Origin of the sequence: Vibrio sp. Sgm 5 (assembly GCF_026241575.1) — a bacterium.
GTDB lineage: Bacteria > Pseudomonadota > Gammaproteobacteria > Enterobacterales > Vibrionaceae > Vibrio > Vibrio jasicida.
This window is the reverse complement of the sequence record NZ_JAPHPY010000007.1, coordinates 115,343-162,547: the sequence shown is the minus strand read 5'-3', so window position 1 is coordinate 162,547 and position 47,205 is coordinate 115,343. Positions and strand designations below refer to the sequence as shown.

The following is a 47,205-nucleotide window of genomic DNA, read 5'->3' as shown; positions in this document are numbered from 1 at the left end:
CGATGCCCATAGGCTTCACACTTTCTCGCAAGCCAGTGAGCACCACCACAGGCTTCAAAAGCGATGATGGTAGGTTCAAGTACAGATAAGAAACGGAGTAGTTGGCTTCGACTAAACTTACGGCGAATAACGTCTTTGCCAGTGTGATTGTTGCCAACCGCATGAAAGCAGTGCTTGCCTAAATCGATACCTAAGATGTGAATGGTAGACATATGGTTCACCTCGTTCTGAGAGCCTACTCTAAGCGTAGGGCTTGAGAGTGAGGCGGACCATATAATTAGCCCCTAGACTCTTGAGCCATAGGGGCTTTCATTTATTTATAACAGGCTTATTTATGACGCTCTTTCAGTTTATTCACTACGTCATTCATCGATAAGCCTTGGTCTTGAAGCAATACCATTAAGTGGTAAATCAAGTCTGCCGATTCACACACTAACTCCGCCTTATCGCCCGACGTCGCCGCAAGCGCGACTTCAACGCCTTCTTCGCCCACTTTTTGCGAAATACGCTTGGTGCCACGGGCATAAAGACTGGCAGTATAAGAGGAATCTGGGTCGGCACTCTTGCGGGCAGCCAATAGTTGCTCAAGTTGATGAAGCCACACCATTTGTGACTCCTCTTGAGGGTCCACATCCCAGCAAGTTGTGTTACCCAAGTGACACGTAGGACCAATGGGATTCACTTTCACCAGTAGCGTATCGTTGTCACAATCGAGTTGCATGTTCACTAGTTGCAATACGTTGCCAGAGGTTTCACCTTTCGTCCAAAGACGCTGCTTGGTACGAGAGAAAAACGTCACTTGACCCGTTTCGCCCGTTCTTGCCAACGCATCTTGGTTCATGTAACCCATCATCAGCACTTGGCTTGATTGGAAATCTTGTACGATGGCAGGTACCAGACCATCCACCTTTTCCCAGTTGATTCGCTCAGCTAGCGAACTTACTTCGGCGGCTTTCACACTCATAGTCGTACCTCAATGCCTTGTTGTTTCAAATACTGCTTTAGTTCACCAATATTGATGACTTGCTTATGGAATACCGATGCGGCAAGCGCGCCATCCACATTTGCTTTTTGGTAGGCTTCTGCGAAGTGCTCCATGGCACCTGCACCACCCGATGCAATCAATGGCACGTTACACACTTCACGCACCATATTAAGTTGTTCAATATCGTAGCCGTTACGCACGCCGTCTTGGTTCATCATGTTCAATACGATTTCACCAGCGCCACGCTTTTGTACTTCTTGCACCCAGTCACGAGTTTCCCATTGAGTTGCTTTGGTGCGTTCTTCATCACCAGTAAACTGGTAAACCTGATACTTACCCGTCTCTTTGTCGTAGTATGAATCGATGCCAACAACGATACATTGAACGCCAAATTTATCAGCTAGGTCAGTAATCAGCTGCGGATTTGCCAATGCAGGTGAGTTGATAGACACCTTGTCTGCACCAAACTCAAGAATGCGCGCTGCATCTTCCGCTGATTTAATACCACCAGCCACACAGAAAGGAATATCAATCACTTCAGCAACGCGAGCGACCCAACTTTTATCTACGACACGACCATCACTTGAAGCGGTAATATCGTAGAACACAAGCTCGTCAGCGCCCTCTTCAGCATAACGCTGTGCCAGAGGAACGATGTCGCCAATGATCTCGTGGTTACGGAACTGAACGCCCTTTACCACTTGTCCATCACGAACATCAAGACATGGAATTATTCGCTTTGCCAGCATGCAAACGCCTCCTCTGCTGTGAACTTACCATCTAACAACGCACGACCAACAATCACGCCAGCCACACCGCTGCCTTTTAGCGCTTCGATATCCGCTAATGAGCCAATGCCACCTGAAGATTGAAACTGCACTTGTGGGTACTGTTTGCATAGGTCAACGTAAAGCTCTACGTTTGAGCCTTCTAGCGTACCGTCACGAGAAATGTCCGTACAAAGCACGTGCTGCAAACCTACCGTTAGGTAATCGTTGATCAGAGCTTCGATGGTCACCCCTGAATCTTCTTGCCAACCAGAAATCGCTACTTTACGTGTGCCGTCTTGGTCGATGTTGATGTCTAGCGCGAGAACGATTTTCTCTGCGCCATACTTTTCCATCCAGCCTTTCACAAGCTCTGGCTGTTTTACTGCTGTTGAGCCAACGACAACACGCTGCGCACCAGCTTCTAACAGATCAATCACGTCTTGCTCTGTACGCACACCACCACCGATTTGGATGTTCGCTGGTGTGCTTGCTAGTAGCTTTGCAATCAAATCAAGTTGGCGTGCTGTCGTGTCTTTCGCGCCAGTTAAATCCACCAAGTGCAGCCAGTTAGCACCCGCTTGGTGGTACAAGTTGAACTGCTCTGCTGGGTCGACTTTGTACTCGGTTACTTGGCCGTAATCACCTTGATAAAGGCGAACCACCTGTCCTTCAATTAAATCAAGAGCTGGAATAATCACACTAAATCCCTTTTATAATTCTAAGAAGTTTTGAATAAGCTTCGCGCCCGCTTTTGAAGAACGCTCAGGGTGGAATTGTACGCCGTAGTAGTTCCCGCTTTGTACTGCTGCTGTGAACGGGTTACCGTATTCACATTGAGCAATCGTGTAATCCCCAACAGGCATTGCAAAGCTGTGCACGAAGTAGAAATACTCTCCTTCTTCAATACCTTTGAAAAGTGGATTACCTGCTTTTGCAGACACGGTATTCCAACCCATATGCGGCAGTGGCAAATCGCCAGTTTGTAGTAGCTTCACTTCGCCATCACAAAGTCCAAGACACTCAACCAACTCATCGGCTTTCTGCCCTTTCTCTTGAGACACTTTGCCCAACAGTTGCATGCCTAAACAGATACCTAACAGCGGCTTTTCTACCTGTTTTACCAAGCTGATCAGATCGCGCTCTTCTAGGTTTTTCATCGCTTCGCTAGCGGTTCCCACGCCCGGTAGGAATAGCTTATCTGCCGACAATACAACTTGCGGATCTTTTGAAATTGTTACGTCATAGCCTAGGCGTTCAATAGCAAACTTCACCGAAGAGACGTTGGCACAGCCAGTATCGATAATGACAACTTTCTGTTCTGTCACTGTTTTTCTCCTTGCTAACGTTAGCCTTAAAGCACGCCTTTACTACTTGGTAGCTCAGTGCCTTCTACTTTGATTGCTTGGCGCAAAGTACGACCAAACGCTTTAAACAAGCTTTCAATGATGTGGTGATCATTGTTACCCGCAGAAGACAGGTGCAGCGTACACGCTAATGTGTCAGTCAGAGAGCGGAAGAAGTGAACCACCATCTCTGTTGAAAGATCACCTACTTGCTCACGGCTAAACTGCGCGTCGAACTTGAGGTAAGGACGACCAGATAGGTCTAGTGCACATTGTGCTAAACACTCATCCATTGGAAGACTAAAGCCAAAACGACCAATACCACGTTTGTCACCCAGTGCTTCTTTCAACGCTTGACCCAACGCAAGAGCGGTATCTTCTACTGTGTGGTGATCATCAATGTGCAGGTCACCTTCCACTTTGCACACCATTTGAAATCCACCGTGCGTCGCGATTTGATCCAGCATGTGGTCAAAGAAGCCAAGACCTGTAGAAATATCGTTACCGCCTTGCTCATCAAGATTAACGAATACTTTGATGTCTGTTTCTTTTGTGGTGCGAACCACTTCAGCAACGCGAGCCTTCACGGTGAGATCTTTGAGGATCTGTTTCCAACCCATGGTTTCTGGGTTGTATTGAATGCCACGAATTGCCATGTTTTCTGCAAGTTGAAGATCGGTTTGACGGTCGCCAATCACAACGGAGTTTTGGAAATCAACTTTGCCACCTTGAAGGTAATCTTTTACCAAGCCTAATTTAGGCTTACGGCAAGAGCAGTTATCTTCATCGAAGTGAGGACAAATCAGCACGTCATCAAACTTCACACCCTGAGATTCAAAAATCTCCATCATCATATTGTGTGGAGCATCAAAATCTTCTTGTGGGTAGCTGTCAGTACCTAAACCATCTTGGTTCGTTACCATCACTAGACGGTATCCAGCGTCCTGCAACGACAACAGGCTTGGGATAACAAATGGCTCTAGCTTTAGTTTGTCTAAACGGTCTACTTGAAAATCAATCGGCGGCTCAACAATTAAGGTACCATCACGATCAATAAAAAGGATTTTTTGTTGTTTGCTCACTCGAGAACTTCCTTATTGCTATTCTTTTGGCGCTCCCGCTATTGAGCGAGAGCGATTAATTTTATCTCTACTTATGCGTAGTAGTTTCTAATAAATCCAAGCGTTTTTTCGCACTCGTCGCGGTTACCCACGCTGATACGCACACAGTCTTCGATTGGCGAGTTACGCAGGATAATCCCCGTATCCCAAGCTGCTTTGAAAACATCATCGCCATCTGGGAATTTCACCAATAGGTAGTTACCCCATCCTTCAAAAACTTCCAAACCCGGAATCATTGAAAGGCCAACTTGCAAGTAAGCACGGTTCGCGTTCAAATCGAGCACTTGGAACTTCGCTCGCGCTAAACCAGCTTCTGAAAGCGCCTGAGTCGCAATTTCTGCCACTGGAACCGGGACTGGGTACGGTGCGATAACTTTAAGAAGTACATTAATCAGCTCTTCGTTCGCAAGCGTAAATCCACAACGCAGACCTGCAAGCGCAAAAGCTTTCGACAGAGTGCGCAGAATTGCGAGATTCGGGTATTGTGCCAGTAAATCTACCGTTGATGCTTCCGGGCAAAAATCAATGTACGCTTCATCCATCACCACGATTGCACGGTCTTTTGTCATCTCAAGCAGAGAGACAATATCTTCACGCTTGACCAAGTTACCTGTTGGGTTGTTTGGTGAACATACGAAAACCAATTTGACGTTATCCAGATTGGCTTCGATGCCTGCAAGGTCTAGTTGCCAATCTGACGTTAGCGGCACGGTTTTACGCTCGACACCAATGGTTTCTGCGCTGATAGCGTACATACCGTAAGTCGGTGGACAGTATAAAATCGCATCTTCACCCGGCTCACAGAATGCACGAATCAGTAATTCAATACCTTCATCTGCACCACGAGAAGTCAGCGTTTGTTCTGGTTTTACACCCGCATAGGCTGCGTAAGCAGAAATCAGTTCTTTAGGCTGACATTCGCTGTAACGATTAAGGCGAGCGAAGTCTGTTTTGTATTCATTGTTAAATGGCGATTCGTTGGCGTTCAGCCATACGTCACCTGTACCACCAATTCGACGAGCCGACATATAAGGGGTAAGTTGTTGGACTTGTTTGCGCGCTAGCTTTTCCATCTCAATATCCTCTTACTTAGCTGCCAGTTTTTCTGTGCGGGTTAGTTTCTCAGTACGGATTGTCACTGCACGTTTGTGCGCATCCAGACCTTCTGCTTCCGCCATCGTTACCACTGTTGGCGCAAGGTTCTTTAGACCATCAGCAGACAGTTCTTGAACCGTCATACGCTTGGAGAAATCAGCCAAACCTAAGCTTGAATACGTGCGTGTGTAACCGTAAGTAGGAAGAACGTGGTTCGTGCCCGATGCGTAATCACCTGCTGATTCAGGCGACCAATCACCTAGGAAGATAGAACCTGCGTTATCTAATAGAGGTAGAAGCTCACGAGGGTTCTTAGTCTGAACAATTAAGTGCTCAGGACCGTAATAATTTGAAATCGAAATAGATTGAGTGAGAGACTCAGCAATAATAATCAAGCTTGACGCCAATGCTTGCTCGGCGATCTCCGCACGAGATAGCTCCTTAAGCTGACGTTGAACCGCATCCGTCACTTGATCCGCAATAACAGGAGAAGGCGTCACAAGTACCACTTGAGAATCAGGACCGTGCTCTGCTTGGCTCAAAAGATCCGCAGCGATAAAGTCTGCATCTGCGGTTTCATCAGCAATCACAAGCACTTCAGATGGACCTGCAGGCATATCAATCGCAGCACCGCGGAAATCATTGCTAACCTGACGTTTTGCTTCCGTCACATAAGCGTTACCTGGACCAAAGATCTTATCAACTTTAGATACAGTCTCTGTGCCATAAGCCATTGCAGCGACGGCTTGGCCACCACCAACGTTGTACACTTCATCAATGCCGCACAGTTTAGCTACGTACAGAATCTCGTCAGCGATTGGCGGTGGAGAGCAAAGCACCACTTTACGACAACCTGCAATTTTTGCAGGAACACCGAGCATTAGAACAGTCGAAGGCAATGGCGCACTACCGCCAGGAATGTACAAACCCACTTTTTGAATTGGGCGCGTTACCTGCTCACAAAGGACACCCGGCTGAGTTTCTACTTTAATTGGTTGTGGCTTTTGTGCTTTATGAAACTTCGAGATGTTTGCATAAGCTTGCTCAAGCGCGCCTTTCATCTTTTCAGAAAGGCGAGCAGACGCCTCATCGATTTCTTGAGCTGATACACGAATGGATTCCGGCTTCACACGGTCAAACTTCTCAGTCAGCTCCAATAATGCAGCATCACCCTCTTTACGAACTTTTGCGATTACTTCAGAAACCGCAGCAGTGATGTTTGCGCCTTCTGCGATTGCCGGACGTTCTAGAATCGAGTCTTGTTGAGTTTCACTCAGCGATTGCCATACAACTGTTCTCATTGCGATTACTCCATCATTTTTTCAATTGGTAGTACCAGAATTGAGCTCGCACCCAGTTCCTTTAGCTGTTCCATGGTTTCCCAGAACAGGTTTTCAGTACTTACCAAATGAACCGCAACTTTTTGCTTGTCAGCAGATAGAGGCAATACCGTTGGGTCTTCTGCACCCGGTAATAGAGACTTAATTTGCTCAAGCTTCTCAGCAGGCGCATGTAGCATGATGTATTTTGATTCTTTTGCTTGCTGCACGCCTTGCATACGAGTCAATAGCTTATCGATAAGCGCAACTTTATCGGCGTCAAACTCACCTTTGCGTTGAATTAACGTTGCCTTCGACTTAAAGATAACTTCGGCTTCTTTTAGACCATTGGCTTCTAGCGTAGCGCCAGTAGAAACCAAGTCAGCGATAGCATCTGCTAGACCAGCTCGAGGCGCAACTTCTACAGAGCCTGTCAGCATACAAGTTGAGAACGGTACACCCGCGTCATCCATGTAAGCTTTAAGCAGTTGCGGGTAAGTCGTTGCGATGCGTTTGCCTGCTAGATCTTGAGGACCGTTATATTCTTCGTCTTTGTCGATTGCGATAGACAAACGGCAGCCGCCAAAATCAAGACGACGAAGCTGAACAAAGTCATAAGGTTCGCCCAAAGCTTTACGGTCTAAACGAACTTCTTCTAATTCATTCTCACCAATAAAACCTAGGTCAACAACACCATCCATAATTAAACCTGGGATGTCATCATCGCGAACTAATAACAAATCAATGGGCATATTTTCAGAATGAACGACAAGACGCTCACCCATTACATTGAATTTCACACCACACTTTTTCAATAGAGCTTGGCTCTCTTTACTTAGGCGGCCTTTTTTCTGAATTGCGATTCTTAAGCGTTGTGTTTGCATTGCTTTATCCCTGTGCCAGATTCGATAATCTAAATATTTTATAAACCAGTAAAACTAAAAAACCCTCGAGAGATTTTGGTCTCCCGAGGGTTTGAAATCTGTTTACACTTTGATTTTCACCTCCGGGAGTATCCTGTCTCCCGGGTATGCGCGCATCTCCCGAAAGACTAAATTGGGTGATGATGGTGATGAATGTTCATTACAAAATTGCGCATACTTATTTCAAGGCTCGTCTTAGTTGCTTTGTTAGTAACCACACTAACCAAGCTGATTCTTTTTTTCAACCCTTAATTTTAAAAAAAATCGAATTGTATAATACAAATAAAAAAGGAGGCCGAAGCCCCCTTTTATTTTATTTTAATTATCAATCAATTAAGCGTTCTGACATGATGCCATTTTTGACTTAGAAAGCCATGACAAAATTGCGCAAACGATAACAAAAGTAATCGACGCAGCAATGAAAGAGAATACGATAGACGCAGTCATACCAAGAGCGATAAAGCCCACGCATGAAACAAGCGCGACTGATAATGCATAAGGCAACTGAGTCGATACGTGATCAATGTGATTACAACGGGCACCTGTCGACGACAGAATGGTCGTATCAGAGATTGGTGAACAGTGGTCACCGAATACCGCACCTGCCAGCACTGCACTCAACATTGGCAGCATAAGCGCTACGTCTGTTGCACCTGCCATGTCGCCCGCGATAGGGAGCATGATACCAAACGTGCCCCACGACGTACCTGTCGAGAACGCCATTAAGCCAGATAGCAAGAATAGGATGACTGGTAGCCAATGCGGATTAATATTGCCCTGAGCCATAGTCGATAGGTAAGAACCTGTCTTCATGTCACCGATAACAGAGCCGATAGTCCAAGCAAACACAAGGATAAGGATCGCACCAAACATTGACTTCGCACCAATCCAAAGTGTGCGGCCAATTTCCGCCATTGGGATGCCTTGCTTAAGTACAGTAAATAGTGCAACCGCAAGGCCCAGCAAGCTACCGTAAACTAAAGAAGTACCTACATCAGTGTTCTCGAACGCACCAAGGAGCGCAAACTCTTTACCGTCAGCGGCTAGGGCCTGCCCACCTGTGTAAAGCATAGAAGCGATCGTAGCAATGATAAGCGTAACGATAGGGAGAACTAGGTCAGAAACTTTACCCTTCTCGCTTTCACGAATATCTAGCTCTTCGTTTAGTTCATGTGCTTCTTGCGTGTCGTTTTCTTTGTCTTTTTCAAAACCACGGCCCTGAGAGGCTGCAATTTCGTGCTCACGCATTTTACCGATATCAAGACCGAACCACGCTACTGCAAATACCATAAGTAGAGCAAATACAGCATAGAAGTTCATTGGAATAAGACGAACATACGCACCGAGTGCTGAGTATTCAGTGATGCCGTGTGACACCAAGATACCGCCGATGATCGTAATGATGTAAGCACCCCAGCTTGAAGCAGGCATAATCACACACATAGGAGCTGCGGTGGAGTCTAGAATGTACGCCAGTTTAGCGCGAGACACATAGAAACGGTCTGTTACTGGACGAGAAATCGCACCAACAGCAAGACTATTAAAGTAATCGTCGACAAAAATGAACACGCCTAAGAAGGCAGCAAGAAGTTTAGAGCCACGTTTACTTTTAACTCGTGTTTGCGCCCATTCAGCGAAAGCGCGAGTACCACCAGATAGCGTCAATAGCGCCGTTGTCATACCTAAAAGAATTAGGAAACCGACAATACTCATGTTCCAAGTGTTAAGACCGCCGTCTTCAATAAAGACAGAAGAAACTTGAGCACTCACATAACCTATCGTGTTACCGATAGACCAATCATTAAGCAGAATCGCACCAAGTACGATACCTACACCAAGAGAAACTAATACGCGTCGAGTTAAAATCGCCAGTGTCAAAGCGACAATCGGCGGTAGTAACGAAACAGGAGAATGTGCAAAATCTATTAAATTCATGATCTTCAAAAACCAAAGTTTGGCTAGAGATCTACTGCAGACAAGTCACGTAGCATACGGTACGTGCTCATGTTGAACTTAGCGACAGGGAAGCGAACACTCCACCCAACCCTACAGTAGCGCTCCATAGTTTAATGTAAATATACTATGGCAGTGTTGTTCCTTTCAGAGACAACCCCAGCAAGTGGTTTTGATAGGCCACTTACTTCGGCAATCTTCGCCTTCCACTATTATTCATTGGCATCACCCCAATAATAGCTACTCTTCGAGACTGCACCTCTACGGCAACAACAAATAATTAACCATTAATTGTACAAATTAACAACAAATTATCTGCAATATTGCATCAGGTGACAGCCATTGTACTCATGAAGACCTCCAATGCAACACATCAAACTAAATTAAATGAATAAATAATCGCAATTTTGATTTATAAATAGAATGTGAGCCACCTATAGATTGAGCAACTGCAATCACGACAATGCTGTCTTTTATGAAACTTTATTACTACCATCAATTCTTCATGTTTTGTGCTCTAACAATAAATGAAAGAAATATGACATTCGGTTTTCCCTCTTTTCCTACTTTTCTGTCAGATTGAGAGAAATAGAATTCAACATATAAATAAAGAAACCACTAATCGAGAAAAACGCAGTATCTATAATGAAAAAACTGAGGTTAAACTCAATTAAGAATTCATATCTGTAAATTAATATTGCTTTATTACGAAAAAACCCAAGAAATTTAATCTAAATCATGAATTAGCATTTGCACATATGAGAAAGATAAAGTTAAATATAAGGACTCTATGTTTTATTTCTCGTTTAGCATTTAATTAATCGTATCGATAACTAGTGTTGAACCTTTTAACCTATTAATAGGAATCGTTATGTCAGAGCTGACTAAAACACTTCTAAATATCCGTAGCCTTCGTGCATTCTCTCGTGAGCTGACTCTAGAACAATTGGAAGAAGCTCTAGATAAATTAACTATCGTTGTTGAAGAGCGTAAAGAAGCTGAAGAAGCTGACCGCGCAGCACTTGCTGAGCAAGAAGCAAAACTTGCAGCTATCGCTGAGCAAATCGCTCAAGACGGTATCGACGTTGAAGCACTAATCAGTGCACTATCTGGCGAAACGAAGACTAAAGCGAAAGCTAAACGCGCTCCTCGTCCAGCTAAGTACAAGTACACTGACACTAACGGCGAAGAAAAAACTTGGACGGGTCAAGGTCGTACACCTTCATCAATCCAAGAGCAACTTGATGCAGGTAAATCTCTAGACGATTTCCTAATCTAATAAAAGATTTATGAAATTAAAAAAGGTTCCCAAATGGGAACCTTTTTATTTATCTGTAAATAGATACAAAAATGGCGCATTTGGAATGCGCCATTTTTCGTATGCTAGGAATTACCTAATTCAACGTGATTAATTAACGTTCCCAGTATGCTTCTTCCAAACTATCTTCACGCTCCGGCAGGCCGCGAGAAAGACGTGGAGAGTGTTGAACTAACACTTCATAACTTGCACGGTTTGCGTATTTACAAACTTGAGAGAATGAAGAGTAAGTTAAATACTCATTGCTGTGCTTGCTTGAGTTAGGCACATTTTCTTTGTGGTATTTATTTGCCGCCATATCATGAAGAACTGCAGACAATGCCGCATCACCTGCGCCATTGGTGTTCTTAATTTTTTCTGGGCCACCCATGTATGGAGAGATATGTGAATATACTTTAATTGCATTCTCGCACGTATCTTTCTTCGCTGGGCGACTAAATTCGAAACGGTTAAATTCAGCAATAGAACCAGGAAGTAATGGCAAAGAAGTTTCACGTTTCGCGCTATCTTCAGTGTAACCAGCCATAAATAGGCCAACAGGGCCAGAAGTACAAAGCACTAGATCAGCCCAATCTAACGTTTTATCCGATGCTGCTAGAGGATCAGATTCGCCCGTTAATGCTTCCGCTTCATCTTCATTCATTGCAACAACAGAAACGTTATCGCGAATAAACTCTTGCCAGAATGTAGGGTCATCTTGAATAACGAATTTGGTACCTAGCGTTAATACAACAGGTACATCGTGTTTCTTCGCGTATTCAATCGCACGCATCGTTGCTTCCGGCATTGGGTCGCCTTCTTTACAACGAACAAGGTATGCAGTCAGTACTAAAGCCGACGCACTCTTGAAAATCTTTTCAGGGATATTGTCTGGGTGAAGTTGGTTCATTTGACCTTCGCTGATAGCGAAAGTACGTTCACCGTCTTCAGTAATAAGAGCAAAACAACGACCAATTGCACCCTCAACACCTTGTAGGTAGTTCAGATCCATGCGGCTTGATGTGTTACATAAGTAACGGTAACCGTAGCTGCCGATTTTGATATCTTGGCTCATTACACCCAGAAGCGTTGAGCGGTCATCTGCCAACACAGAATAATTGTGTAGCGTATTACCAATCGTGCCACCTGCATACTCATTGGTAATTAGGCATTCTTCTTTTAATTGTTGATAAAGCGCTTCTGCTGTTGCGTCATCAATTACCAACGAGTGTCCTTTACTCAAACCGTACTTTTCAATCACATCCGTTGTAACTTTCGCCTCAATATCAACCAGAGTCTGATCAATACCAATGATGTGAGTGCGCGTCATCTTTTTGCTTTCTTGTGCTTGGCTCACCAATGGGTCACGAGCATGAACAGGAAAATAGTGCTTCGATTTGCGTTGTCCAGGAAATTTCATATTGTTAGTCTGAGTAAGGGATGAAAAGGAGAACGGATTCTATACCGCTGACAATAAAGCAGCAATAAAAGCGATTATAGCAAACGTTTGCACCCTGCTTTTTATTTTCTAGCGCTCTATTCGCCTTCCATGAAACCCAAATCAGGCAGCTGTTCGAGGTGTTCGGTATAGCGCTTTAGATTGAATTCACCTTCATTTTTCATCACATCGAAAATCTCGATAGACATAGCACACGCCATCATCGCAACCGCATCTTCACGTGGTGTGCCAGTCATCATCAAACGCATTAACGTCTCTTTGACTTTAATAGGGTTACCATCTTCAAGTTGATTCTCTACAATTTCAATCAACTCAGCTTCTTGCATAAATTGGTTTTCTTCAGTCATTTGATTTTTCCTCTTGGATTTTTGCCAACTATGCCATATATAACCCTTCTATACTTATCGAATTTAACGCTCACGTTCGTATTTGGATAAATTTAAGCCAAAATCGAAGTGTGATTTCGATCTCGGATCTGTCACCGGTCTGTGGATTCTGTTAGAATCTGCGTCCCGTTTATTTAAGTGGTGTTTAGTAATGTCTGATAACAGCCAAAAGAAAGTCATCGTCGGTATGTCCGGCGGCGTTGATTCATCTGTTTCTGCGTATCTTCTAAAGCAACAAGGCTACCAAGTAGAAGGCCTGTTCATGAAGAACTGGGAAGAAGATGACAACGAAGAATATTGTACAGCAGCAGAAGACCTTGCTGATGCTCAAGCAGTATGTGACAAGCTGGGCATTCACCTACACACCATCAACTTTGCTGCTGAGTACTGGGATAACGTATTTGAGTACTTCCTTGCAGAATACAAAGCTGGTCGTACACCAAATCCAGACATTCTTTGTAACAAAGAAATCAAGTTCAAAGCATTCCTAGAGTTCGCTGATGAAGTGCTTGATGCAGATTACATTGCAATGGGTCACTACGTACGTCGCTCATTCCCAGAGAACGCTTTATCTGGTGAAGAACAGGAAAAACCACAGATGCTACGTGGTCTCGATGGCAACAAAGATCAAAGCTACTTCCTGTACACATTAAGCAACGAGCAAATTGCACGTAGCCTATTCCCTGTTGGTGACCTAGAGAAGCCAGAAGTTCGCCGCATTGCGGAAGAGCAAGATCTAATCACCGCGAAGAAGAAAGACTCGACGGGTATTTGTTTCATCGGTGAGCGCAAGTTCACTGAGTTCCTCGGTAAATACCTACCTGCGCAACCTGGCAACATTGAAACACCAGAAGGCGAAGTGATTGGTCAACACCAAGGCCTGATGTACCACACGCTTGGTCAGCGTAAAGGTCTTCACATCGGTGGACGTAAAGGCGGCGGCGGTAACGAAGACCCATGGTTCGTTGGCGAGAAAGATCTAAAGCGTAATGTTTTGATTGCGGTACAAGGTAAAGACCACCCGATGCTAAAATCAGAAGGCCTACTTGCATCACAACTTCACTGGGTAGATCGTGAACCAATTCGCGATGTTATGAAGTGCACAGTGAAAACACGTTACCGTCAGGAAGATATTCCTTGTACAATCATCCCTATCGATGATGAGAACATTAAGGTGATCTTTGACGAACCACAAATTGCCGTGACGCCAGGTCAATCGGCCGTGTTCTACAAAGATGACGTGTGCCTAGGTGGCGGCATCATCGAGCAACGCATTAAATATTCTCAAGCTTAGGAGTCGTTACGTGGCGAATACACTTTATGACCGTACTATCGCTTTCGCAGGCATTTGCCAAGCTGTTGCATTGGTTCAACAGGCAGCGAAAGACGGACATTGTGATCAAGATGCCTTTGAAACGTCAATTAACGCCATTATCAATACAAACCCAGCGAACACTATTGGTGTCTTTGGTCGTGAATCCGACTTAAAGCTGGGTCTTGAGTGCTTAGTGAAAGGGATTGATAGCACCCCGTCAGGGAGTGAAGTTACTCGCTACATCATTAGCCTAATGGCATTAGAGCGCAAGCTAACAGGCCGCAACGATGCAATGTCACAACTTGGTGACCGTATCCAAATGGCTCAGCGTCAAACGGAACATTTTGAATTGCTGGACGATCAAATGATCAGCAACCTAGCAAGCATTTACTTGGATGTTGTTAGCCCTATCGGCCCTCGCATTCAAGTTACCGGTACCCCATCCGTGCTGCAACAAACCTCTAACCAACACAAAGTTCGCGCGTTGTTGTTATCAGGTATCCGTAGTGCAGTACTCTGGCGCCAAGTTGGCGGTAAACGTCGCCACTTAATCTTTGGACGCAAAAAGATGGTCGAGCAAGCACAAATTCTTCTTGCTCGTATGTAATAAGGTAATAAATAAGCAGCTCGCGTTTATCGCGAGCTCATTTTTTTCTACCAAAACAAATCCCGCGCAAACGTTTGCGCAATATTCGTGACAATTGCCACAGTTATTGGTATAAAGCTCACGAAATTTAGAAACCCAATTCAGGAGAACATCATGGAACTGTCAGCATTGACTGCTGTTTCACCAGTAGACGGTCGTTACGGAAGCAAGACAATTGCGTTACGCGAAATTTTCAGTGAGTACGGTCTACTTAAGTACCGTACTATCGTTGAAATCCGCTGGCTACAAAAGCTTGCTGCTACTGCTGAAATTGCAGAAGTGCCAGCGTTTAGCATAGAAGCAAACCAATTCCTAGACGACCTTGCTGCAAACTTCTCTGAAGAAGATGCGCGCCGTATCAAAGAGATCGAGCGTACAACTAACCACGACGTTAAAGCGGTTGAGTACTTCCTCAAAGAGAAAGTAGCAGACGTTCCTGAACTGCACGCAGTAAACGAGTTCTTCCACTTTGCATGTACTTCTGAAGACATCAACAACACATCACACGCTCTAATGCTTAAAGAAGCGCGTGAAACTGTGATTCTTCCAGAAATTCGCAACCTAATCGACGCAATCAAAGCGCTTGCTGTTGAATACCGCGACATCCCACTTCTGTCTCGTACACACGGCCAGCCAGCTTCTCCATCTACAATGGGTAAAGAAATGGCAAACGTGGCGTACCGTATGGAGCGTCAATTCAAGCAAATCGAAAACGTTGAGATCCTAGCAAAAATCAACGGTGCAGTAGGTAACTACAACGCACACCTTTCTGCTTACCCAGAGCTAGATTGGCACCAGTTCTCTGAAGAATTCATCACTGAATCTCTAGGCGTAACTTGGAACCCTTACACAACTCAGATCGAGCCTCACGATTACATCGCAGAACTATTCGATGCGGTTGCACGCTTCAATACAATCCTGATTGATTTCGATCGTGACGTTTGGGGTTACATTGCACTAGGCCACTTCAAGCAAAAAACCATTGCTGGTGAGATCGGTTCTTCAACAATGCCCCACAAAGTTAACCCAATCGACTTTGAAAACTCTGAAGGTAACCTAGGCCTTGCGAACGCAGTATTCGGTCACCTAGCACAGAAACTGCCTATCTCTCGTTGGCAACGTGACCTTACTGACTCTACGGTTCTACGTAACCTTGGCGTTGGTGTTGGCTACGCAATCATCGCTTACACTTCAACGCTAAAAGGCATCAGCAAGCTAGAAGTAAACCGTGAAGCGCTTCTTGCTGAACTCGACAAGAACTGGGAAGTACTAGCAGAGCCAGTGCAAACCGTAATGCGTCGTTACGGCATCGAGAAGCCATACGAGAAGCTAAAAGAGCTGACTCGTGGTAAACGTGTAGACGGCGAAGCAATGCGTAACTTCATTGACGGTCTTGAGCTTCCTGAGCACGAGAAAGCACGCCTGAAAGAGATGACACCAGCTAACTATATCGGTCAAGCAATCGAGCTGACAGACAAGCTGTAAGATTCGGGATTCGGGATTCAGGATTCAGGATTCAGGATTCAGGATTCCAAAAAAATTGTGAGGGTTGACGTGAAAGCATCAACCCTTTCTTTATTTTAGGGGTAACAGGCTTCGCCCCACAGAACGCTACGCTTCGGGGTAAGGGATAAGACTCGATTATATCCATTCAAAAGGCATCTTTGCCAACACTTCCAAAGTTAAGCTTCCCTTTACTAAAATACTAGTTCCTCACTCTCGGTTCCTAGAGCGAAGCGCTCCCGCAGCTCGATTCTTTATTTCTATTGCCTCTGGAAGAAAAGAGTAATCGTCCCTACTTCAACGCCAAATTTCTTAATCTTGGTGAGATTAAACACGTGCATTTCATCCTGGCGATAAAGCCAATCATCAAACGACACCATGATAGTTGAATCATCCATTTTCAACTCGAAGTCATATTGCCATTGCAGCGCATTACCCGTCTCTTTACCGGTCGCTACACCAATAATGTCGTCCGCTTTCCCTTGATAAGTACCATCTTCGAGTCTGGTAATGACCCATATACGCTGGTCAAGCTCGCCATCATCAAAGACAAAATCTTCCACCAGTGTTAGCTCATTGCCTTTCACTGTACCGACGATGTCGACCTCGAAGCGACGCGTTTGCTTATCGGTGTAATCCTGCACCATTCCCCATGCTTTGACATCACCTTCGAAATAGCCGAACAAATCGAAGGCTGGAGTAGCGGGTTGGTAATTGTCGATATCAGCAGAACACGCGCCAAGCAGTGTTACCGCTGCGACAATCGAAGTTTTTAAGATACGCTTTAGTACTTTCACTACCTTACCTGCCCAATAAGTTGTTTACGAAGTTTAGGAAATTCAGTTTTTGGTGATAACCAAATAGATAGAAACGCATCATTGAGTCGCTCATCCTTAACATAACCAACTATCTGATAAGGCTTGCTGCCCGCTTGTCGATAGATAAGTCGCCCTGTTTTTCCATCAGTGAGGTAGGTAAGCTCATCGCCTTTTTTGATATTAGGGAACATGGTGCCAAATTTAGAGATCCAAGCCTGACGGTAAGCTTGCGTGAAACCAAGCTTTTGCCATTGTTCATCCGTCACATCAAGAAGTTGCTGCTTGCTAATGTCTCTTTGATAATTAATTTCGAGCGCAAATGGGTGAGGAGAAACGTCATTAGAGACGAGGTACTGTCCGTCTGGCGCTTTCAAGGTTGACTTATAAACATCAAAAACGAACCAAGTAAGTTGTGCTTCTCCAACCGTTTGCCACAGCTGCCACATCGGTAAAGCGCTTGTTCCTGTAATCGTCTGAGCTTGTGAAGGCATCACAAAAAGTAAAGCCGTCATCAACAAACTGTTAGTCAGGTTCTGTTTCCAATTTCTCTTCAAGCTTTTCATTTCCGTATACCCTGAGTATCAAAAGCATTACTAAACTCCATTCGACAAACAAAATTGCGAGGGTAATGCTTGTGTTGAATCCAAATTCAACGGCTTGGAGCTTGTAACCAGCAAAGTAGCTCGCTGTTCCTCCGATGCCGCCTACTACTGATACGTAGTTTTTTGGGAAACGGTACAAAATTGACTTGAGTTGGTAGGCATACCAAGAAAATAAAACCCACAAGCAGACAAGCCACATGGGCAACCAAACAGTTGGGAATAGGAGGACAGACAGTTGCTTGTTGAGAGTGTCAAGTACCAAGCCCATGAACACGACTATGGCAACACTTTTGAGAGCGAAGGGCTCGACTCTCCAACAATACACCAACGTTAGTAACGTAAGCACTAACGTCAGCCATTGCCATTGATAGGTTCCAAGCACGGCGGCGAACCAGCAGAGTTGGAACCATGTTGATGCAATAAACAGTCTCATAAAGGGTTACGGACGTTGAAAAGTCATATGCACAGCACTGATGGTTCGAGCTAAAAAGCCCCCTTCACAGTAGCTCAAGTAGTAGCGCCACATTCGTACAAATCGGTCATCGTAGCCAAAGCTTCTGACTTCATGCTCTGCTTGATTGAATCGGAAATGCCATTCATTAAGCGTTTTCGCATAATCTAGACCGATATCGAACAAATCTCGAGTCACCAAATCACTGTGCTTGGTTGTCGCTTGTGTTAACGATGTTACCGAAGGTAGAAAGCCCCCAGGGAAAATGTACTTTTGAATAAAATCGACGTTGTTGCTGTAGTAATCGTAACGCTGGTCAGCAATAGTTATCGCTTGAATGGCCATCAAACCACCTGACATCAGCAAAGATTCACATTTCTTAATGTACGACGGCAAGAACTGTTTACCGACCGCTTCGATCATTTCAATAGAAACCAACTTATCGTACGTTCCGGTTAAGTTTCTATAATCTTCTTTCAGCAGCGTTACTTTGTCTGTTAAGCCACGCTCTTTGATTTTCTGCTCAGCGTAAGCATGTTGCTCTTCAGAGATGGTTGTCGTCGTAACTTTACAATCGTATTGCTCGGCCATGTAGATCGCCATAGCGCCCCACCCTGTGCCAATCTCGATAACATGATCGCTAGGTTTGAGTTCGAGCTGTTGGCACAAACGATCCATCTTATTGATTTGTGCCTGTTCCAATGAGTCGCTCTCTTGGTTATACAGTGCTGATGAATACAGCATGTTGGTGTCAAGAAACGCTTCATAGAGGTTATTACCCAAATCGTAATGTGCGTGTATATTCTTGCGCGAATTCTCTTGAGAGTTTCGGTTTGTCCAGTGACTAAATTTATACAATATCTTAGTCAACCAACTGCCTTGCTCTTCAAGTCTATCGAGGGCTCGCATGTTGAGCGCCATTAGCTTCATCAGTGCAGTCAAATCTGGGCTATCCCACCAGCCGTCCATGTAAGCTTCACCCGCTGCAATGCTCCCGCCTTGCAAAATGCGGGAGTAAAAACCAGGATGCTTCACCTCTATCGTTGCGACGACGGGCGAACCTTTGTAATCACCATTTGGTGTAGAAAATCTCTCACTGCGCTCGGTTGTTTCTGTCTTGAAGCTTTCAATCACAGTTAAGCAGCCGATTTCCATTTTCTGTAGACACTGAAAAAGAACCCCACGAGCCGCTTTTTGTGTCGTCGTCAATTCTCGCGGCATCGCCATAGAAGTCGTGTTTAACATGCAGAGTTCTCCTTATGCTTATTATTTTTCTCGTCTTCACTCACTTGCTCAGGTACAGCTGTGTCTGGTTGAGCATACTTAGGGTGTGAGTAAAAAGGCGCGCCTTTAACCCAGAGTTTTAGTGCGTGCCAATAAATGCCAACCATTACTTTTACCGTTTGAATCGGTGTAACGATCAAGCACTTAAGTAAGCTTTTACTCAGAAAAGGTTGCCCTTTCATCGCCATCGTCGCGTCAAAGTGTTTTTCGCCTTTGTGACACTCGAGATGGATATTAAGTTTGTCGGTCAACGGTTTTATCTTCCAATGGTAACGCTGGTCGATAGGGTTAAATGGCGAGACGTGAAATGCTTTGTCTTGTTCCCAACCAAAGTGTTCATCATCCTTATCCGCAGCAACCGCGTAATAATGGCATTCATTCCAAGGGGTATTGCTCACTTCTGCGAGAAGGTACTGCCATTCGCCTTTATTATCGTAAACGTAGTAAAAGTTCACAGGGCTAAAATAAAGACCGAGATAGCGCAAGTGGCAAACAGCAATAACTTTCCCCGAACAACGAACACCGGTTAATGTTTCAACTTTTCTTTGTACTGCTGATTTAATGCAACCTTCACCAATGTAATCGCTGCGCTTGAAACGAGCCCAGTGCCACCAACGTGAACCAAAGCCCCATACATTCTTCTCTAACTCGACAAGCTCATCGACATCAATCGCAGGCATGAACAGAGAGTAGTTCAGTTCATGCTTAACTGGGGTAAATCGGCGATGACGAACATTGCCAATAAATAGTCTGCTGTTCATCTCGCTCCCCATATCATGCCGCGCCTTTTTCAAAAGGAACCACATTTTGATCGCGGTACTTTTCTTCCAAGCCTTTCACTACGTCAAGAGCACTACGTACACCATCTTCATGGAATCCGTTGTACCAATAAGCGCCACAGAACCAAGAGCTTTGCTTTCCTTGCATCTCATATTTGCGCTGCTGCGCTGCTATCGACTCCGTGGTAAATACAGGGTGATGATAAGTGAATGAGCGTAGAATCTTGTTTGGGTTGATTTGATTGCTACTGTTCAACGTTACGCAAAACGTATGCTCTGATTGAACGTGCTGAAGAATGTTCATGTTATAAGTCAGCGAAGGTAGACGTTGCTGCTCGCCGTCACTGCCATCCAACAAATAGTTCCATGCCGCCCACGCCGCCTTGCGTTTTGGCAACAAACTAGTGTCCGTGTGTAAAACCACTTCATTCGCTTGATAAGTCATATTGCCCAAAATATCTTGTTCTAGAGGCGAGATTTCATCGAGCATTTTCATCGCTTGATCACTGTGACAGGCGAAGATAACGTCATCAAACCAATACGTCTCACCATGTACCTGAACACCTACACCGTTGTCACTTCTAACGACTTTCTCAACCGGGCTATTGAGTCGAATTTTATCTGCAAAGCCTTTGGTCAGTGGTGGGATGTAAGCGCGCGAACCCCCTTTTATTACATACCATTGCGGTCGGTTAGTCACATCTAACAAACCGTGGTTTAAGAAGAAGCGTAAGAAGAACATGAGTGGAAACGCACGCATGTCCGCTAACGTCGACGACCAAATCGCGGCACCCATCGGCAATATATAATTGTCAGAAAAGAAAGGACTGAATTTGTGCTCGTCAAGAAACTCGCCCAGCGTCTGTGAATCTGTTGATTGCTCATTGGCAAAACGTTTTGCCAGCTTGTTGAAGCGAAGAATTTCGAAAATGAAACGATAAAATTTGGGGTTTGCCCAGTTACGCTTTTGCGCAAACAGCGTTGAAACCGTATGGCCGTTATACTCTAACCCGTTGCTGTCATTTCGTACGCTGAAACTCATTTGTGTTGGTAACCCTTCCACACCTATCTCGTTCATCATTTGGATGAAATTAGGGTAAGTACGGTCGTTGTAAACGATAAACCCAGTGTCAATAGCGTAGTCTTTGCCAGCAACGTTCACATCGACAGTGGCTGTGTGTCCACCAATGTAGTCGTTGGCCTCAAATAACGTCACGTCATGTTCTTTGTGTAAGTAGTAACCGCAAGTCAGGCCAGAAATACCCGTTCCAATAATCGCGACTTTTTTTCTTCCTACCGTGTTCATGCTTCTTCCTTCTTATGATACGAGTTTTGCGGTGAGCCGAGCTTGCCAGCTGTATGGAAGCAACGAGATAAAACGTAGTATTCCGGTGAATCTCGCTGGGAAATAAATATAGCTTTTGCCTGCATCCAATTGTTTTCTGATGGCTTCAGAAGCCTGATTGACCGAGATAATCATCGGCATATCAAACGTGTTTTTGTGTGTTAAAGGGGTTTCTACAAAGCCGGGAAATACGGTTACGACTTTGATGCCTTTCGCTTTCAAATCTACGGCAAGTGTGCGTGCGAAATAACTGACAGCAGCTTTCGATGCTCCGTAGGCTTCAGCGCGAGGCAGCGCGATTTCAGAGGCAATAGAGCCGACGATCACAACACGGTGGCCGCGTTCGAATTGCGACTGGCACGCTTCGACACAATTCGCGACACCAACGACATTAACGTTCATAACACGCGCCATAAGTTGTGCATCTACCAAACCGTCATCCATATATTCACAGTCTCCCGCATTAAGCATCCATGTCTCAGGGGTAAACGGCAACGCATTGAGTGCGGTCTGCGTTTGTTCATAGTCAGTTATATCAAATCGCAATGTAGCGATATTTTGAGATGAAGCTTCTAGCTCTGACAGAACCGCTTGATTCCGACCACAAGCGATGACCTTCCATCCAGCTAGGGCGTAATCGAGTGCGAGTTGTTTGCCGATACCCGACGTTGCTCCAGTTATCAAAACCGACTCTGTCATTGCCCTAACCTCTGCTTAATGGTTCTCACTACTGACCCTAGCAAAGGTAAGTTTTCATAAAGCATCTCACCCAAATCGAAATAGTCTCGGTGATAAATAACCTGTCCCTCGCAAAATTTAAGATGCGATACGCCGTTAACAAGGATCGGGGCGCCTTTCTGCAACTTTGGATGCTGAAGATCCATCGTCCATGTCAAGAACCCAGTTTCTCCAACTTGTTGGTGATCATGAATAACAAAGTCGCAGCGTATTACATTGGAATATAGCGACTGAAAATAATCAGAAAGCGCAGGCCATCCCTCTAGGCGATGAGCAGCATCTTCAAACACCACATCCTGGTGGTATACCCCTTCAAGCAAATGCAAATTCGCTTTGCTCAACTTCTGATATATGTTGCCAACTGACTGAATGTCCATTTCTATACTCCTACGCTACTTCAACAGTTGTACAAAATTATTATATGTACAAGATAGACCAAACAAGAAAAGTTGTACAAAAATATTTTTGTATAACTTTGTTTCTGTAGAGTGATACGTGATGAAGTACGGTAGCGATCAACAGAAACAAAAAAAGGCTTGGTTAAAAAACCAAGCCTTTTCATAGGATTAACTATTTATCTGCTGAATAATTACGAGCAGTTAGTATTGTTGGCTACGAAGTGCAGCAATGCGCTTGTCTAGTGGTGGGTGGCTCATAAGAAGCTCTGTGATAGATTGCTTACCATTGATACCAAACGCCATCATTGTGCCGTCTAGTTGAGATTCGTGGCTCATCTTCAAGCGCTCAAGCGCAGCAATCATCTTCTCTTTACCGACCAATTGAGCAGCACCCGCATCAGCGTGGAATTCACGGTGACGGCTGTACCACATGGTTAGGAAGCTTGCTAGGAAACCGAATACCAGTTCTAGCACCATTGAAATACCAAAGTACACCATCATGTTAGTGCCTTGGCCTTCTTCATCATCATTAGATGCCACGATGTTTGCGATAAAGCGAGACAGGAAGATAACGAATGTATTCACCACGCCTTGCATCAATGTCATGGTTACCATGTCGCCATTAGCAATGTGACTCACTTCGTGTGCCAATACTGCTTCAGCTTCATCACGCGTCATGTTGTGTAACAGACCAGTAGAAACCGCAACCAGAGAGTCATCGCGCTTTGCGCCTGTCGCAAATGCGTTGATATCTGCAGCATCGTAAATTGCCACCGTTGGCATACCAATGCCCGCTTGTTGAGCTTGACGACCAACAGTTTCCAACAACCAATGCTCAGTCTCATTACGTGGGCTCTCGATGACCATACCGCCAACAGAACGTAGCGCCATGCCCTTCGACATCATTAATGAGATAAACGCACCACCAAAGCCGAACACTGCGGCCATGACAAGTAGACCAGATAGACTGCCTGGTTGCATTCCAGTTACAGCGTAAACAATATTCAGAACAACACTAAGAACCAGCACAACGGCTAGGTTAGTTGCTAGGAATAACATAATTCGCTTCATTACTTTTCTCCGAGGAAGCTTATCGTTTTTTAGAACAGGTTGTTTTTCAAGACACCTATTTTTAAAACGGATTATTATAAGAACACCTTGTTATAAGAAACAGAACGCTACAAAAGGCATTTCTGCTTGGTTTTGTGTTCCGTTGCGTTATAGATATAGTCTATCCGCGATAAAAACAAGGTTAAGCAATAAATTGCAACATTTGTTTTCGAGACTGAAATAATACATACCTTTTTACACTCTTAAATCAGTACTTTATCGTCGGTATAGACTTTGGTCTTATTGTGCGACTTTCTGTACATGCTAAATTCGGGTCAGATGAACGAAACGGAGCATGCTCTAAAGGACAATAAAGCAGCTCTAAACTTCCATGTCTTGAGGAAAAAATCATGGTAGAAACTAACGACTATCAAATGGCTATCGATTTACTTTGCTGTCACCTAGGTATCTCAGAGGATGAGGCAAAACAGCAACTGGGTATTTCAACAGAAGCTCAAATGGCAAAACGTGTTTCTGAAACACAGTCGGCTTTGATGGGTCTGAGCCAAGAAAAATAACCCAAACCATTATCTGGCATTCAGACACAAAGATTTACATGAAAAAAGGGCTGCGTGATGCAGCCCTTTTAGTTTCTAACGAGAACTCAGCAATTAGACGTTCAATATTGGGTCCACATTAATGTATTTGCCCAACTCTTTACGTTTTGCACTCGGGATGTAAGGGATCTCTCCGAGTTTTGGCGCATCTAGGCGTTCTTCTAGCATATCGATGATTTCTGCATAGTGCTCAGTGCCTGGGTTTACTCGGTTTGCTACCCAACCCACAAGATTTAGACCATCTGCCTTGATGATTTCAGCCGTAAGCAGGGCATGGCTTAAACAACCTAACTTAATACCCACAACTAAAACCACTGGCAACTGCTCTTGCTGCACCCAAGTCGACAGGCTGTCTGTATCAGACACAGGCACACGCCAACCGCCCGCACCTTCTACAAGAACAATGTCAGACTGTTCTTTGTGCTGTGCCAGTTTATCGCTCAATACTTCGTATTTAATCTCTACATTTTCATGTTTAGCGGCGATGTGAGGAGAAGCGGGTAGTTCCAAAGCGTATGGATTCACATCGTCATATGCGATCTCTAGCGTTGCCGCTTTCTGTAGATGTAACGCATCCGAATTACGCCAGCCTTGCTCAGTTTTATCGCTTCCTGCAGCCACTGGTTTGTAACCAATGGTATTTAGGCCTTTTGCAGCCAATGCTTGCAAAATGGCTTTAGACGCTACGGTTTTGCCTACATCAGTATCCGTACCAGCAATAAAAAAAGCATCAATCATAGATGTATTACTCCAAAACAAACCTGATAACTTGCAGGTAGAAGACCTTGATCATTTCTAAATGCTTGGTACGCGCCCTCAACTTGCAACAAAGTGCGACGGCTCGTTAGGCCATGTGAGCGCCCGCTTACGTGATTTGCACCAATGCCTTTGAGATCACGCATGACAGAAAACGCTGAATCGTACCAAACTGTGATGGGGGTCAAGTCTAGATGATGGTTGTGGCACCAAGATTGCGCTAACGCAATTTTTACCTGATTGTGGGTAATAAAGTTATTCACGTGTTGATATGCATCAATTTTTGACCACGATTCGCGCAACTCATACAGAGAGCCATCCATTAGTGTCGAAAAGCAGCCAGTGCCTCCCTTTTTTAACACACGACGAATTTCTCTAAGTGGGTAACTGAGATCCGCACACCACTGCAATGCCAAGCTGGAGAAAACATAATCAAAACTATCGTCCTCAAAAGGCAAATTTTCAGCATCAGCTAACTGGTACTGCATTTGCTGTGTACCACAACGCTGCTTCGCTTTATCTAACATAGCTTGTGAGATATCACCACAAACCACTTCGGCGCCACGTTGTTGGAGCAGTTGAGAGAAGTAGCCCGTACCACACCCCAAGTCTAAGATTCGTTTATTGGTTAAGTCGTCAGGCAGTTTTTGTAATAGTCTTTGTCCCACATCACGTTGAAACGCGGCATGCCGGTCGTAGGTATCTGCTGCTTTGCCAAAAGACGACGCTATCGCCTCTTTATCTTGAAGGAAACTGTCTAACGCAATGTGCTCTGCATTATCCATTACAGCGCTCCTAATGCTTGTTTCAGTGCCATTGAAAGCGTTTGTATTTGTTCTTTAGTGTGATTGGCTGTCAGTGTAATTCGGAGTCGTGAGGTCCCTTGCGGGACCGTTGGTGGCCGAATCGCGCTCACCCAAATACCGTTTTGACGACAAGCGCTTGCAACCTGCAAAGCCAGTTCAGGTTCACCAATCATAAATGGCTTAATCGAGGTTTGCGTTTCGACAAAACCGTCGAGATCGCTGACACTGTCTCGATACACTTCACTTAATTCTGTAAGCTTTTCACGTCGCCACGACTGCTCTTGAATCATCGAGACAGCATGTGTCAGCGCGAAGGCTTGTGCTGGAGGCATCGCCGTAGAATACACATGGTGACGAGCAAACTGGGTTAAAAAGTCTCCCGTTGCATGGTCACATAAAATAGCAGCGCCAGACATTCCAAATGCTTTGCCGAAGGTAACGATCAATATCTCGGGCTTAATCATCGCCAATTCGCAAGAGCCACCACCAGATTCACCAAGCACTCCAATCCCATGAGCGTCATCGACAGCAAACCAAGCATCATGACTGCGAGTGACTTCAGTTATATCGTTGAGCGGCGCACAGTCACCGTCCATGCTGAATACCCCTTCAGTCACAACTAGATGGTTGTCTTCGCTATTCAACAGCGATTTTAGATGCTCGATATCGTTATGCTTGAAGCGCTTCATTTTAGCTGGAGATAACGCCCCAGCCTCCATCAAAGACGCGTGGTTCAAACGGTCTTGAATCAGCACATCTGATTTTTCTAGCAGAGTAAAAAGCAACGCTTGATTCGCACTAAACCCAGAGCCAAACAGAATTGCTCTGTCGTAGCCCAACCATTCGGTCAGTGCGGCTTCTAAATTGCTGTGTGCTGCACTAAAGCCAGTCACCAATGGCGATGCTCCACTGCCACTTCCGTATACACTTAAACCTTGCTGCCATGCACGAACGAGCGCTTGGTCGTTTGCCAAGCCCAAATAATCATTACTTGAGAAATTAATGTAGCGTCTGCCTTCGTGTTCCAAAACGGACTGGTTACCGGCAAACACCACATTCATAGAACGATTCAACCCTTGCGTTTTACGCTCAACAAGGGCAGATTCGATACGAGATTTAAACGCTGGCATCGTAGAAAAGATCGCCTTTAGTCGGACGTGCAGCAACGCGCTCTACGACGCGATCCAGCAACTCGTTTTCTTCGATTTCATCAGGTTTTTGAGACACCTCTTGGCTGTTGATGCCGAGCTTGTTAAACAGCATCATGTCCTTGTCTTCAGAAGGGTTTGGCGTGGTCAGAAGTTTGCAGCCATAGAAGACGGAGTTTGCACCAGCCATAAAGCACAGCGCTTGCATCTGCTCGTTCATATCTTCACGGCCAGCCGATAAACGAACCGCAGACATAGGCATCATAATGCGGGCAATTGCTATCAAACGAATAAAGTCAAAGGGCTCAACGTCATCCACTTCTTCCAGTGGTGTGCCCTTCACCTTCACGAGCATATTGATTGGCACGCTTTCCGGATGTGTTGGTAAGTTAGCCAGTTCCACAAACAAACCTGCTCGGTCATTGGCACTTTCGCCCATGCCGATAATGCCACCAGAACAGATCTTCATTCCGGCATCACGTACGTGAGACAGGGTATCTAAACGGTCTTGGTAAGTACGTGTGGTAATGATGTTGCCGTAAAACTCAGGTGAGGTATCAAGGTTGTGGTTGTAGTAATCCAGACCAGCGGTTGCCAGTTGCTTAGCTTGATCTGGCGTTAACATTCCAAGCGTCATACACGTTTCTAGACCCATGCCCTTCACACCTTTGATCATGTCGGTCAAATGCGGCATGTCACGCTCTTTCGGGTTTTTCCATGCTGCGCCCATACAAAATCGGGTTGAGCCAGCGTTTTTCGCTTTTTGTGCAGCATCGAGTACACGTTCAACTTCCATCAGACGCTCTTTTTCGATGTCTGTGGTGTAACGAGCACTCTGAGGACAGTACTTACAATCTTCTGGACAAGCACCTGTCTTAATCGACAGAAGCGTGCTTACTTGAACATGGTTGGTTTGTTGATATTGACGATGTACAAGCTGCGCTTCGAATAGGAGATCCATGAATGGTTTTTCCATGAGATCGCGCACTTCAGCATGCGTCCAGTTATGACGAACTTCCACGTGTATTCCTTTAGTCACTTTTGTTGTTGTGTTGACAGTCTACTGAGTCTCGATAAACTGTCAACACAACACAAAAGAACAAAGTTTACATCTGTTTATTTTTTAATCTTAATTATTATTGGAATCGCACATGGATCTCGCCTTCGACCGCCAGCATATCTGGCATCCTTACACTTCGACATTGACACCTCTGACCTGCTACCCGGTAGAATCCGCAAACGGTGTTCACATTAAATTGGAAGACGGTACAGAGCTTGTAGATGGCATGTCTTCTTGGTGGTCGACGATCCACGGCTACAACCACCCGCACTTAAATCAGGCCGCTCACCAGCAAATCGATCAGGTCTCCCACGTGATGTTTGGTGGTATTACCCATCAGCCAGCAATCAGTTTGTGTAAGAAGTTGCTATCTCTTGCACCAATTAATCTTGAACATGTATTCCTTGCCGACTCAGGCTCTGTTGCTGTAGAAGTCAGCTTGAAAATGGCGCTGCAATATTGGCATGCGAAAGGCGAACGCAGACCAAAGTTTCTTACTTTGCGACACGGTTATCACGGCGACACTTTCGCGGCAATGTCGGTTACCGACCCAGATAACTCGATGCACTCCCTCTATAAAGGCTTTTTACCTGAGCATATCTTTGCGGAGTCACCAACTTGTGGTTATTGGGATGAATGGGATCCAGAAGATCTTACTGACTTCGAGCACAAGATTGAGACTCACCATAAAGAACTTGCTGCGGTGATCCTAGAGCCTATCGTTCAAGGAGCAGGCGGTATGCGTATCTACCATCCAGAATTTCTCAAAGGCGTACGTAGGCTTTGTGATAAACACGGTTTGTTATTGATTGCAGATGAAATCGCAACCGGATTTGGGCGTACCGGTAAACTGTTTGCTTGCGAACACGCAGATATTCAACCAGACATTTTGTGTGTTGGTAAAGCGCTCACCGGCGGCTACATGACCCTCTCTGCGACTCTGGCGAGCAAACACGTTGCGGATACCGTTTGTGGTGGTGACGCTGGTTGTTTTATGCACGGTCCAACCTTTATGGGTAACCCACTCGCCTGTGCTGTTGCCACTGCAAGTTTGGAATTGATTGAACAAGGTAACTGGCAACAACAAACTCAACAAATAGAAACGCTGTTTTCTGAGTTACTACCAAACCTTGAAGAATACGAGTTGGTGAAGAACACTCGTTGGTTAGGTGCCATTGGTGTTGTAGAAACGCATCGCCCAGTGAATATGGCAACCATCCAGGCTCTCTTTGTTGAACACGGTGTTTGGATTCGCCCATTTGGCAAGCTGATTTATATGATGCCTCCATTTATCAGCAAGCCGGAAGATATTGAGAAATTAGTTAGCGCGATTGATGCGGCGCTTCAACATCAAGATTGCTTCGCTTGATACGTTCTCGACTAATACAAAGAACAAGTTCAGTGAATAAATGCTAAAACGGTTTGAGTATACAACTCAAACCGTTTTCTCTATTCACGTGAAAAAAAGTAAAGTTAACGCAGTTGGCTGTCTTTACTCGCTCGTCGATTAAATAATGCTTGGCGTTGAAACACCAATTCGATTGTTGACTGACATTCGATACACAAACGAACACCTTTCATCGCAAGACGACGCGCTTCCGGAATCTCATCACCACACTCATCGCAATAATGGGCGCTCTCACCCTTTGTGATACTGCCACGAACGCGGGAAATCTCGTCGTCTATTGTGTTTTGAATTTGTTGGCTGACGCTATCGTCGTTTGCCCACCCTACGGCCATAAGCCCTCCTCGTTACTTGAATGAGAAAATCTACTTACCGTGGTAAGGTGGATGATTATATCGATTACAAATAACAAGATAATTAGGGTAAATTCGAAAACACTATTACACTCTGGTAATAATCATTCTGTAATCTCTTGGAAAAGCAATGCAAGGTGACTCATACTCCCTTCCTCACATTCAAAGTACTGCGTTTGCTCAGGTTCTCTCAAAGTAACACTGAGTATCTTCTCTACCTCATCAAACTCCTCGCTAAAGTACTCACTGACTAATATGACGCGCTCACCAACACTAAATTCCAGTGACTTCTCATCTACCAACGCTCGATGGTAATGTTTGACATGATAATCTTTAGGTTTAATGCGCAGTATAACTGGGCTTTGATTCACAATGGACTTATTAACGATAACCTCGCCTTTGCCTTGTTTTATCGAAATACTAAAGTTCATAGTTTGGTTTACTGAACATTCAAAGACTTTTCTGAGCAAGGCGCTAGCAACAGCAAATGTGCTCATCATAGCAACACTAAAACCCCAAATGGCCACCAATCGTGTCATTACCATTCAGCCAACACAGTAAATCGCGCTTGCTCAGACATGCGAGTTAATACATAGCCGTGTGAAGAAGAATACGAGCCACTGAGTACACTATTCTCTTTCTCAATAACGACATCCTCGATGCCGTCAGCGTTGTAATCACCTTTTGCTACAATCGTAACGACTTGAAAGCCATCGGTCGCGTCGAAGTACTCTGCTCTCACTTCACTGTAGACATGAGTTCTTTGGATATGGTCTGCTTCATCCCACGTTGATAGTGTCTTTGCTTTCTCAACTCTTTCGTTAGAAATAACAAAAGCAAGCGCACTTGGAGCTAAACTAGGAAAGCTATCATCTAACTTGAATTTCGATATATATGAGCGCTTAGAGGCAGCTAACTTTGCCATCTCACTCCATGTTTGACACTGAGTTAAATACGCTTTAAACGCGCCGTATTCATAAGCTTTAGCCGCAGTAAAGCCCGCAGAGTTTGCAGTAGCTAAGTCTTTGCAATTAGACACCGATTCAGTGTCACCAGCCGCACTTGCCAACTCAAGCTCGTATCCCCAGTCGAGTGAATTACGAAGCTGCATATTTTCTTTTGAAGGTTGCACTATTTCGCGCGCGAAAAAGCGTTCGGTTCTCTCACTATCTAAGTATTGAGGTTGAATATGTTTACTTGCGATAACACTCTCACTAACGAGTAAGGTAAGCGCAAAAGTTACGAGAAATGAAAGATGATTTACTGGCATAACGTTTAACAATAAGGGCAAATGAAGCCATTACCTTGTCACGTTGAAAACCGCTTAGAAAAATATCATTTATTACGCACTATCAGATTCTGGGCGAACTCATCATTAAACGGTGCATTAATATACAAAACAGTACGTTTTCACTCGACGCAGATAACAAAAAACCCAGCACTAAGGCTGGGTTTTGATGTTCTAGTGGTTAATGAATTAACCGATGTGCGTTGCGCCCGCCATGTACTTCTGAAGTACTGTAGGGATTGCAATACGACCGTCTGCTTCTTGGTTGTTTTCTAGAATAGCAACCATGGTACGACCTACAGCTAGACCAGAACCGTTTAGCGTGTGTACAAGTTCAGGTTTCTTCTCGCCTTTACGACGGAAACGCGCTTGCATACGACGAGCTTGGAAGTCCCACATGTTAGAACATGAAGAGATTTCACGGTAAGTTTCTTGAGCAGGAACCCACACTTCTAGGTCGTAAGTTTTACGAGCGCCAAAGCCCATGTCACCTGTACATAGAACCACTTTACGGTAAGGAAGCTCTAGAAGTTGTAGAACTTTCTCAGCGTGACCTGTTAGTTCTTCTAGTGCGTTCATTGAATCTTCTGGCTTAGTAATTTGTACTAGCTCAACTTTGTCGAACTGGTGCATACGAATCAAACCACGTGTATCACGACCGTAAGAACCGGCTTCTGAACGGAAACATGGTGTGTGAGCTGTCATCTTAAGTGGTAGATCCGCTTCATCAGAAATCGTGTCACGAACTAGGTTCGTTACAGGTACTTCTGCTGTCGGGATTAGAGACAGTTTACGTGGTTCTTCGTCGTTTACTTTTTCTACTAGCGGCTCAGTGTGGAAAAGGTCTTTACCAAACTTAGGAAGCTGACCAGTACCGAATAGGCTGTCAGAGTTAACTAGGTAAGGTACGTACATTTCAGTGTAGCCGTGCTCTTCTGTGTGAAGGTCCAACATGAACTGAGCGATCGCACGGTGTAGACGAGCAAATTGGCCTTTCATCACGATGAAACGTGCACCAGTGATCTTAACTGCACTTGCGAAATCAAGACCGCCACCCATTTCACCTAGGTCAACGTGATCTTTCAGATCGAAGTCGTAAGTCTTTGGCTCACCCCAACGAGAGATTTCAACGTTGTCGTTTTCATCTTTGCCATCTGGCACTTCATCTGCTGGGATGTTTGGTACAGAAAGCGTGAATTCGTCTAGTTGAGCCATTACTTGCTCAAGTTCAACTTTCTTCGCATCAAGATCGCTACCTAGCGTACCGATTTGTTTCTTGATCTCTTCTGCGCCTTCTTTGTCGCCAGCCGCCATTTTTTGGCCGATTTGCTTGGAGATGGAGTTACGCGTGGATTGTAAATTTTCTACTTCTACTTGAATGGACTTACGTTGTTCTTCAAGTTTACGAATAGTATCTACGTCTAGCTTAAAGCCACGACGCGCCAGTTTAGCAGCTGTTTCATCCAGCTCTGTACGAAGTAATTTAGAATCCAGCATTGTTAATCCTATGCTTTTTGTTGTGAAATCACGCGCACTTTCCAAGCGTACGCGTTAAAAAAATTTACTGAACAAATGTATCCAAAAACGCCTACTTTTCATAGCGCTTTTGTGGGCTATTTGCGTCTAAAGTAGCCAAGTAATCTAACTTTTCGCCGATTTTGGTCTCTAGACCACGATTTGTCGGCTGATAGTACCTACGATCGCCCATTTCAGGTGGCAAATATTGCTCACCAGCAGCGTAAGCGCCAGGCTCATCGTGAGCATAACGATACTCTGCCCCATAACCCATGTCTTTCATCAAACTGGTTGGTGCATTTCTAAGGTGATGCGGCACTTCATATTCAGGTAAGTTATGAGCGTCTGTGAGCGCTTGTTTCCACGCCACGTATACCGCATTACTTTTGGGCGCACACGCTAAGTACACGATCGCCTGTGCAATAGCACGTTCACCTTCTGCTGGACCAACACGGGTAAAGCAATCCCAAGCAGACAGTGCCACTTGCATTGCGCGAGGGTCAGCGTTGCCTACATCTTCAGAAGCAATCGCCAACAAACGTCGAGCAATGTACAAAGGATCACAGCCAGCAGCAATCATACGCGCAGACCAATACAGCGCAGCATCCGGGTTTGAGCCACGAATCGACTTGTGGACCGCAGATATTAAGTCGTACCAGATATCGCCTTTGTTATCGAAGCGAGATACCTTCTCCCCTGCTACTTCCGCAAGCAACTTAAGCGTGATCTCTTTTTCACCTTGCACATTGTCCTCTGCCATATCGTAAAGCAGCTCAAGATAATTGAGAGACATGCGAGCATCACCGTTTACCAATTCTGCTAGGCGGTCTAATACGTTATCAGCAAAGTGTGCGGGCGTATTTCCCAAGCCGCGCTCTTTGTCACTGATCGCTTGGTTCAACGCTAACGAGATTTCATCTTTGTCGAGAGACGTCAGCTTGTACACGCGAGCACGAGACAACAATGCGTTATTCAGCTCAAACGATGGGTTTTCTGTCGTCGCTCCAATAAAGGTAACCGTGCCATCTTCAATATGCGGCAAAAACGCGTCTTGTTGAGATTTGTTGAAGCGATGCACCTCATCCACGAATAGGATGGTACGACGGCCCGCCATTTTGTTCTCACGTGCTTTCTCGATAGCAGCACGAATCTCTTTTACGCCTGAGGTCACAGCTGATACACGCTCTACTTCTGCGTTGGCGTAGTTTGCCGCCACTTCCGCTAGCGTCGTCTTACCTGTGCCCGGAGGCCCCCACAGAATCATGGAGTGAATATGCCCAGCCTCTAACGCACGGCGTAGCGGCTTACCAGGACCTAAAATGTGCTGCTGACCGATGTACTGTTCAATCGTTTCCGGTCTCATACGTGCAGCAAGGGGACGAAAATCTTCGTCCCCCGAGAAATCTAATGTGTAATTGCTCACTACCTATTAATTCCTTTGGTCATCCACTTCCACACCATCTGGAATTGTGAATGTAAATCTGTCTGCTTTGGGTTTACCAAGCTTCACATTGTTGAACGTGAACAAGCCTTTTTGCCCATCTTGTTCCACTACATTGAAGCCTTTTACCACACCTTTGGCATCAATATTAATCTGGAATTGACCTTGTGTGGAGTCTACCGCCGTAGGAATGAGGGTGAATTCGTCACCTTTTTGCGAAATCTTGTAGTTATCCCAATCACTTGCACGATTACGAGTTAACAAAACAAATGGCGTTTGCTCTGTTGCTTGCTCTTGCCAGTAAATACTCACTTGCTCGATGAATGGGCTGTAGTACCACAACGTTTTACCGTCAGAGACAAGCAAGTTCTCATCCGGGAATGTAGTGCTCCAACGGAACAGACTTGGACGAGAAATTTCAACCGTTCCTTCCCCTTCCATGACGGTTTCACCTTCAGGACTGATGACCTGTTGAGAAAAATCCGCCCTGAAGCCTTCGTTCATCGCTAGGCGTTTGCTTAGTTCATCTTTTGGAGACGCTGCATGTGCAGTTGAGAAGAGAGAGAAGCTTAAAACAAGCGCAGAGAATAGTTTCGCTGAAAATAGTTTTTTCATTCAGATACCTATCAGAGGGTCAAAGACCTAGAGTTGCTCACCTCAGTTGGACTGAGGTGAGTAAGACAAGTTCATTAATCTTTTGGTGGCGCAGGAGCAAGGACTTCGCGGTTTCCGTTATGGCCAGGCGCACTCACGATGCCTTGTGCTTCCAGTTGCTCTACGATACGCGCAGCTCGGTTGTAACCAATCTTGAATCGACGTTGAACGCCCGATACAGAACCGCGACGAGACTGAACGACGTGTTCCACAACTTGATCGAACAAAGGATCGACTTCTTCGTCAGATTCCATTTGTTCACCCGGTAGTAAAGCTTCAGGACCTTGGTCACCACTGATGATTTCATCAATGTAGTTTGGCTTACCGCGAGCTTTCCAGTTATTTACAACCGCGTGAACATCATCATCCGATGCAAAAGCACCGTGAACACGTGTCGTATGGCTAGAACCAGGCGGTAAGTAAAGCATATCACCCATACCAAGTAGCGACTCTGCGCCACCTTGGTCAAGAATGGTACGTGAGTCGGTCTTCGTCGATACCGTAAACGCAACACGAGTTGGGATGTTTGCTTTAATGAGACCAGTAATTACATCAACCGATGGGCGCTGAGTCGCAAGGATTAAGTGAATACCTGCTGCACGAGCTTTCTGAGCAAGACGCGCAATCAGTTCTTCAACTTTCTTACCCACAACCATCATAAGGTCGGCAAATTCATCGACAACCACAACGATGTAAGGCAGTTTTTCTAGCAACGGCGGCTCAGTATCCATACTGTCGCCTTCTTGCCAGAATGGGTCGTGAATTGGGTGGCCAGCATCTGCTGCCATCTTCAACTTCTCGTTAAAGCCTTTCACGTTACGCACGCCCAATGCAGACATCAGTTTGTAACGACGCTCCATCTCGCCTACACACCAACGTAGTGCGTTAGACGCATCTTTCATATCAGTTACAACTTCAGAAAGAAGATGAGGAATACCTTCGTAGATTGAAAGCTCCAACATTTTAGGGTCGATCATGATGAAACGCAGATCTTCTGGAGACGCTTTGTAAAGCATACTCAAGATCATCACGTTTACACCGACTGATTTACCAGAACCAGTGGTACCAGCAACCAGCACGTGAGGCATCTTCGCAATGTCGGCAATCACCGCTTCACCCGCTATGTCTTGACCAAGAACGACCGTTGTTGGTGACGTGGCTTGTTCAAACTGAGGGCTACTGATTACATCAGATAGAAATACCGTCTGACGACTCATGTTAGGAAGCTCTAGACCGATGTATGGTTTACCCGGAATTACTTCAACAACACGCACGGCCATAGCAGAAAGTGCACGCGCTAAGTCCATTGATAGACCAGAGATTCGACTTACTTTCACACCCGGAGCCAAATCTAGCTCAAAACGGGTGATAACCGGACCTGGGTAAATCCCAACAACATCCGCTTTGATTTTGTAGTCTGCAAGCTTGGTTTCAACCAAACGAGCCACTTGTTCTAGCGCATCACGATCAATAAAGTTTTCACGTTTCTCAGGGTGGTACAACAATTCAAGAGTAGGCAGTGGCTCTTCTGGTACTGGCAAGTTTTGATCTTGCTGTACCAAGAACGGGTTTTGCTTCGCCGCGACCTTCGCTTGAGCACTCGAAACCAAATTTTGGAACGCTGCTACGTCTTGATCACCTTCTTGAACCTCTTCTACCTCAACTTCTTGAGGAGCAGGATCAAACGTTGCCGAAGGTGCCTGCGGTTGAGGTTGAACGGCAACTTGCGGTTGGACATTCTGAGTTGGTGCTACCGTTGGTTGCTGTGGTTCAGCGTGAACAGGTTGAGCTTGATGAACAGTTTGCGGTGCTACGAATTCATCTTCTTCATCCAATACATCAAAGTTAGAAATCGTTGGTTCGATGTGTTGGTTCGGCTCTGTTTGTTCAGTGATGTTATCAAGAGAAGCCGAATCAATCATTGGCTCATCTTGCTGATGTACTGTGTCGTGAGCAACATAAGACTGCTGAATTTGCTCCGCTTCGAACTGCTCGTATTCAGAGTACATTGATTCATGCTCAACAGGCTCAGACACAAACGGTTCAGTTTGAGCGGTCTGCTCAGGTTGCACATACGGTTCTGCCTGAACGTCAATTTGAGGTTGAACTGGCGCTTGGGATGAAGCTTGTTCTGATTGCGCAGCATAAGCAGGCTGAACAGGTGTCGGCTCAATAGGTTGCTGTATCGGCGCTGCGACATTTTCTTGTGCAACTGGCACTGGTTGAACTTCATCCGCCCAGTCATCCGCTTGTTGTGCCGCGGCTTCTAACTCTTCAATCGTGACATTAAGTTGCTTAGTGCGTTCAACCGTTGGGTCCACGTTGTCAGTGTTTACTGCTTGAACGGGCTCAACAGGCTGTGCTTGAACAGGTGCCGCTTGAGCAGCAGTTTGAGCAATAGAGGCAGGGATAACAACTGACTGCGGAGCAGGCTCGGCCGGTTTCGGTGAGACAGACTGAGATGTAGCTTGTTCTGCCGCCGCGGATTGAGGCATGTAGATTGGGTACTCATGCGCAGGGACCGACTCTTTTGGTTCATCCACTTCGTACGCGGTTAAGTGCGGTAGCGGCTCATCTTCCAGATCGTCACCACGACGTTTCGTCATAACACGATCGTCAACAAACTCATCCAATTGTGGTTCTAGCGTTTCTTGCTCTGAGCCGCGTGCCTTATTAGTGACTGCAGCAATCAGACCCAAAGCGCGATCGCCAAGCCACTCGACAATTTTTAACCAAGAGATACCACTAAATAGCGTAAAGCCTGCGCCCCACAAGAACAGTAATACCAAGGTTGTGCCAAGCACATTCAACGTTGGTAACGCGAGACTCGTCAGCACATCACCAACAACACCACCAGAAGAGAAATACCAAATGTCGTCAAAGTTAATGTCTGCAAGACCACAGCTGGTAAGAATAAGGATAACTAAACCTAATAGACGGGTTCCCCACAGCATTAGGTCAATTGGATCGTCCTCTGAGCGTTTACGACAGATCACCCATGCCCCTGCAGTAAGCAAGAATGGCAGTGGGTACGCGAGGGAACCAAATGTGAAAAATAGCGTGTCGGCAAGCCAAGCGCCGAACAAACCACCAGCGTTATCGATCTCTCCGCCCCAAGCAGTTTGGGACCAAGACGGATCGGCTGGGCTAAACGTAAATAGTGCAACGGCCAACAATACCGAACTAAGAACGCCAACGATAAAGCAGCACTCTTTTAAGCGTTGGAAGCCATTAAGACGCGAAGACTGAGGCTCTTCACTGGTTTTGATGATGGTTTCGACTTTCTTTGCGTTCTCTTTGAACATAAATCAACTTGAATATGGAAATGAATTAGGAATAAGCAAAACATTCCGAGCGGCAAAAGCCGCTCGGTAAATTGATTTAACCATATCAAAGAGAAAAACCCAATTACTCTATCGAGAAAGCGGAAGCATTTACCGCTTTCTTTGCAAGAATTTAACGAGTTTTAATCACAAGCTGGTTACTTTGCTTCACTTCTTCCATAACTACGTAGGTGCGAGTGTCATTTACGCCAGGTAGACGTAGTAACGTATCGCCAAGTAGTCGACGGTAAGCACCCATATCAGATACACGGGTTTTTAGAAGATAGTCGAAATCACCTGATACTAGATGACACTCTTGAATGTCGTCTAGCTTTTGAACAGCTGCGTTAAACTGTTCGAATACATCTGGCGCACCACGGTTAAGCGTAATTTCTACGAATACCAATAGTGATGCATCTAGGAACTGCGGGTTTAATAGCGCAGTGTAACCTGTGATGTAACCTTGACGCTCTAAGCGACGCACACGCTCCAAACACGGCGTTGGAGAAAGTCCTACACGTTTTGAAAGTTCAACGTACGAAATACGACCGTCTTTCTGCAGTTCATTAAGAATGTTGCGGTCGATACGGTCTAGTTCCTTGGACGGCTTCTTATAGTTCTCTGCCATTTTTTATTCCACCTTATTACTTCCTTGCAAAAAAATATACTACAACTTTTTAATATTTGGTGCCAAATATTACAAATCAACATCTATACTAGATATTAATTCGACAATAACACCCTACAAACAGTTAATACAACCATTTTAGAAAGAGGACACAGGATGATCATTGGCGTACCTAAGGAAATCAAAAACCACGAATACCGTGTGGGAATGATCCCAGCTAGCGTGAGAGAACTTATCTCACATGGTCACCAAGTTTTAGTTGAGACCAATGCAGGTGCCGGCATTGGTTTTTCAGACGATGATTACATCGCTGTAGGCGCATCCATTCTTCCTACTGCTGCAGACGTCTTTGCGAAAGCAGACATGATTGTAAAAGTAAAAGAACCACAAGCCGTCGAGAGAGCAATGCTCCGCGAAGGGCAGATTTTATTTACTTATTTACACCTAGCACCAGATTTTCCACAAACTGATGAGCTAATCAAGAGCAAAGCTGTCTGTATAGCGTATGAGACTGTAACAGATAATATGGGTCGTTTGCCACTGTTAGCACCAATGTCAGAAGTAGCAGGTCGGATGTCTATCCAAGCTGGTGCACAAACGCTGGAAAAATCACACGGTGGCCGTGGTTTACTACTAGGTGGTGTACCTGGTGTTGAGCCTGCGAAAGTCGTTGTTGTTGGCGGTGGTGTCGTTGGTGCGAACGCAGCTCGTATGGCTGTTGGTCTTCGTGCTGACGTAACAATCCTAGACCGCAACGTAGATACACTGCGTAAACTAGACGAAGAATTCCAAGGCCGCGCGAAAGTGGTTTATTCTACAGAAGACGCGATTGAGAAGCATGTTCTAGAAGCTGACCTAGTGATTGGTGCAGTTCTAATCCCTGGTGCTGCCGCTCCTAAACTAGTAACAAAAGAGCACATCGCTAAGATGAAGCCAGGCGCAGCGGTCGTTGACGTAGCAATCGACCAAGGTGGCTGTTTTGAAACTTCTCACGCAACGACACACGCAGAGCCAACTTACATCGTTGACGAAGTTGTTCACTACTGTGTAGCTAACATGCCGGGTGCCGTTGCTCGCACATCAACATTTGCACTGAACAACGCAACACTGCCTTACATCGTAAAACTCGCGAATAAAGGCTACCGTGAAGCGCTTCTAGCAGATAACGGTTTCCTAGAAGGCCTGAACGTTATCCACGGTAAAGTGACTTGTAAAGAGGTTGCTGAGAGCTTTGACCTAGAATACGTTGAACCAGAGAAAGCTATCGCAATGTTCAACTAATGACAAAATAACGCACAAATTGTCACGTTTTGTTTACAAAAGCCCACGGAGAAGTGGGCTTTTTTGTATAGAGCATTTAATTATAAAAAAGATCTAAAACTTATAAGCGCAAATTAAAATGTTTCGAGGTGTAACTGATTTAGCGCAAAATTCTGCCAATCTAACACGATAACCACGTTCTTCAAGATAAAGTGCTTTGTCTAAAGCAAGCCAAATCTCCAATGGTCGTTGAAATACCAACTGAACCAAACTCAAACGCTCCATCTGCCAAAAACGCTGCTCAGCCAAGTTTTCAAACTTCGAGAAGTCAATATCTTGAGTCAACTCGATATCCTTTCGCTCTGCGGCCCAATGGCACAAAGATTCAAAACCATCACTTAATTGCGACTTACGAATACTCGGCACTGGTTGATATTCGGTCAACCCTAACGCTTGTCGCGTGATCAAATCAAACCCTAAGCGAAACACCATTTCTTGCTGACGATGACGGCGGACACGCTCACCTCCAGTCACAGTCTGTTGTAAAGGAATACGAAGCTCTTGCTTAGACAAAGAAAGAGAAGAAGCTCTGCCCTGCTCCGACATTGGCTGATATTGCTCAGACTGAATCAAATGGTAACAGCAAGGCGAGATTGTCATCGCAGCGATGCCGTTTTCGCTGCCGTACTGCATTAATCGAACATGGAGATCACCACATGCGTGTAACGCCACCGCATGTTGTGTCGGCTTGAACACGGCTTTTGCCGCAGAATCAAACGCGTCACCTTGAATAAACGTCATGTTCCAACGATGTTCATTCGCCGCTTGTTGCCCTGAATCACACAGCGCTTGTTGGAATTCGAAGCTCGTCACTGGCTGGTTCGTTTGTGTGGTAAGAATTCGCCCTAAATAGCCTTTTCCTGAACACCACTCTAACCATTCTTTGCCGTGATGATGTTGAATAGCCGCTTCGCCCATCGAACTTATTTGCTCTAACTTGCGGCCAGGAATACCACTGTCTAAACCGCGAGCAAGCTCCAATCCATTTAATGAAAGTGTTTCTAAGCGAGTAAGAGCGGCGAGCGGTTCAAGATCAGGTAAACAAGTTCCGATCGCCTTAAATAAAAGCTCAGGTTCTGATTTGTATTCTTCGATCTGAGAAGGAGTAAGAGACGCTAACCATTGACACAACTGAGGGTGTTGCTCTTGCCAAGGTAATGATGCGTGAATGCTGCTTTTAAACGGCTCGAATCGCCACAAAGATTGGTTTTCGATTAAGCAGTCATTAATAAATTGAAATTGCGTTTTCATAGCTCCCCCTACAACGAGCGCATTGTAGAGGGAATCGAAACATCAATGAAGTGTTATCTGACCGGAAGCTCGATGTCTTTAAACATCTCTTCAATTTCGGTGTTTGATTTAAGCGAGATCGCTTGCTCTACAACCGGACGAGTTAAATGCGGTGCAAAACGCTCCATAAAGTCGAACATGTAAGAGCGAAGGAAGGTACCACGACGGAAGCCAATGCTGGTCGTACTCGCACCAAACAAGTGGCTCGCATCAATCGCCACCAAATCGCCATCTTGGTCGTGATCGACTGCCATGCTCGCAATCACACCAACACCAACCCCCATACGAACGTAAGTCTTAATGACATCTGCGTCCGTAGCGGTAAATACTACTCGTGGTGTTAGACCTTCTCGGTTGAATGCGGTATCAAGCTCCGAGCGACCCGTAAAGCCAAACACGTAAGTCACCAGCGGATACGCCGCCAAATCGTGGATCGTTACTTTATCTTTCTTCGCTAGTGGATGGTCTTTTGGTACCACGATAGAGCGATTCCAGTGGTAACAAGGCAGCATGATCGCATCTTGATAAAGGTGAAGCGCTTCCGTTGCAATCGCAAAATTCGCCGTGCCTTTCGCGATAGCCTCAGACATTTGGGATGGTGTGCCTTGGTGCATGTGAAGTGACACTTTCGGGTAACGCGCTGTAAAGCCTTTAATCACATCAGGCAACGCATAACGTGCTTGGGTATGTGTAGTAGAAATGTTCAGCGTACCCATTTCAGGGTGGGTGTGCTCCCCTGCGACCGCTTTAATGCTTTCAACGCGAGCGAGGATCTCTTGAGAAATTCGCACGATTTCTTCACCAGCGGGGGTCACCTGCGTTAAGTGTTTACCACTTCGTTCGAAGATCTGAATACCCAATTCATCTTCCAGCAAACGTACCTGTTTACTGATACCCGGTTGGGATGTGTATAGGCTCTCTGCCGTCGCAGAAACATTCAGATTATGGTTCACAACCTCAACAATGTACTTCAGTTGTTGCAGCTTCATCGTAATCCCTTACTCATTTATCGAGATAATAACGTCATACCCATCGTGGCCGCCCTCCCGAGCATATGAATGCACACGATATAATGTTTAGTTATAACGTGTTAGCAACTAAATGAACAGTAATTTCTAACTTATACCCGAAGCTCATAGCAAGGTCGTTCAATGCTGCCAATATGCAAGGGGTTGAATCATTAAAAATAGGTTTTTTCAGGAGCTCACCGCATTCCCTGCTGATTTCCACAGGAAAACGTGTTTGGAGCAAAATAATCAGATAAATAGGGTGCCGAGAAAGATAAGATTCATGTATTCTTGAACGCTGGACACAGAAAAGTAACAAGTAGTAGAAGCAAAGATATGAATTTGACTTTAATAATCGCTTTGGTTGCCATCCTACTGGTATTGATCCTTGGCTATAACATCATGTTGCAGTACAAGGTAAAAGTAGAGACCGCGAAAAGACAGGAGTCTGCTCGCTATGTGGCGCTGATTGACGGTACTGAAGAGCTCATCGGGCACGCTCATCATATTCCTTTCAGCAAGGACTTACTGCTGTGTCTTAACAACCGTATTCTTGATGCACTCGAAAGCATGCGCGACCTTGATCCAAAGAACAAGCAGCTTGTTCAGCGCATCGAAAACATGAAGCAGCAAATTTCTCAATTGAATGAGAGCAGCGCAAACGGTGAAAGCACCACATTCAAAATGCCGAGCAGCGATAAACAAGCCATTGTAATGTTAAAGCTCGTCAAACGTCTTCGTGATGCAGTTCGTAATGAGCACAACAAAGGCCGTTTAGATACGCAAACTTACGTAACAGAGAACGCGCGTCTGGAAACTATGCAGATTCGTATTAACATCGAAAACGTTATCAAGCGAGCGAACGATTCTATTGCTCGTGGCCAACCTGGCACTGCATTGCAACTGCTTCGTAAAGGCATTGATGCCCTAAGTACAAAGAACGATGCGTACTCGATTCAAGCAAAACAAAAGCTGGAAGAAATGCTTGGTGACCTAGACAAGAAACGCCAAGACAAGAATGAAGCAGAAATGCAGCAGCTTGCCGATAAAGAACGCGACAGTGATATGGATGCGCTCTTCGGTGAAAAGAAAAAGTGGTAAACTCTCCACAAGCTTTTCGCACTACTCGATTAAAGGCTGCGTTTGCGGCCTTTTTTGTATCTTGTATTTGCTCAAGATGCCGATGGTTACACCAAAATAGAATACAACGTACTAAGAACTAAAATGATTAATCTCGACGCCTATCAGGACCTTCTTGCTCCCATTAACCAATTCTTGCAATGCAGCACCCCAGATGAATGGGTTGAGGAAGCAAAGAAACCGGAAAACCTGCCAACGATTTTAGTAGATCACCTACTGTGTGAACTCAAAGCAGGTCAGTCTGCTATGCTTTTAATCCGTAAATACGCAGTAGACGACGCAAGCTCACTTGCCCTACTTGATTGGTTTAAACCTTATGAGGACTTCGCTTACCGCAAAACTGGCTCACTCGAGACTTTAAAAGGTAAGAGCAACATTTCCAAAACGATCATTGCCAAGTCGGATTCACCATACAGCCAAGATCTTATTGATAAGATGGTGCTGTTGATCAAAGAAGAGTTACACCACTTCTACCAAGTTTTAGAAATCATGGAAAGCCGTGGTGTGGAATACAAAAACATTCCAGCAAGCCGCTATGCCAAAACGCTGATTTCCCACATGAAGACATACGAGCCAGAAACGTTGATTGATAAGCTCATCATCGGTGCCTACATCGAAGCTCGCTCGTGTGAACGTTTCGCCAAACTGGCTCCGCACATGGATAACGATATCGCGAAGTTCTATGTTTCTCTATTGCGCTCAGAAGCGCGTCACTATCAAGATTACTTGATTCTGGCAGAGCAAATAGCGGGTAAAGACATCAGCGAGCGTGTGGCGGAATTTGGTCGCATCGAAGCAGCACTGATTTCAACACCAGATGAAGATTTCAAATTCCACAGTGGCGTTCCAGTGTTAACGGCATAGGCTGCAGCCTAACGTTAAATAGCAAAAAGCCGGACATCACGTCCGGCTTTTCTGTATCTAATCCAGTATCTCGTATCTTCATCCTCAAGAGCGAGGCTCGTGCGAGTTGGGGATCTCATACACGCAAACTAAGAACGCGCACTCAACTCAATACGTTGTAAATTTGCATCAATACTCTGGTCACCTTTCAGCCTTTCCCAAAGCTGGCCAAGTAAATCCAAACTACGTTCACTTGGGTAACGCTCCGTCGATTCCAATAACTGCCATTGTCCATCTTTCCCCTTCTCAGCAAAGATAAACTCGAACGATAAGTTGTTGGACATACCCAAACGTAAGTCAGTCACAATCAACGCATCGTCTTCAATACGGTAGTTTAGGTAATCGTGAGAGAAAGCCTTAAGCCCTTTCAATGTGTCTGGCTTGTCTTCCAATGGCCAACTCCCAAGCGGGTGCGAGACAAAATCAATGTGGTCACTACCATCGAGGACTGACGCCAAACCTTCATAGTATTGGCCGTCATCCATTACGACGACGCGCCACAAAACGGTATTGAACGGTGTTGGGGTGATCAGTACTTGTTGATTAGGTAAGTTCTGCGCACTCAAGTTTTGTTCCACGCGAGACGCGATCATTTGCTGCGATGCGTAACCCCAACCAAGATAAAGCGTCGAAATCAACACCACGCTCTGACACCAGCGTCCGCCGCGAGTTTTGGAAAACATAGCCACACCAATCGCAAGCAATAAAGGCAGCGTGTAAAGCGGATCGATAATGAACACGTTCCGCAGCTCAAAATAGCCCTCAAATGGCCAAATCAACTGCGTGCCATACGTTGTCATAGCATCCAGCAAAGTGTGGGTAACAAACACGCTCACGGTTAAAAAGAACACTCGAGAAAGTGTCCAAAACGTATCTGGTCGCCAGCGGCAATAGAGCCAAGAAATCAGCAAAGCGAAAGGAGGCAAAACAAGTAAAGAGTGACTAAAACCACGATGCTTAATTGTGTTTTGCACGGCATCGCCATAGTCCAGAATCACATCCAGATCTGGCAAGGTTCCGAGGGCAGCCCCCATTAGTAGCACCTTCGCGTTACAGCGTTTACCTGCGATTGCGCCAGCGACGGTCGCTCCTAGTGCAGCTTGTGTGATTGAATCCATATCCCGCTATCTATACTCATTCATGACAAAGATTGATTGGTTCGAAAACTAAAACGCATTTCCATATGTGTCAAACCAGTCACCCACTTTATGTCTCTTATTTACTTACTTTTACACACTAAGGGGCGATCAAATGTCTTTGATAGTTTGAAGGCGCTTTACTTAAAAAAAGCAGTCTCTTGGCGGGAGATTTTCTTGATTAACGCTTCACGTCGAAGATCTAAAATCTCATCAATCAATTTCTCTTTCGCACTAATGCCAAAGTGTTGAGCGTAATTTTTCACTTTTTCGATTTCACTCGGGTGTAAACGGTACACGTCTTTCTTTAATCGCGCTTCAGCTTCGCTTTTAATAAGGCCTTGGCTCTGCAACAATTTGATGATGGCTTCATCGGTTTGATTTACTGCTCGTGTCATGGGGTTCCAATCTAAAAGTTTGCGTTGCCCGCCATGCTGTTGGGCTTTCAAGTCGCACAACTTATAGACCAAACATGACAATGTTATTGCAGCCTAAAGTCATTTATTAGCAAAACATGAAACGAACTTACGACAAAAAGATACTCACCTGCTTAAACAATTTACCGCTCTGAAGTATAAAGACACACATTCACATCTTCCTAATAAAAAACTTTTCGCCTTTTTGCCAATTTTACTATTGAGTACAAATTCGCTCTCGATCACATAAATCATATTATATAGGTTGTTTTCTCACTCCAATCAATCACCGCCATACTATTCAAACATTCAATTTCAGAAGCAAAATCATAGTTCGAGCAGCATAGAAAGTTGGTTACATTGTCAACAACTGGCAGTGGTCACTTTTTCGTCCATTTCAATTTCAATATTTGTGTTTTTCCCCTCCACTTCATACTTAACATAGTCAACACCACGCATATTTGTGTTATTTAAATACAAGCAATATTACTTTCTTTGTATGTCACGAAGAATGACGTTAACCATGGAGAACAATATGAAGATCACACTCACGAATATTGTCGGTAGTGCGTTGTTACTAACAACATTTGCCTCGCACAGCGCTCAAGTGAATTTAATAAACCCAAGTTTTGAAGAGAGCTTTTCTGGCTGGACGGAATTCGACCCAACCGCCGAATCTGGCGTTGCTTACGATGGTGTAAAATCAGCAAAATTCGAAGGTGATGGAGCTCGACTTGAGCAAACCGTTTCCGTTGTCGCCAACACCGAATATACACTCAGTGCTTATGTGCGGGGTGATGCAAACATTGGCGTAGACGTTGGTGGAAGTACCTATAGCCAATCTGCATCCAATAGCGATTGGGCGAAAACAACCGTCATCTTTAACTCGCAGGATTCAACCGAGATCACCATATTTGGTGAATACAATAGTGCCGAAGGACGTGTTGACCTGTTCGCACTCAACTCATCAGACATCATTGATCCACCGATGACTTCTTTACCTATGTTTGACCTTGACCCATCAGTGCCACCTTCCGATAACTTTGATCTACTTGATTGGAAACTGGATTTACCTGTTGACGATAACGGTAACGCCTCTGGCGATGCACAAGAAGTAAAAGAAGATGAGTTATCAAGTGGTTACGAAAACACAGAATTCTTCTATACGGGAGACGACGGTGGCCTCGTATTTATCTCTCCAGTTGAAGGAGCAACGACATCAAGTAATACCAAATACACGCGTTCTGAAATGCGCGAAATGTTACGCCGAGGCGATACCAGTATTTCCACCACAGGTATTACCAAGAATAACTGGGTATTTGCAAGCGCTCCAGCAGATGACCAAGATGCATCAGGCGGCGTTGACGGTGTATTAGAAGCAACTCTCGCGGTCAACGCGGTGACAACAACCGGCGATAG

At 45.1% G+C, this 47,205-nt stretch carries 46 protein-coding genes, 1 pseudogene, 1 riboswitch and 1 other annotated feature (1 of these 49 running past the window's edge); of the genes and pseudogenes, 10 read left to right on the top strand and 37 right to left on the bottom strand.

The annotated features are described in order from the left end of the window. The 10 genes and pseudogenes from OQJ86_RS06300 to tet(35) all read right to left on the bottom strand — a co-directional run. A pseudogene (locus OQJ86_RS06300) lies at positions 1–212 on the bottom strand (IS110 family transposase); the annotation flags it as partial. 116 nt (positions 213–328) lie between these two features. Beyond that, on the bottom strand, positions 329–964 hold the full coding sequence (gene hisIE, locus OQJ86_RS06295; RefSeq protein WP_104029490.1) for a bifunctional phosphoribosyl-AMP cyclohydrolase/phosphoribosyl-ATP diphosphatase HisIE: 636 nt from the start codon (positions 962–964) through the stop codon (positions 329–331). After that, positions 961–1,734 (bottom strand): imidazole glycerol phosphate synthase subunit HisF, encoded by a 774-nt coding sequence (gene hisF / locus OQJ86_RS06290; RefSeq protein WP_004749837.1) that lies wholly within the window; start codon positions 1,732–1,734, stop codon positions 961–963. The genes hisIE and hisF overlap by 4 nt, the downstream gene beginning before the upstream one ends. Then, the gene (gene hisA, locus OQJ86_RS06285) at positions 1,716–2,453 is read right to left on the bottom strand and encodes a 1-(5-phosphoribosyl)-5-[(5-phosphoribosylamino)methylideneamino]imidazole-4-carboxamide isomerase (protein ID WP_005390889.1); all 738 of its coding nucleotides are present in this window, start codon (positions 2,451–2,453) and stop codon (positions 1,716–1,718) included. The genes hisF and hisA overlap by 19 nt, the downstream gene beginning before the upstream one ends. Before the next feature lie 12 nt (positions 2,454–2,465). Further along, positions 2,466–3,080 carry an imidazole glycerol phosphate synthase subunit HisH gene (gene hisH / locus OQJ86_RS06280; protein ID WP_038867122.1) on the bottom strand — a complete coding sequence of 205 codons (615 nt, stop codon included), beginning with the start codon at positions 3,078–3,080 and terminating at the stop codon, positions 2,466–2,468. Between the two features lie 26 nt (positions 3,081–3,106). Further along, complete coding sequence (hisB, locus tag OQJ86_RS06275) at positions 3,107–4,180, bottom strand: bifunctional histidinol-phosphatase/imidazoleglycerol-phosphate dehydratase HisB (protein WP_038881446.1); 1,074 nt, start codon at positions 4,178–4,180, stop codon at positions 3,107–3,109. Between the two features lie 71 nt (positions 4,181–4,251). Further along, positions 4,252–5,292, bottom strand: a complete 1,041-nt coding sequence (hisC, locus tag OQJ86_RS06270) for a histidinol-phosphate transaminase (RefSeq protein WP_038881448.1) — start codon at positions 5,290–5,292, stop codon at positions 4,252–4,254. A 12-nt stretch (positions 5,293–5,304) separates the two neighbouring features. Then, a complete protein-coding gene (hisD, locus tag OQJ86_RS06265) occupies positions 5,305–6,615 on the bottom strand; it encodes a histidinol dehydrogenase (RefSeq protein WP_038881450.1) in 1,311 nt (436 codons plus the stop codon). A 5-nt stretch (positions 6,616–6,620) separates the two neighbouring features. Further along, a complete protein-coding gene (gene hisG / locus OQJ86_RS06260; RefSeq protein ID WP_045403500.1) occupies positions 6,621–7,517 on the bottom strand; it encodes an ATP phosphoribosyltransferase in 897 nt (298 codons plus the stop codon). Positions 7,518–7,570: 53 nt separating this feature from the next. Further along, positions 7,571–7,709: a sequence feature (His leader region), on the bottom strand. Between the two features lie 180 nt (positions 7,710–7,889). Further along, the gene (tet(35), locus tag OQJ86_RS06255; RefSeq protein WP_265987234.1) at positions 7,890–9,491 is read right to left on the bottom strand and encodes a tetracycline efflux Na+/H+ antiporter family transporter Tet(35); all 1,602 of its coding nucleotides are present in this window, start codon (positions 9,489–9,491) and stop codon (positions 7,890–7,892) included. A 109-nt stretch (positions 9,492–9,600) separates the two neighbouring features. Next, positions 9,601–9,781, bottom strand: a riboswitch (Lysine riboswitch). Between the two features lie 599 nt (positions 9,782–10,380). On the opposite strand from tet(35), the gene OQJ86_RS06250 reads away from it, so the two are divergent. After that, the gene (locus OQJ86_RS06250) at positions 10,381–10,788 is read left to right on the top strand and encodes an H-NS family nucleoid-associated regulatory protein (RefSeq protein WP_038867108.1); all 408 of its coding nucleotides are present in this window, start codon (positions 10,381–10,383) and stop codon (positions 10,786–10,788) included. Positions 10,789–10,921: 133 nt separating this feature from the next. Here the strand turns inward: OQJ86_RS06250 and OQJ86_RS06245 are convergent, their stop codons facing one another. Both OQJ86_RS06245 and OQJ86_RS06240 read right to left on the bottom strand, forming a co-directional pair. Next, the gene (locus tag OQJ86_RS06245) at positions 10,922–12,226 is read right to left on the bottom strand and encodes an inosine/guanosine kinase (RefSeq protein WP_038881454.1); all 1,305 of its coding nucleotides are present in this window, start codon (positions 12,224–12,226) and stop codon (positions 10,922–10,924) included. Positions 12,227–12,342: 116 nt separating this feature from the next. Further along, on the bottom strand, positions 12,343–12,612 hold the full coding sequence (locus OQJ86_RS06240; protein WP_038867102.1) for a hypothetical protein: 270 nt from the start codon (positions 12,610–12,612) through the stop codon (positions 12,343–12,345). Between the two features lie 190 nt (positions 12,613–12,802). On the opposite strand from OQJ86_RS06240, the gene mnmA reads away from it, so the two are divergent. The 3 genes from mnmA to purB all read left to right on the top strand — a co-directional run bounded on the left by mnmA (position 12,803) and on the right by purB (position 16,097). Continuing rightward, the gene (mnmA, locus tag OQJ86_RS06235; protein ID WP_038867100.1) at positions 12,803–13,945 is read left to right on the top strand and encodes a tRNA 2-thiouridine(34) synthase MnmA; all 1,143 of its coding nucleotides are present in this window, start codon (positions 12,803–12,805) and stop codon (positions 13,943–13,945) included. 10 nt (positions 13,946–13,955) lie between these two features. After that, positions 13,956–14,573: a high frequency lysogenization protein HflD gene (hflD, locus tag OQJ86_RS06230; protein ID WP_038867098.1), complete on the top strand. Its 618-nt coding sequence runs from the start codon at positions 13,956–13,958 to the stop codon at positions 14,571–14,573. A 153-nt stretch (positions 14,574–14,726) separates the two neighbouring features. Further along, on the top strand, positions 14,727–16,097 hold the full coding sequence (gene purB, locus OQJ86_RS06225) for an adenylosuccinate lyase (RefSeq protein ID WP_265987229.1): 1,371 nt from the start codon (positions 14,727–14,729) through the stop codon (positions 16,095–16,097). Between the two features lie 278 nt (positions 16,098–16,375). On the opposite strand, the gene OQJ86_RS06220 is transcribed toward purB, so the two are convergent. The 9 genes from OQJ86_RS06220 to htpX form a co-directional block, all read right to left on the bottom strand. After that, entirely contained in the window at positions 16,376–16,912 is a 537-nt protein-coding gene (locus OQJ86_RS06220; RefSeq protein WP_416236444.1) for a DUF3833 domain-containing protein, read from the bottom strand. Continuing rightward, a complete protein-coding gene (locus tag OQJ86_RS06215; protein ID WP_265987228.1) occupies positions 16,912–17,496 on the bottom strand; it encodes a chalcone isomerase family protein in 585 nt (194 codons plus the stop codon). Before OQJ86_RS06215 ends, OQJ86_RS06220 begins: the two co-directional genes overlap by 1 nt. Next, entirely contained in the window at positions 17,456–17,968 is a 513-nt protein-coding gene (locus OQJ86_RS06210; protein ID WP_265987227.1) for a DUF2878 domain-containing protein, read from the bottom strand. The genes OQJ86_RS06215 and OQJ86_RS06210 overlap by 41 nt, the downstream gene beginning before the upstream one ends. Before the next feature lie 6 nt (positions 17,969–17,974). Then, positions 17,975–19,231: an SAM-dependent methyltransferase gene (locus OQJ86_RS06205; RefSeq protein WP_265987225.1), complete on the bottom strand. Its 1,257-nt coding sequence runs from the start codon at positions 19,229–19,231 to the stop codon at positions 17,975–17,977. Next, positions 19,225–20,043 carry a DUF1365 domain-containing protein gene (locus tag OQJ86_RS06200; protein WP_265987223.1) on the bottom strand — a complete coding sequence of 273 codons (819 nt, stop codon included), beginning with the start codon at positions 20,041–20,043 and terminating at the stop codon, positions 19,225–19,227. The genes OQJ86_RS06205 and OQJ86_RS06200 overlap by 7 nt, the downstream gene beginning before the upstream one ends. A 1-nt stretch (position 20,044) precedes the next feature. Next, complete coding sequence (locus OQJ86_RS06195) at positions 20,045–21,355, bottom strand: NAD(P)/FAD-dependent oxidoreductase (protein WP_265987221.1); 1,311 nt, start codon at positions 21,353–21,355, stop codon at positions 20,045–20,047. Positions 21,356–21,367: 12 nt separating this feature from the next. Continuing rightward, positions 21,368–22,093, bottom strand: a complete 726-nt coding sequence (locus OQJ86_RS06190) for an SDR family oxidoreductase (RefSeq protein WP_265987219.1) — start codon at positions 22,091–22,093, stop codon at positions 21,368–21,370. Then, entirely contained in the window at positions 22,090–22,509 is a 420-nt protein-coding gene (locus OQJ86_RS06185) for a nuclear transport factor 2 family protein (RefSeq protein WP_038867072.1), read from the bottom strand. The genes OQJ86_RS06190 and OQJ86_RS06185 overlap by 4 nt, the downstream gene beginning before the upstream one ends. 222 nt (positions 22,510–22,731) lie before the next feature. Further along, complete coding sequence (htpX, locus tag OQJ86_RS06180; RefSeq protein WP_038867070.1) at positions 22,732–23,601, bottom strand: protease HtpX; 870 nt, start codon at positions 23,599–23,601, stop codon at positions 22,732–22,734. A gap of 389 nt (positions 23,602–23,990) precedes the next feature. Between htpX and OQJ86_RS06175 the strand changes: the two genes are divergently transcribed. Further along, positions 23,991–24,158 carry a hypothetical protein gene (locus OQJ86_RS06175; RefSeq protein WP_095759866.1) on the top strand — a complete coding sequence of 56 codons (168 nt, stop codon included), beginning with the start codon at positions 23,991–23,993 and terminating at the stop codon, positions 24,156–24,158. Between the two features lie 93 nt (positions 24,159–24,251). Here the strand turns inward: OQJ86_RS06175 and bioD are convergent, their stop codons facing one another. Genes bioD through bioB form a run of 4 tightly spaced genes read right to left on the bottom strand, consistent with a single transcriptional unit; the run spans position 24,252 to position 27,928 of the window. Continuing rightward, complete coding sequence (gene bioD / locus OQJ86_RS06170) at positions 24,252–24,935, bottom strand: dethiobiotin synthase (protein WP_265987215.1); 684 nt, start codon at positions 24,933–24,935, stop codon at positions 24,252–24,254. Then, a complete protein-coding gene (gene bioC / locus OQJ86_RS06165; protein ID WP_265987213.1) occupies positions 24,932–25,738 on the bottom strand; it encodes a malonyl-ACP O-methyltransferase BioC in 807 nt (268 codons plus the stop codon). The genes bioD and bioC overlap by 4 nt, the downstream gene beginning before the upstream one ends. Next, the gene (gene bioF / locus OQJ86_RS06160) at positions 25,738–26,889 is read right to left on the bottom strand and encodes an 8-amino-7-oxononanoate synthase (RefSeq protein WP_265987211.1); all 1,152 of its coding nucleotides are present in this window, start codon (positions 26,887–26,889) and stop codon (positions 25,738–25,740) included. The genes bioC and bioF overlap by 1 nt, the downstream gene beginning before the upstream one ends. Further along, positions 26,876–27,928, bottom strand: coding sequence for a biotin synthase BioB (gene bioB / locus OQJ86_RS06155; RefSeq protein ID WP_038867063.1), 1,053 nt, complete (start codon positions 27,926–27,928; stop codon positions 26,876–26,878). Before bioB ends, bioF begins: the two co-directional genes overlap by 14 nt. Before the next feature lie 130 nt (positions 27,929–28,058). On the opposite strand from bioB, the gene bioA reads away from it, so the two are divergent. Next, the gene (bioA, locus tag OQJ86_RS06150; RefSeq protein WP_265987209.1) at positions 28,059–29,336 is read left to right on the top strand and encodes an adenosylmethionine--8-amino-7-oxononanoate transaminase; all 1,278 of its coding nucleotides are present in this window, start codon (positions 28,059–28,061) and stop codon (positions 29,334–29,336) included. Positions 29,337–29,440: 104 nt separating this feature from the next. Here the strand turns inward: bioA and OQJ86_RS06145 are convergent, their stop codons facing one another. The 8 genes from OQJ86_RS06145 to lrp form a co-directional block, all read right to left on the bottom strand. Beyond that, positions 29,441–29,707 (bottom strand): DksA/TraR family C4-type zinc finger protein, encoded by a 267-nt coding sequence (locus tag OQJ86_RS06145; RefSeq protein WP_265987208.1) that lies wholly within the window; start codon positions 29,705–29,707, stop codon positions 29,441–29,443. A gap of 122 nt (positions 29,708–29,829) precedes the next feature. Then, the gene (locus OQJ86_RS06140) at positions 29,830–30,270 is read right to left on the bottom strand and encodes a hypothetical protein (RefSeq protein WP_265987205.1); all 441 of its coding nucleotides are present in this window, start codon (positions 30,268–30,270) and stop codon (positions 29,830–29,832) included. Next, on the bottom strand, positions 30,264–30,836 hold the full coding sequence (locus OQJ86_RS06135) for an ATPase (protein ID WP_265987203.1): 573 nt from the start codon (positions 30,834–30,836) through the stop codon (positions 30,264–30,266). The genes OQJ86_RS06140 and OQJ86_RS06135 overlap by 7 nt, the downstream gene beginning before the upstream one ends. Positions 30,837–31,202: 366 nt before the next feature. Continuing rightward, positions 31,203–32,510, bottom strand: a complete 1,308-nt coding sequence (gene serS, locus OQJ86_RS06130) for a serine--tRNA ligase (RefSeq protein ID WP_042605009.1) — start codon at positions 32,508–32,510, stop codon at positions 31,203–31,205. A gap of 91 nt (positions 32,511–32,601) precedes the next feature. Beyond that, complete coding sequence (locus OQJ86_RS06125; protein ID WP_276306962.1) at positions 32,602–33,891, bottom strand: replication-associated recombination protein A; 1,290 nt, start codon at positions 33,889–33,891, stop codon at positions 32,602–32,604. Positions 33,892–33,957: 66 nt separating this feature from the next. Beyond that, complete coding sequence (gene lolA / locus OQJ86_RS06120) at positions 33,958–34,584, bottom strand: outer membrane lipoprotein chaperone LolA (protein WP_265987197.1); 627 nt, start codon at positions 34,582–34,584, stop codon at positions 33,958–33,960. Positions 34,585–34,658: 74 nt separating this feature from the next. Then, positions 34,659–37,928 (bottom strand): DNA translocase FtsK 4TM domain-containing protein, encoded by a 3,270-nt coding sequence (locus OQJ86_RS06115; protein WP_265987195.1) that lies wholly within the window; start codon positions 37,926–37,928, stop codon positions 34,659–34,661. Between the two features lie 151 nt (positions 37,929–38,079). Beyond that, positions 38,080–38,574, bottom strand: coding sequence for a leucine-responsive transcriptional regulator Lrp (lrp, locus tag OQJ86_RS06110; protein WP_265987193.1), 495 nt, complete (start codon positions 38,572–38,574; stop codon positions 38,080–38,082). Between the two features lie 156 nt (positions 38,575–38,730). On the opposite strand from lrp, the gene ald reads away from it, so the two are divergent. After that, positions 38,731–39,855 (top strand): alanine dehydrogenase, encoded by a 1,125-nt coding sequence (ald, locus tag OQJ86_RS06105; RefSeq protein WP_038881470.1) that lies wholly within the window; start codon positions 38,731–38,733, stop codon positions 39,853–39,855. A gap of 93 nt (positions 39,856–39,948) precedes the next feature. On the opposite strand, the gene OQJ86_RS06100 is transcribed toward ald, so the two are convergent. Both OQJ86_RS06100 and cysB read right to left on the bottom strand, forming a co-directional pair. Further along, on the bottom strand, positions 39,949–41,145 hold the full coding sequence (locus OQJ86_RS06100; protein ID WP_104046420.1) for a methyltransferase: 1,197 nt from the start codon (positions 41,143–41,145) through the stop codon (positions 39,949–39,951). Between the two features lie 53 nt (positions 41,146–41,198). Beyond that, entirely contained in the window at positions 41,199–42,173 is a 975-nt protein-coding gene (cysB, locus tag OQJ86_RS06095; protein ID WP_038867045.1) for an HTH-type transcriptional regulator CysB, read from the bottom strand. Positions 42,174–42,527: 354 nt separating this feature from the next. Here cysB and OQJ86_RS06090 point away from each other — a divergent pair, with 354 nt between their 5' ends. Together OQJ86_RS06090 and miaE are read left to right on the top strand one after the other, a co-directional pair. After that, positions 42,528–43,292: a hypothetical protein gene (locus OQJ86_RS06090; protein WP_038867041.1), complete on the top strand. Its 765-nt coding sequence runs from the start codon at positions 42,528–42,530 to the stop codon at positions 43,290–43,292. Positions 43,293–43,415: 123 nt separating this feature from the next. Then, positions 43,416–44,195 carry a tRNA isopentenyl-2-thiomethyl-A-37 hydroxylase MiaE gene (gene miaE / locus OQJ86_RS06085; protein WP_265987186.1) on the top strand — a complete coding sequence of 260 codons (780 nt, stop codon included), beginning with the start codon at positions 43,416–43,418 and terminating at the stop codon, positions 44,193–44,195. 128 nt (positions 44,196–44,323) lie between these two features. Here the strand turns inward: miaE and OQJ86_RS06080 are convergent, their stop codons facing one another. Then, positions 44,324–45,352: a metal-dependent hydrolase gene (locus OQJ86_RS06080; RefSeq protein WP_061034918.1), complete on the bottom strand. Its 1,029-nt coding sequence runs from the start codon at positions 45,350–45,352 to the stop codon at positions 44,324–44,326. Between the two features lie 158 nt (positions 45,353–45,510). After that, positions 45,511–45,768 (bottom strand): hypothetical protein, encoded by a 258-nt coding sequence (locus OQJ86_RS06075; protein ID WP_038867037.1) that lies wholly within the window; start codon positions 45,766–45,768, stop codon positions 45,511–45,513. Positions 45,769–46,321: 553 nt separating this feature from the next. Between OQJ86_RS06075 and OQJ86_RS06070 the strand changes: the two genes are divergently transcribed. Next, positions 46,322–47,205, top strand: partial view of a polysaccharide lyase family 7 protein gene (locus OQJ86_RS06070; protein WP_265987185.1) — the 5' portion only. The gene runs 118 nt beyond the window's last position; 884 of the gene's 1,002 nt are visible here — the first part of the coding sequence; its start codon is at positions 46,322–46,324; its stop codon lies off the right edge, out of view.

Coding starts and splice junctions, on each gene's coding strand:
- hisIE (WP_104029490.1), bottom strand. CDS start 964: ATGAGTGTGAAAGCCGCCGAAGTAAGTTCGCTAGCTGAGCGAATCAAC.
- hisF (WP_004749837.1), bottom strand. CDS start 1,734: ATGCTGGCAAAGCGAATAATTCCATGTCTTGATGTTCGTGATGGACAA.
- hisC (WP_038881448.1), bottom strand. CDS start 5,292: ATGGAAAAGCTAGCGCGCAAACAAGTCCAACAACTTACCCCTTATATG.
- hisD (WP_038881450.1), bottom strand. CDS start 6,615: ATGAGAACAGTTGTATGGCAATCGCTGAGTGAAACTCAACAAGACTCG.
- hisG (WP_045403500.1), bottom strand. CDS start 7,517: ATGCAAACACAACGCTTAAGAATCGCAATTCAGAAAAAAGGCCGCCTA.
- OQJ86_RS06250 (WP_038867108.1), top strand. CDS start 10,381: ATGTCAGAGCTGACTAAAACACTTCTAAATATCCGTAGCCTTCGTGCA.
- OQJ86_RS06245 (WP_038881454.1), bottom strand. CDS start 12,226: ATGAAATTTCCTGGACAACGCAAATCGAAGCACTATTTTCCTGTTCAT.
- OQJ86_RS06240 (WP_038867102.1), bottom strand. CDS start 12,612: ATGACTGAAGAAAACCAATTTATGCAAGAAGCTGAGTTGATTGAAATT.
- mnmA (WP_038867100.1), top strand. CDS start 12,803: ATGTCTGATAACAGCCAAAAGAAAGTCATCGTCGGTATGTCCGGCGGC.
- purB (WP_265987229.1), top strand. CDS start 14,727: ATGGAACTGTCAGCATTGACTGCTGTTTCACCAGTAGACGGTCGTTAC.
- OQJ86_RS06215 (WP_265987228.1), bottom strand. CDS start 17,496: ATGAAAAGCTTGAAGAGAAATTGGAAACAGAACCTGACTAACAGTTTG.
- OQJ86_RS06210 (WP_265987227.1), bottom strand. CDS start 17,968: ATGAGACTGTTTATTGCATCAACATGGTTCCAACTCTGCTGGTTCGCC.
- OQJ86_RS06205 (WP_265987225.1), bottom strand. CDS start 19,231: ATGTTAAACACGACTTCTATGGCGATGCCGCGAGAATTGACGACGACA.
- OQJ86_RS06200 (WP_265987223.1), bottom strand. CDS start 20,043: ATGGGGAGCGAGATGAACAGCAGACTATTTATTGGCAATGTTCGTCAT.
- OQJ86_RS06195 (WP_265987221.1), bottom strand. CDS start 21,355: ATGAACACGGTAGGAAGAAAAAAAGTCGCGATTATTGGAACGGGTATT.
- OQJ86_RS06190 (WP_265987219.1), bottom strand. CDS start 22,093: ATGACAGAGTCGGTTTTGATAACTGGAGCAACGTCGGGTATCGGCAAA.
- OQJ86_RS06185 (WP_038867072.1), bottom strand. CDS start 22,509: ATGGACATTCAGTCAGTTGGCAACATATATCAGAAGTTGAGCAAAGCG.
- htpX (WP_038867070.1), bottom strand. CDS start 23,601: ATGAAGCGAATTATGTTATTCCTAGCAACTAACCTAGCCGTTGTGCTG.
- OQJ86_RS06175 (WP_095759866.1), top strand. CDS start 23,991: ATGGTAGAAACTAACGACTATCAAATGGCTATCGATTTACTTTGCTGT.
- bioD (WP_265987215.1), bottom strand. CDS start 24,935: ATGATTGATGCTTTTTTTATTGCTGGTACGGATACTGATGTAGGCAAA.
- bioC (WP_265987213.1), bottom strand. CDS start 25,738: ATGGATAATGCAGAGCACATTGCGTTAGACAGTTTCCTTCAAGATAAA.
- bioF (WP_265987211.1), bottom strand. CDS start 26,889: ATGCCAGCGTTTAAATCTCGTATCGAATCTGCCCTTGTTGAGCGTAAA.
- bioA (WP_265987209.1), top strand. CDS start 28,059: ATGGATCTCGCCTTCGACCGCCAGCATATCTGGCATCCTTACACTTCG.
- OQJ86_RS06145 (WP_265987208.1), bottom strand. CDS start 29,707: ATGGCCGTAGGGTGGGCAAACGACGATAGCGTCAGCCAACAAATTCAA.
- OQJ86_RS06140 (WP_265987205.1), bottom strand. CDS start 30,270: ATGGTAATGACACGATTGGTGGCCATTTGGGGTTTTAGTGTTGCTATG.
- OQJ86_RS06135 (WP_265987203.1), bottom strand. CDS start 30,836: ATGCAGCTTCGTAATTCACTCGACTGGGGATACGAGCTTGAGTTGGCA.
- serS (WP_042605009.1), bottom strand. CDS start 32,510: ATGCTGGATTCTAAATTACTTCGTACAGAGCTGGATGAAACAGCTGCT.
- OQJ86_RS06125 (WP_276306962.1), bottom strand. CDS start 33,891: ATGAGACCGGAAACGATTGAACAGTACATCGGTCAGCAGCACATTTTA.
- lolA (WP_265987197.1), bottom strand. CDS start 34,584: ATGAAAAAACTATTTTCAGCGAAACTATTCTCTGCGCTTGTTTTAAGC.
- OQJ86_RS06115 (WP_265987195.1), bottom strand. CDS start 37,928: ATGTTCAAAGAGAACGCAAAGAAAGTCGAAACCATCATCAAAACCAGT.
- lrp (WP_265987193.1), bottom strand. CDS start 38,574: ATGGCAGAGAACTATAAGAAGCCGTCCAAGGAACTAGACCGTATCGAC.
- ald (WP_038881470.1), top strand. CDS start 38,731: ATGATCATTGGCGTACCTAAGGAAATCAAAAACCACGAATACCGTGTG.
- OQJ86_RS06100 (WP_104046420.1), bottom strand. CDS start 41,145: ATGAAAACGCAATTTCAATTTATTAATGACTGCTTAATCGAAAACCAA.
- cysB (WP_038867045.1), bottom strand. CDS start 42,173: ATGAAGCTGCAACAACTGAAGTACATTGTTGAGGTTGTGAACCATAAT.
- OQJ86_RS06090 (WP_038867041.1), top strand. CDS start 42,528: ATGAATTTGACTTTAATAATCGCTTTGGTTGCCATCCTACTGGTATTG.
- miaE (WP_265987186.1), top strand. CDS start 43,416: ATGATTAATCTCGACGCCTATCAGGACCTTCTTGCTCCCATTAACCAA.
- OQJ86_RS06080 (WP_061034918.1), bottom strand. CDS start 45,352: ATGGATTCAATCACACAAGCTGCACTAGGAGCGACCGTCGCTGGCGCA.
- OQJ86_RS06075 (WP_038867037.1), bottom strand. CDS start 45,768: ATGACACGAGCAGTAAATCAAACCGATGAAGCCATCATCAAATTGTTG.